Below are 56,865 nucleotides of genomic sequence, written 5' to 3'. Positions count from 1 at the left end.
CCCTGCCCGCCGGAGACCACGGCATTACCGCAGCGTGGCTGGAACGTTGAACCCGCCCGAATAGTGTCGGCCACGGAATGCACGAGCACCCGCACTGTTCGTGCAGACACCCGCATGGAACGTTCCTTTCTCCTGAACGTTCCCCCCAAACGTCTCTCCAGCCAAGAAGGCAGGTTGATTTCCGCCATGTCCGAGCTCGTCGCGGAACTGGAAAACCACACCGCCCGCTATGTCGAGGCCGTCAACGCCGGCGACTTCGAGACGGTCGAGAAGTTCTACACCGCCGACGCGGTCGCCGTCTGGGAACCGGGCAAGCCGCTCAGCGGTGACGAACGCCGGAAGTACCAGCGGGAATTCCTTCAGGCCGGTCCGCGTATGGCGGCCAAGCCCCGGCAGGTGTTCGTGACCGGCGAGACCGCTCTGATGATCGTCGACTGGACGATCGACATCACCGGCGCCGACGGCACCACCGATCACCTGGCCGGCGTCGGGGTGGACGTGCTGACCCGGGGCGAGGACGGCGTGTGGCGCTACGCCATCGACGACCCGTTCGGCCAGGCGAGCTGACCGGCGCGAGCGCCGCGGCACGCAGAACCGAAAGCACCTTGGCCCATGAGTGACATGCCGGTTCCGCACGGCGGGCCCGCACCGAGTACACGGGGGACACACAGCACCATGCACACCACCGGACCCATCAGCGGGCGGCGGCCCACCCGCCGCACCCTGCTCAAGGCGGCCGGGGCGGCCGCCGTCACGGCACCCGCCCTGGCCGCGGTCGCCCCGGCGGCCTCCGCCGCCACCGTCGGCGCAGCGGCCGACTGGGACGTCATCGTCATCGGCGCCGGATTCGCGGGCATCACCGCGGCCCGCGAACTGCGCGCCCGCGGCAAGCGGGTGCTCGTCCTGGAGGCCCGCGACCGCATCGGCGGCCGCACCTGGACGGACACCTACGGCGGTCAGCTGATCGAGCGCGGCGGGACCTGGGTCGAGCCGACCCAGCCCTACCTCGGCGCCGAACTCACGCGCTACAAGCTGGCGCTGGAGGAGGACGAGCCGATCTCGACCACGTGGCTGCCGACGCCGAAGGGCCCGCGGCAGTTCACGCCCGAGGACGGGTTCGGCCGGATGGGCACCGTCTTCGAGCGCATGTTCGACGGCACGCGGACGTACTTCGAGAAGCCGTTCCAGCCCCTGCACCGGGCCGACCTGCTGCAGAGCCTGGACAAGCTGACGCTGCGCGACCGCCTGACCCAGCTCGCCCTCACGCCCGAGGAGGAACTCCTCGTCAACGGGCAGACCGCGGTCTACGCAGGCGGATCGAGCACGGCCGGCGCCTTCACGATGTTCGCCCACTGGTGGGCCCTGGCCGGCCACACCAACGCGGGCTGGAACGACACCATGCGCTGGCGCATCGCCAAGGGCACCAAGGCCCTGCTCCAGGCGATGGTCGACGAGGCCAAGCCGACGATCAAGCTCAGCTCGCCGGTCGCCTCGGTGAACGACACCGGATCCCTGGTGTACGTCACCACCACCTCCGGCACCCGCTACAGCGCCACCGCGGTCGTGGTCGCGATGCCGGTCAACGCCCTGAGCACGGTCAAGTTCAGCCCGTCCCTGCCCGCTGCGCTCACCACCGCGACGAGCCAGGGCATCGCCGTGACGAACGCGGTCAAGCTGTGGATCCACGCCCGCAAGGGAGCCGGCCGCGTCTACGGCCAGGGCGCCGAGGGCGGCTCACCGATCCCCATGCTGCTGCCGTTCAAGGAAACCTCCGAAGGCATGCTCTACGTCGCCTTCAGCACCGATCCCGGACTCGATCCGACGAACACCGCCCAGGTGAAGAAGGCCGTGCAGCAGCTCGGCGTGAACCTGGACGTCATCGGTGTCAAGGCCCACGACTGGGGCCGTGACCCCTACGCGCGCGGCGGCTGGGCGTTCCGCAAGCCGAAGCAGCTCACCACGCTCTACCCGGAGGTCACCTTCACCAGCGGGCGGCTCTCCTTCGCCAGCGGCGACATAGCCAACGGCTGGAGCGGCTACATCGACGGCGCCATCGAGTCCGGTCTGCGTGCCGCCCGGCAGGCAGCGGGCGAGGAATGACCACCGAGGCATCACCCACCCACCCCCCGGAAGGGAACCGCATCCCCATGTCAGCAACGCCGGCCACGTCCGCCACGTCCTTCACCGTCCCCTTCGACCCGGAACGGCCCGACCTCACCGCCGACACCGACATCCAGAACGAGATCTTCATCCAGGTCTTCAACTCGGGTGACGGCGAGCTGTTCAACCGCCTCTACCTCGACGACTCGATATCGAACTTCTCCGGCGAGCCCCTGACGGGCGCCGACCGGCTGGCGTTCTTCAAGGAGTTCCTGGCCTCGAAGCCCACCCTGGAAGCGCGCGTCACCCACTCGTACGTGGCCGGGGACGTGGCGCTGATCGGCGTCGAGTACGCCATCGACAGCACCGGCCCGGACGGTGAGCCGGTACGGCTGGAGGGCGTCTGCACCGATGTGCTCCGCAAGACCGAGGACGGCCGCTGGCTGATGGCCATCGACCGCCCGGTGGCCGCGACGGGTCTCGTCGCCGACCAGTGAGCCCCGCGAGCCCCCCTGGCGCGCCAGGGGGGCTCCGCCGTGCCGGATAGACCCCGATGGTCCGAGGAGAGACAGTGACCGACCAGGAAGCCCTGGCGTCCGTGCTGGACGCCGTACGCGATGCCGTCCCGACCCTGCGCGCGAACGGCGCGGAGGCGGAGGAACGCCGATGGGTCCCCGACGAGAACATTCAACTGCTGGACAAGGCCGGGGTGTTCCGCGCCGCGGTGCCCGCCGCGCACGGCGGGCTCGACCTGGGCGTGGCCGACCAGTTCAAGGTCATCGCCGAGGTCGCGCGCGGCTGCCCGTCCACCGGCTGGCTGACCATGGTGTGGCTCACCAGCACCTGGTGCGCCTCCCTCTACCCCGACCGGGCGCAGAAGGAGGTGTTCGAAGGCGGCAGCACCCGGGTGTCCATCGTCTTCGCCCCGACCGGCACCCTCACCCCCGTCGACGGCGGATACCGCCTCAACGGCACGTGGCGCTACAACTCCGGTGTGCTGGGCGCCGACTGGGATCTGCTCGCCGCGATGGTGGAGCGCCCCGACGGGAGTCACGAGGAGCTCGTCGCGCTGGTCCCGGTCTCCGAGCTGGAGGTCACCGACGACTGGCACGTCAGCGCGGGAGCCGCCACCGGCAGCTGCACCACCACCGCCGAGGACGTGTTCGTGCCCGCGCACCGCGTGGTCTCCCTGGAGGAGGCCATGGTCAGCGCGACCGGTGACCGTGAGAACACCGGCGCCACCGGCCGCAACTACGGCCTGCTCGGCTACGTCCTGTCGGGCGTGACGGCGGCGTTCACCGGCATCGCCCGCGGCGCCTACGAGCTGTTCCTGGAGCGCCTGCCGGGCCGGGGCATCACCTACACCGACTGGACCGACCAGAAGCTGCACCCGCTGACGCAGATCCAGGTCGCCACGGCCGCCAACAAGATCGACGCCGCCGAAGGCCTGGCGGACCTGTGCCTGGAGGTCCTGCAGACCCGGGCCGACGCCGGCGAGCAGCCCACCGACGAGGAGAAGGCCGTGATCCGCGGCCGGACGGCGTACGCGGCACAGCTCGCCAAGGAGGCCGTCGAGCTGCTGTACGCGGCGAGCGGCGGCTCGGTCATCCGGCGCGAGGTCGCCCTGCAACGGTTCCACCGCGACATCCAGGGCTTCTCGCTGCACGCGCTGGTCCAGCGGGACGCCAACCTGGAGGTTCAGGGGCGGGTCCTGGTCGGCATGGACCCGGGCACGTACTTCCTGTGACGGGCGGCCTCCCGCGGCGGCGGGAGGCCGTGACACGCAAGAGGGCGGCACCACCGGAGGGTGGTGCCGCCCTTCCGCGTCCGCCGGGCCCGGCCGCGGTCAGCGGTCCGGGCCTGTCAGGAGACGGTGCGGGTCAGGGGGCCGGCCCGGTCAGGGGCGACGCGGGCCAGGGCGCGGTGCCGGTCAGGGGGCGGTGGCCGGCTTCCCGAAGCGGCCGTTGACGAAGAGCAGCCCGTCACTGGTCGCACCCTCGCCCGCCGCCAGTACGGTGCCGATGAAGATGGTGTGGTCACCGAACGCGTGCGACTCGGTCAGCTCGCACTCCAGCCACGCCACCGAGTCGTCGAGCAGCGGCGCCCCCGTGTGCTCGCCCGCACGCCAGTCGACGCGTTCGAACTGGGCGGCACCCAGGGTGCGGCTCTTGTCGGCGAAGTGCCGGGCGAGCGGCTCCTGGTGGGCGCCGAGTATGTTCACGGCGAAACGCCCGGCCCCGGTGAGCGCACCGTGCATGACGGCACTGTGGCCGACGCTGCACAGCACCGACGGGGGGTCGAGGGAGACCGAGCTGAAGGCGTTCGCCGTCATGGCGTGCAGGTGCTCCCCGCCCACGGTAAGGACCGTGACACCGGTGGCGAAACGGGACATCACCCCGCGCAACCGGTCCGGGCGCACCGGCGGGTGACCGGCACGCACGGCAGCGTGATCGAGTTCGGCGGACGCGGAATTCATGCCACTCTCCGATGGGTCACGGGACACGTCTGTGCCGTCCGCACGGAAGGGGCAGCCGGCGCAATCAACGTAACCGCGGCGTCTCGCGGTTCCTTCATGCCCGGGTAACCGGTGGGCCTTCTGTGACCGGGCGTCACCGATGACCTTTCAATGACCGGATGTTTACCCGGTCATCGGATTCTGAGGACATGACTCAGACCTCCGCCGCAGCCGCGGAACGCGAACTCGCCGAGCCCTATCTGCGCCAGGTACTCGACACCGCGGGGCTGGCGGTGGAATACGTGCGCGCCGAAGGAAACACCCTGTACGTACGGGACGACGACGGCGCCGAGTTCCCGGTGGCCGACTTCGCGGGCGGTTACGGCTCGGTGCTGCTCGGCCATCACCACCCGGAGATCACCGCGTACGCCCGGCAGTTGCTCGCCGAACATACACCGATCCACGCCCAGTTCTCGCGCCACCCGTACGCCAACCGGCTCGCCGCCGAACTGAACCGCATCATCGCGCGTGAACTCGCCGATGACGAGCCTTATTACGCCATCTTCGGCAACAGTGGCGCGGAAGCGGTGGAAGCCGCCGTGAAACACGCCGAGCTGGACCGGGGCATGCGTGTGTCCGAACTGCTCGGCTCCGTAGACGCCGGGCTCGCCGCGGCACGCGCCGCGGTGGCCGACGGGTCCGCCACCGTCCACGGGGAGGCGGCCGCCCGTCTCGGGGTCGCCCTCGCCGCCGACGGCGACGAGGCTGTGCGCCTGCTGGAGGCGGCGATCAGGCGCCGCAACGACGAGATCGTCGCGTCCCCGCCGCTGTTCCTCGCCCTGGAGGGAGGCTTCCACGGCAAACTCGCCGGAAGTGTGCAGCTCACCCACAACGAGGGCTACCGGCTGCCCTTCAAGTCGCTCGGCGCGCAGGCACGGTTCGTCCCGCAGGACAGCCCCGAGGACCTGAACGCCGTCCACGCGCGGGAACGCCGGGTCCTGCTCGGCCTGACGACGGAGAACGGCAGGGTCACGGTGACGGAGCACGAGTTCCCCGTGTTCTGCGCCTTCCTCGTCGAGCCCGTCCAGGGAGAGGGCGGGATCCGCGTGCTGTCCCGCGCGTTCGCCCGGGAGATCCAGGACTTCTGCGCCCGGATCGACTGCCCCGTCGTCGTCGACGAGATCCAGAGCGGAATGGGCCGTACCGGCGCGCTGCTCGCCAGTTCCCGGATCGGCCTGCGCGGTGACTACTACACCCTGGCCAAAACGCTCGGCGGGGGCATCGCGAAGGCGTCCGTGATGCTGGTGCGCGAGAAGCGCTACCGCCGGGACTTCGAAATTGTGCACAGTTCAACTTTTGCGAAGGACAGCTTCTCCTCCCACATCGCCCTGAAGGTTCTCGAACTGCTGGAGCGGGACGGCGGCGCGGCCTACCGCCGGGCGGAGGAACGCGGAGCGGCACTGCGCTCGAAACTCGACGCCCTGCGGGCGGAATTCCCCGACGTGGTGGCGGACGTGCGCGGACACGGGCTGATGCAGGGCCTGGAATTCCACGACCAGTCCGAGGCCTCCTCACCGGAACTGCGTCAGATCGCGGCGAGCGGCCTCTTCGGCTACTTCCTCGCAGGCCATCTGCTGCGCCGGCACCGGGTGCGGACGTTCCCGACGGCCAGCGCGGTCGGCACGTTGCGCTTCGAACCCTCGATTTATGTCACAGACTCCGAACTCGGTCAGTTGTATGCCGGACTGCACGATGTGTGCACACTGTTGCGCAAGCAGGCCGGCGACGAACTCACCGCCGCGGGCCGCTGATCCACCCCTGGATCCGCCGTCTCCCCCCACCGGCGGACCCCCAGGGCATTCCGGCGAGGCGCCGGCCGTGACCGGGCCGGCGCCACGGCCGGGAGCAGTACGGGCAGCAGGCCGCGATGACATCCCGTCAGGCGGCACGCCGGTCCCGGGAAACGCAGCACGCCGGAGCAAGCGAGACGGGGGAGTTCATGCAGTTCCGCTTACTGGGGCCACTGGAAGTCGAGCCGGCGGGGGGACCGCCGGGCAGCCTGGTGGACCTGGGCGGGCACCGGCAGCGCGCCGTGCTGGCGTATCTCCTGCTGCACGCGAACCAGGTGGTGTCCACCAGCCAGATGCTGTCCGCCCTGTGGGCCGACGACAACGCGCCCATGACCGCGCGCAAGATCCTGCAGAACGCCGTCTGGAAGCTGCGCGGCGTCCTGTCCCGGCCGCCGCGGACCGAGCAGAGCCCCGAGCTGCTGACCCGCGCGCCCGGCTACCTGTTGCGTGTGCCCCAGCAGCGCGTCGACCTGCTCGACTACCGGCAGCGGGTGACGACGGGCCGTGCCGCCCTGGCGGCGGGCGAGGTGGAACGGGCCCGCCGCTCCCTCGGCGCGGCCCTGGCGTTGTGGCGCGGGCCCGTCCTCTCCGACCTCGTGGAGGAAGGTGTCTGCTGGCCGGAGCTGACGGCCCTGCAGAACCGCCGCCTCGACGTCATGGAGGACCACTTCGAGGCCGCCCTCGCCTGCGGCCGGCACCAGCTGGTGCTGCCCGATCTGGAGAGCCTGGTGGCCGCCGAGCCGCTGCGGGAACGCGCCTCGGGGCAGCTGATGGTGGCTCTGTACCGCTGCGGGCGGCAGGCCGAGGCGCTGGCGGTGTTCGGCCGGGTCCGCACGGCGCTCGTGGAGGGGCTCGGGCTGGAGCCGGGACGCGAACTGCACCGGTTGCAGCAGGCGATCCTGACTCAGGACCCGTCGCTGGAAGCGCCTCGCACGGCGGGCGACCAGGAGCCGGCGAACCTCTCCCCGGCTCCCCGGCCCGCGCCGTCCCCGCCCCTGCCCGCCGCCGCCCTCGCAGCCGCGGCCTCCGCAGCCGCGGCCTCAGTAGCCGCGTCCGAACCCGGGCCCGGACCCGGACCCACGGCACCAGCAACGGCGTCCACGAGGCCGGCCGCGCCTGCCGTACCGACCGTGCGCACGGGGTCGGACGCACACACCACACCGACTGCACCCACACAGCAGGGCGCACGCACCACCCCGACCGCACCCACACCGCAGGGCGCACGCATCGAGCCGGGCGAACGCGCCGCACCGTCGGCAGCCGGCGACCCAGGCACCCCCATCGCATCGCCCCCGGCCGCTGAACCGGGCACACCCATCACACCGGCCGCGCCCACGGATCCGGGCGCACAAGCAGAGCCGGGCGCACCCACCGCACCGGCCGCACGCGCGATGCGGGCCGCATGCTCCGATCCGCCCGCGCGCGGCGGGCCGGCCGGCCCGGTCACCCCCGCCGCCAAGGTCTCCTCCCCCGGCAGCCGAGAGTCCCGTACCGCCAGCGTGGTCATCTTCCGCTTCGGGCTCGGCGCGGAGCTGGGGCGGGTGCTGGCCGAGGACCGGGACCGGGTGGTCGACGCGCTGACCCAGATCGCCCGGGAGAAGACCGAACTCCACGGCGGCCGGGTGACGGCCGTACTCGGCTCGACGGTGCTCTCCGTGTTCGCCGAGGGGACCGACCCGGCCGACAGCGCCGAGCGCGCGGTCCGCACCGCTGCCGCCGTCCGCGACAGCCTCAGCGTCCCCACCGGCACGCTCGCGCCGCCGCAGGCCGCCGTGCGCGGCCTCACCGTGCACGCGGCCGTGGCGTCCGGGGAGGCCCTGCTGCCCCGGACGCCCGCGGACGACCCGCCGCCGCTGTGGAGCGGCGGGAGGCTCGTCGACACCTGCCGGACGATGCTGGCGCACGTACAGGCCGGGGAGATCCACGTCTGCGAGGAGACCCACCGGCAGGTCGAGCGGGTGGCGACGTTCCGGCGGGCCTGCGCGTCGGCCCTCGCCCCGTGGGAACTGCACGCCCTGCACGACGACGTCACGGACCTGGCGTGGGCGCCGCCCGGCGGCGGTGCCCACGTCGGCGAGCTGGAGCTGATGCAGCACACCCTAATGCACTCCCGCCAGCGCTCGACGGCGCATCTGATCACCCTGATCGAAGGGTCCGGCCGGGCCAGGACGCGCCTGCTGATGGAGTTCCAGCGCCGGGTCGAGGAGAGCCACGGCGGCCCCGTACGGGTGCTGGCCGGCACGGTTCCGGCGCCGCACACCGCCTCCGCGCTGTCGGTGCCGGCGGAGATCCTGGCCGCCTATTGCGGCATCGACCCCAGCACCCCGGAGCCCTACGCCCTGGCGCGGCTGCGGGCCACGCTGCACCGTTTCGGCGGTGACGCGGCAGCCGGAGCGGATCTGTACGCGCCCCTGGCCCGGCTGCTGTCACCGCGGCGTGCGGCGCACGAGCGGGAGCAGCCCGGCGAGATGCTCCGGGCCTGGGGGGCGTTCCTGGCGCGAGCGGCGCGCGAGCAGCCGCTGGTGCTGATCTGGGACGACCTCCAGCACGCCGACGACGCGCTGCTGGACATGGTGGAGCGGCTGACGCAGACCCATGCGGGACTGCCGCTGCTCATCGTCGTCGGCGCGGACTCCCGGCTGCCGGACCGCCGGCCGGGATGGGCCACCGCGCATCCGCGCACGGTGACCCTCAGTCTCAGCCCGGAGACGGGCGACGCCCTGGACCGGCTACTGGAGTCTCTGCTTCCGCCGGTCCGGGAGTCCGAGGTCGCCTGAGCGCGTCCCGCCCGTGCCGGTGAGGCGTATGGCACGGGCGAGGGCGCCCAGGGCCCGGGTGCCGTCCGCGGAGTCCTCGGGCAGGACGTCCGCGGCCGATTCGACCAGCAGGGGCCCCGCCAGTGCCGCCCACGGGGCCGCCACTCCCCCGCCGGCCGGGCCGGCGGGCCCGTCCGCGCCGAGCACCCGCCGCGCCCATGCGGTCATCCGGGCGCGATCCGCCGCGGTGACGCCCGGGACGGCCCGGAGCCCGGCGCCGAAGCGGGCGAGTATCTCCCCGGCGTGCTCGGCGAGCAGGGCGTCCCGCGGCGCCGCCGTGTGCCCGGGCGGGCGGGCGAGGGGCTGGGAGTCGTCCGGCCGCGCGGGCCGGGCGTCCCGGGGGCGGCCGGCCCGGCTCAGTCCTTCGTGCAGGGCCGCGGCGAACTGGGTGCCCACGAAGACGGCCAGCGGGGTGTCCATCTCGCCGGGGGCGGATGCCTGCCCGGGGCGGGACGAGGGGTGCGCGGGGCGGCGCGTGCGCGGGGTGCGTGGGGCTGCGATGTCCATGCGGACAGCACATCAAGTCCCGTCCACGAGCCACCCATTCGCGACTCCTCGCCCCGGTCATCACACGGCCCCGCCCGAACGGCACCCGCCCGACGGACCGACCGTCACACACCCTGCCGCCGGACACGGCACCGGACCGGACGGGCCGCCACACACCCTGCCGCCGGGGACACGGCACAGGACCGGACGGGCCGTCACACACCCTGCCGCCGGAGACGGCACAGGACCGGACCGGCGGTCACACACCCCATCACCCGAGACGACACCCGACTGACCGCGCCCCCACCCGGCCCATCACCGAAGACGACACCCCACGCCCCCACCACACGGCCCATCACCGGAGACGACACCCACCGACCCCGCCGCCACACAGCCCATCACCCGACACAACACCCCACTGGCCCCACCGACCCCGCCATCACACGGCCCGTCGCCCGGGACCGGCCTCGACCGGCTCGGCGCCCTTGCCCCGGAACCCGGCGTGGATCCGGCCGGACGGCCTCGGCCGCTCCTCCTGCCGGCGCGGGCGGCAGTCCGGGAAGGGCAGCGTGCGCCGCGGCAGCGGAGCGGCGGCCGGCTCACGCAGGCGCGACAGGGTCAGCCGGCTGGCGTGCTCGCAGCCGCTGCCCCAGATGGGCCGCCGGCGCAGCAGGTCGGAGTGGCCGCACGCGACGACCAGCAGCGCCCCGGTGCCGGCGCCGCCCAGGCTCTCCGCCCAGTCCAGCACCACGTCGTCGGCGAGGTGCAGGTCGTCCAGGCAGAGGACTACGGGGCGGTGGTGTGCCTCGTGCTCGATCACCTCGCCCCAGGCGGCGAGGAGGTCGGCCCCGGTCCCGGGCAGCCCTGGATGGGGCGCGGGGCACAGCACGCGCAGCAGCCGCGCGGCGTCCACGTCGGAGTCGACGGCGGAGCGGACCACGGCTCGGAGCCGCTGCTCGGGCGAGTCGTGCCGCGCCCCGTGCGGCGGCGCCCAGGCGTCCAGCAGTGCGGCTGCGACGGCGACGGCGTCCTGGCCGCCCTGCGGGGGGCTCGGCCGCAGGACCCGCACCGCGTCACCGTCGCCCACGACGCTGCGCTCGAACCGGGCGAGCAGGTGGGTCTTGCCGACCCCGTGATCGCCGAGCACGGTCAGCATGGAGGGCACGTCGTGGTGGCGGGAGTACTCCAGCAGGTTTCCCAGCAGGGCGAGTTCGGGCCGGCGCGCGGTGTCGGTGCCGTGCCCGGCGGGCTCCTCCGTGCGCAGGGCCAGGGCCCTGCGGATGCCGAGGGCGCCGTCGGAGGCGTGGACGGTCTCGTCGTAGCCCACCCACGTGCCGGTGTCGCCGGCCACGTCCTCGCTCACGAACAACTCGCCCTCCGGGACGCCGGAGAGCAGTGCGTGCGCCTTGTCGAGCAGGGTGCCCACCACCGAGACGGCGGCCGTCGGGTCGTGCGGGTCGTGCCGCACGATCGCCTTGCCGGAGATCACCACGGCGCGCATCACCATGCCTGCCCGGGCCGCCAGGCGTTCACGGGCCGCGAAGGCCGCGCGCACCGCGTTCAGCGACGCTTCGGGGCGCTCGGACCGCAGCCCGAACAGGGCGGCGCACAGCCCGCCCATGGAGCCGACGACCGTCCCCGAGCGGCTCTCGACGCTCTCGGTGAGCACGGTGACCGCGTCGTGCAGGGAGGTGTCCAGCTGTTCGCTCCCCATGGCCGCCGCGTCCCCGGCGGACTCTGTGCACACCACGAGCACGCACACGTCCCGCCGCTCGGCGACCGCGCCTCCCCCGGTGACGCCGAAGCCCGTTGCCGCCCCCGGCCGTTCACCCCTCTCGCCTCTCTCCGCCCTCTCCACGACGCCGTACGAGGCCGCGTCGCCCGTGCCCGAAACGGCCCCGGCGATCGACGTCGAGGAAGCCCGGGGGATCGACGCCCCGCGCACCAGGTCGCCGCCCTCGGGGACGCCGTACGAGGACAGCCCGGCCGAACGATCGCCCCCGCCCACCCGGCCGTACGAGGACGCCCCACTCGCACCGCCGCCCCCCGCCGCGACACCGTACGAGGACGCCCTTCCCGGACGGCTCTCTCCTTCCGCGGTTCCGAAGGACGCCCGTCCGCTCAGCCGACCGCCACCCGCGGCGGCGCTCCCGGAGGACGCCCCCGCGTGCGACAGGTCGGCGCCCTCCGCGCCACCGGCGGACAGCGGCATGCGCAGCCGGTCACCCGTCTGCGCGCCACCGACGGTCAACGGCAGGCGTGTCCGGTCGTCGGCCCCCGCGAGCGCGGGTGCACGCAGGGGTTCCGGCGGCGTGACATCCGGCCCGGCGGGGCCCGGGTGGTGGGCGGTGCCCCGGACCGGTGCCCGCGCTGGGTCCGTCTCCGGGACCGTGTGCCACCGCGGTGCGCCCGTCTCGGCGTTGCCCGGCTCCGCGCGGGCCTCCGTGGGACAGGCCAGTGCCTGGTCGTGGCGCAGGATGCGGTGCTGCAGCGTCTGCAGGGCGGCGGACGGTTCCAGGCCGTACTCCTCGACCAGGGCCTGCCGCACCCTGCTGAACACACTCAGGGCCTCCGCCTGCCGACCGCAGCGGTACAGGGCGAGCATCAGCTGCCCGCAGAGCCGCTCCCGCAGGGGCTCGGCCTCGGCGAGCGAGGTGAGTTCGCCCAGCACGGCATGGTGCCGTCCGCACGCCAGCTCCGCCTCGAAGCGGTCCTCCATGGCGTCGAGCCGCAGCTGCCGCAGCGCCGTCAGCTCGGCCCACTCCACGCCCTGTTCGGCGAGATCCGACAGGGCCGAGCCGCGCCACTCCCCGAGGGCCTCCCCCAGCAACTCGGCGGCCTCGGCCGCCTCCTGGGCGTCCAGGCGCGCCCGGCCCGCGGCGACGGCGCGTTCGAAGCGGGTCGCATCGAGCTGCTCGGGATCGACGCGCAGGATGTAGCCCGGCGCCCGGGTGAGCAGCTGCGGCGGCTCGTGCCCTTCGCCGTCGCCGCTCTCCAGCAGGGCGCGCAGCCCCCATACGGCGTTCTGCACCATCTTGCGTGCCGTGACCGGCCGCGCGTCCTCGGGCCACAGGGCGTCGAGGAGCTGGCTGGTGGCGACCACCTGGTTCGCGTGGAGGAGCAGCAGTCCGAGCACCGCCCGCTGTTTGACGCCGCCCAGCGGCAGACTCCGTCCGCCGCTCACCACCTCCAGCGGCCCGAGAACCTTGAACTCCACGCCTACCCCCGTACGTCGGACACCGGTGTTCGGTCATGGCAGGCGCCGTTGCCCGCCCGGGCGGCGCTCACCGAGCGGACGCCGCGCAGTACCACCTCGGCCACGTCATCGAGCCGCTGGTCCCCATAGAAGTGACCGCCGGGAAAGACCCGCACCTCGGTCGCGGCGCGGGTGAACGCGCGCCAGCCCGCCGCCTCCTCGACGGAGACGACCGGGTCGGCGTCGCCGCACAGCACGGTGACCGGCATGTGCAGCGGCTCCCGGGGCGTCCAGGAGTACGCGGCGAGTGCCGCGTAGTCGGCCCGCAGAGCCGGCAGCACCATTGCCACCAGCTCGGGGTCGTCGAACAGGGCCACGCCGGTCCCGCCGAGCCTGCGTACGGCGGCCAGGATCGCTTCGTCGTCCGGCAGCACGTCGTGCGGACTGCGCCGCGGCCCGGGTGCTCCCCGGGCCGACAGGAAGAGCCGGCGGGGTGCCGGGGCCCCGCGCTCCTCCAGGAGCCGGGCGGTCTCGTACGCCACCAGCGCGCCCATGCTGTGGCCGAAGAACGCGAAGGGCGCGGCCGTCTCCCCGTCCGCCAGCTTCCCGGCGATCACGGCGGCGAGTTCCCCGATGTCCGCCATGGGTGTCTCCAGCCGGCGGTCCTGCCGGCCGGGGTACTGCACGGCCAGCACCTCGACGTGCGGTCGGAGCCGCCGGGACAGCGGCTGGTACGCGCTGGCCGCGCCCCCGGCGTGCGGGAAGCAGATCAGTTTGAGAGCGTCGGGCTCGGGATCGCCGAAACGTCGGAACCACTGGCCGTCCATGGCGCGTTGCGCTCCTGTCTGTTCGTCTGAGGTACGGGGTAGCCGCGTTCCGCCCGGGCCCGGTGCAGTACACCGGCCCACCAGCTGAGGCGGTCGAACATCAGCCGGGCCGACACGTGCCAGTCGTCACAGGCGGCCAGGGTGCCGTCGGGCCCGAGCCGCTCCCAGTAGTTGTGGAAACTCACGGTCTCGTTCACCGGGACGGCGTGGACCTCGCCGAAGACCTGGCGCAGGGCCGCCACCGCACACAGTCCGCTGGAGGCGCCGCCGTAGGAGAGGAACCCGACGGGTTTGGCGTGCCACTCTTCGTCGTACCAGTCGATCGCGTTCTTCAGGGACGCCGGGAACGTCTGGTTGTGCTCGGGGGTGACCACGACGAACGCGTCGGCCGCCTCCAGCCAGGGAGCGAGGTCCTTGACGGCCTGGGGCCGGGGCGCCGTGGGGTCGGCGGACATCACGTCGGGCAGCCAGGCCGTGGCCAGGTCTATGACGTCGACGTCGAAGTCGGGCCGCAACCGGGCCCGGGAGGCCAGCCATTCCGCCGCGACGTGCCCGAACCGGCCCTTCCTGATGCTGCCGATGATGATCGCCAGCCGCAGTCGCTCATTCTCGGCCACCTGCCCCCGACCTCCGCTCCCCCGCCGAAACCGCATTCCTCGGGGAACCCTGGCATATGCCCCTTCGGATTCGCTTCGGACGACTTCGGAAACGCTGCGGAAACGCCCTGCGCAGCGGTGGCCGAGGCCTTGTCGTCGCCGGTCACGCCGGTCGTCGGGCGGTTACGCTGAGATCATGGAATTCGGGGTACTGGGGCCGCTGGAGGTGCGCACGGACGAGAGTCGTGTCGTGCGGGTACCCGAAGTCAAGGTGCGTATGCTCCTCGCCGATCTGCTCGCCCACCACGGGCAGGTCGTCCCGGCGGCGCGGCTCATCGAGGACCTGTGGGGCGGCTCGACGTTCACGGCCCGGCCGACGGCGTCGCTCCAGGCCAAAGTCTCCCAGTTACGGCGCGCGTTGGAGGACGCGGAGACGGGCGGCCGCGAACTGATCGCGCACCGGCCGCCCGGGTACGTCCTGGACGTCCCGGCCGGAGCCCTCGACGCCGGACGGTTCCGCGAACTGGTCGCACGTGCCCGGTCCGGCGAGGACCCGGTGACGCGGGCCGCGCTCTATACCGAGGCGCTGGCGCTGTGGCGCGGCCCCGCCTTCGCCGAGTTCGCGGACCAGCCGTCCGTGCGGCCGACGGCGGCCAGCCTGGAGGAGGAGCGGCTGACGGCGGTGGAGGAACACGCCACCGTGCGGCTGGAGTTGGGCGAGCACAGCCTGCTGGTGGGCGAGCTGACGGAGCTGGTGGCGCAGCATCCGCTGCGCGAGGGGCTGCGGGGCGCGCTGATGTGGGCGCTGTACCAGGCGGGGCGCTCCTCCGACGCGCTCGACTGCTTCAACGACCTGCGACGCAGGCTGGACGAGGAGCTGGGGCTGACTCCTGGCCCGTCCCTGGAGGCGCTGCAGCAGGCCATCCTGCGCCACGACCCCGTTCTGGCCCGGCCGGAGCCGCCCACGGCGTCCGCCGCCGGTGTGCAGGCGGGGCCGGGGCCGGCCGGGTCGGCCTCGCCCCTGGTGGGCCGCGAGCAGGACGTCCGGGCGATCCGGACCCTGCTCTCGCAGCGCCGCCTGGTGACGCTCACCGGGCCGGGCGGGGTCGGCAAGACGCGCCTCGCCCAGGCCACGGCCCAGAGCCTGGCGGGCGCGTTCGCGGACGGCACCTGGCTGGTGGAACTCGCGGACGCCGGGGGGCTGGAGCGGTTCGCGGGCGCGGAGGCGCTGGCCGAGCAGGTCATGGCGACGCTGGGGATCCGGGAGAGCAGTTCCGACGACGACGCCAAGGGCCCCACGCACCGCCTGGCGAACGCACTGGCCGGCCGGCGTCTGCTGCTCGTCCTGGACAACTGCGAGCACGTCGTGGAGGCCGTCGCGCAACTGGCCGGTCTGCTGCTGAACCGGGCCCCGCAGCTGCACATCCTGACGACCAGCCAGGAGCCGCTGCGCACGCGCGACGAGACGGTGTATCCGGTGGCGCCCCTGTCCCTGCCGCCGTTGGACGGCCCGGACCTCGACGCCCTGACGAGCGCGGGGGCCGTACGCCTCTTCGTCGACCGGACCAGGGCGACGGACCCGGAGTTCGTGCTCGACGCCACCACCGCCCCGCTGGTCGCCGATGTGTGCCGGCGTCTCGACGGCATCCCGCTCGCCCTCGAACTGGCCGCCACCCGCGTGCGATCGCTGGGCATCAGGGAACTGCACGACCGGCTCGACGACCGTTTCAAGGTGCTCAACAGCGGTTACCGCGACGCCCCTTCACGCCACCGGACGCTGCAGGCCACGCTCGACTGGAGCTGGGGCCTGCTCGACGACCGTGAACGGACCGTGCTGCGCCGGCTGTCGGTGTTCGGCGAGGGGTGCGGCCTGCGGGCCGCGGAGGACGTGTGCTCCGGCGGCGGCGTGTCCACCGCCGACGTCCTCGACGCGCTGAGCCTGCTCGTGGAACGCTCGCTGGCCGTCCGCACCGAAGGGCCGCAGGGCCCGCGCTACCGGCTGCTGGAGTCGGTCGCGGTCTACGCGCGTGACAAGCTCGCCGAGTCCGGTGAGCACGCCGGGACCGCCGCCCGGCACCTGCGCCACTGCGTCCGCCTCGCCGAGCGGGCCCGGCCGCATCTGCACGAGCGGGAGCAGTCGCGCTGGTTCCAGTACCTGGACCTGGAGTCGGCCAATGTGCAGCGGGCGCTGGCCGAGGCCGACCGGGCCGGGGCCGCGCAGGAGGCGCTGCGCCTGGTCAACTCGCTGACCTGGTACTGGTACGTCCGCGGCCGGCTGGGCGAGGCCCGCAGGGCGCTGGCGACGGCCCTGGACATGCCCGGTGAGGCCGCGACCGAGGAGCGCGTGGAGGCGGTGTTCTGGTACACCGGCATCCGGCTGCTGCTCGGCGAGCACGACCGGGTGTGCGACGCCCTGGAGGAGTGCCCGCCGGAGTCCACCCTGGAGTCGACCAGGGCCCAGTGGTTCCTGGCGCACGCCCAGTGGACGGTGGGGGCCCTGGTCAAGGGCGAGCAGCGGGTCGAGCGCGTCCTGGTCCGCTTCCGTACCCTGCGCGACGCGTGGGGCACCGCCGCCGCGCTGACCACGCGCGCGTGCTTCGCCCTGGCCCGCGGGGACCTGGAGTCGCTGCGCGGCAACGCCGAGGAGGCCCGCTCCCACTTCGCGGAGCTGGGCGACCTGTGGGGCCGGCTGAAGACGACGGACGTGCTGGGCAGGCTGGCCGAGATCAACGGCGACTACGACCTCGCCGCCCAGCTGCACCGGGAGAGCCTGCGCATCGCCCAGGCCCTGGAGACCTGGCCCGAGATGTCCACGAAACTGTCGGGCCTCGGCAGGATCGCCCTGCTCACCCAGCGCTACGACGAGGCCGACGACCTGCACACGCGCGCCCTGCGGATCGCGGAGGGGCAGGGCAACCAGCCGGCCGAGCAGTTCGCCGCACTGGGCCTCGCCCTGAGCGCCCGCCGCCAGGGCCGCCTCGACGCCGCCGAGGAGTGGCTGCGGCCCTGGCTCGCCTGGAACCGCCGCCGCGGCGACGGCCCGGGACTGGCCCTGGTCCTGGCCGAGCTGGGGTTCATAGCCGAGCAGCGCGGCGACGCCGGGCGGGCGCTGGAGTACCACCGGGACGGCCTCACGGCCGCCGCCACGACCAAGGACCCCCGCTCGGTCGCCCTGGCCCTGGAAGGCCTGGCAGGCGCCTACTCCCTGGCCGCAGCCCCGCACCGCGCGACCCGCCTCCTCGGCACGGCGGCAGCGACCCGCGAACGGGCCGGTGCCCCGCACCCCCCGGCGGAACGGGGAGACGTGGAGCGCATCGCGACCCGCCTGCGCGCCGCGCTGGGCGAGGCGACGTACAGGCGCGAGTTCACCGCCGGTACCCGACGCACCCACGAGGCGGAGGCCCTGGCGGAGACGGGCCCACGGGCACCGTGAGGCCGCGAAGGGTCAGGCCGTCCCAGCCGTTGCCGAGGCTCCCGTCCCCCGACCGTCGTTGAGTACGCCCCCCGCGGCACGGCTGGAGACCAGGTCACAGGGCCGGGCCCGCTACCGGGTGGTGCCGGGCACCTCTCCGTGGCGGGGCGCGACACGGAAGTCGAACGCCAGCGTCCCGGGATCCAGGGCCGTCGCCCCGCCGTCGACGGTGAGCACGGAACCATTGACATAGGACGCCGCCGGGGACAGCAGCCAGCTGATGGCCTCCGCGATCTCACGCGGCTCACCCGGACGCCCCAGGGGAAGAAGTCCGGTCACCTCCTCATAGGCGCCGTCCACGCCCTCACCCCGCAGGTCCGCCTCGGCGGCGAAGCGGGCCATGCGGCGGTCGGCCATCTCGCTTCTCACCCAGCTCGGACACACGATGTTGGCCCGCACCCCCTGACGCCCGTAGTCGACGGCGACGGAACGGCAGAGCTGGAGCAGGGCCGCCTTGGACGTGGCGTACGGGGCGTTGCTCGTACCGTTGCGCAGGGCGGACACCGAAGCGACGGCGACCACCGCCCCTCTCGTCTCCAGCAGGTGCGGGATAGCAGCGCGCAGAAGCAGCAGCGGACCGGTGACGTTGGTGCGCATCACCTCGTCCCAGTCCTCCAACGACAGGTCGCCCACGGACCCGCCGCGCCCGATGCCCGCGTTGAGCACGAGTCCGTCGAGTCGTCCGTACGCGGCCAGGGCCGCCTGGACGAGACCGCCGGCGGCCTCCGGGTCCCTCACATCGGAGGGGTGCGCAAGCACCCCGATCTCCTGTTCGAGCCGTCGCAACGGCTCGCTCCGCCGACCCGACACGACCACGTGGTGACCTCCTTCGCGCAACAGCCGGGCGGTGGCCTCCCCGATTCCCGACCCCCCACCGGTCACGACAACAACTCGTCCGTCAGTCACAGCTGTTCTGGCTCCTTCGAGATCACAAGACGCATCAGAGCGTAGAAGGCCTCGCGCGTCAGCAGCCCCGGTTTGAGCCTTCGCTGCGGCTCAGTTCCCTCACTCCTCGTCGACCACCAGGCCCTTCGCGGCGAGGAGCGGTGCCAGATTGCACAGGTCGATGACGGTCCTGCCCGCCCGGTAGGCGGAGAGGTAGCCCTCCTCGGCCTCGACCCGCTCCCGGGACGCCACCGCCGCTTCCGCGCCGTCCTCGCGGCGCACGACGACGACACCGTCTGCGTCCCCGCGGATCACGTCGCCGGGGCGGACGAGCTGGCCGCCGACGGTCACGGGCTCGCACATGGGCCCGACGGTCTCCTTGACGGTGCCCTTGATCGAGACACTGCGGGAGAAGACCGGGAGGCCTAGGGTCCGCAGGTCCTCGGTGCCCCGGACGCCCGTGTCGGTGACCAGGCCCGCGATCCCCTTGGCCTGGCAGGCGTTGGCGAGGACGTCGCCGAAGGAACCGGCCTCCGGGTAGTCGCCGGCCGACACCACGATGACGTCGCCGGGGCGGGCGTAGGCGATGGCGGTCTGGAGCATCAGGTTGTCGCGTGGGGCGCACTGGACCGTGAAGGCGGGGCCGCACACGGACATGCGGTGGTCGACCGGTTTGATGGCCGAGTCCAGGGCTCCGAGCCGGCCCTGCGCCTCGTGGATGGTCGCCGAGGAGTAGGCACCGAGACGCTCGACCAGTGCGGGGGCGGGCCGCGTGAACTTCTTCGATGAGTTTGACGGTCGTGTCGCGGCGCTCGCGGTAGACGCCGACGGTCTCCCGTACGAACTCCTGCGGCCCCGCCAGTGCCGCCGCGGCCGCCGCCTGGCTGACGGAGGACGGGCAGGAGGAGATCTGGGACTGGAGGCTGTTGATCGCGGTCACCAGGTCGGCGGGGCCCACTCCGTAGCCGATGCGCCAGCCGGTCATGGCGTACGTCTTGGACACGCCGTTGGTGAGGAACGCCCGGTCGGCCAGGCGGGGTTCGACGGCCGCGAGGGACGGGTTGTCGCCGTCGTCGTACCAGATCTCGTCGTAGATCTCGCCGGTGAGGACGCGGACGTGCGGGTGCTCCAGCAACACGTCGGCGAGGGCGCGCAGTTCGCCGGGTGTGTAGGCGGCGCCGGTCGGGTTGCCGGGGGTGTTGAGGACGACCCAGCGGGTCCGGTCGGTGAGGGCCGGGCGCAGGCGGCCGGGGGTCAGCTTGAAGCCGTCCGCCTCGGGGCAGTCGACGATGACGGGGTGCCGTCGTTGGCAAGGACCATGTCGGGATAGGACACCCAGTACGGGGCGGGGACGACGACCTCGTCTCCCGCGTCCAGGGTGGCCATCAGGGCGAGGAAGATGACCTGCTTGGCTCCGCCGCCGACCGTGATCCGGTTGTCCGTGTACTCCAGGCCGTGCCTCTGCCGGAGTTTCCCGGCGATGGCCGCCCGCAGGGCCGGGGTGCCGTTGACGGGCGTGTACCTGGTCTCGCCCGCCTCGATCGCGGCGGCCTTGACACGGCCCACGACCGGACCGTCGCCTCCAAGGTCCTGCTGGACCTGCGGACCCATGCCTGAGCCCTGAACGGTGCCACACTGGATGACATGGCGGAGACGGACCGGCAGCTCACCCGACGACTGGAGCAGGTCATCATGAACCTGCTGGAGCAGCGCGCGGCCACGTCGTCGATCTGCCCGTCCGACGCCGCCCGCGAGGCCTACGAAGGCGACGACGAAGGCTGGCGAGCCCTGATGGAACCGGCCCGCCGAGCGGCCTGGAACCTGACGGCGGCCGGCAAGACCGAGGTGACCCGGGCCGGCCGCCCCGTCACGGAAACCGAGGCGCGCGGCCCCATCCGCATCCGTCGCGCGAGCTGACGGAGACCCCGGCGCCGCTCCTGCCGAACCGCACGGTCAGCGGCTCCTGCCCGCGGGCTCCAGGATCGCCACGCACTCACGTGGTGCGTCATCGAAGTGATGTCGGCCTGAACCAGTCGGGGAACGTCCGGCACCCCCGCTTCGTGCAGCCGTCCGGGCCACGACCGGCTCACCCGTAGGACCCCGCAGCGGACGACGGCCGGAACTCGTCGCCTCACTCACCACCCCGGTCCGGCAACCGGCTCGCGGACGACGGCGACGCCTCCCGCGGGGAGGGTGAACGAGCCCACGACCGGTTTGCCGGTGAGGAGTGCGACCCCGCCGGCGGGGATCTCGGCGCCTCGGCCGGTGTGGTCGATCAGGAAGAGGTAGTCGGCGCCGGTGCCCCGCCGCCGGACCACCTCGACGCCCGCCGGCACCTCACGCTCCGGACGCACGCCCGCCTCCTCGCGGATACGCCCCAGGACGGCGGCCAGGGTGGCGGGGTCCGGGTGGGTGGCGACATCCGGCGAGACACGCCTCCGGAGGAAGGACGCCACTCCATCACCTACTCGGCCATTCGGCCGATGCACGGCCGAGCCGAGGGGTGCGACGCTCCTCCACACGGCGGGCGAGACACGACCTGCATGGGCGGCAGAGGTCCCCATGTCCCCCCCACCCGGCCGGGAGTTCCTCACGGCCCGCTCAGTTCCTGTCGCACCGGGTCCTGAATTTCGGCACCTGCGCGCTGCCGGCCGCCATCGGTGGGGAAGTCCGCCACCGCAAGCGGCCCTTGGCAGTGCTGCACAACCGGGCCCTGACGCAAGTACTGCTGAACGTGGCGCTCTTCCTGCCTTTGGGTAACCACGCCCGGATTCCCGGACCGCCGAGGCGGACGGTCTGCTCACTGCCCTTGTTCAGCCCGCTTCGGTCAAGGCTGCGTGCGCGGCGGCGAGGATCTCCCCGGAAAGCGGGGAGCCCTTGGTGGCACGGGACAGGACCAGCGCACCGAACAGCGTGCAGAGCCGGACGATGCCGTCCTGGTCGTCACCGGCCAGGAATTCGGCGAAGTCGGCGACCCCCTCGGCGTAGACGCGACGGGCCTCGTGCCCCCCGCCCTCGCGCGCGATGTCGGTGGCGAGCGCGGCGACCGGGCAGCCGTCCGCCGGGTCGTCGCGGTGCTCGACGGAGAGGTAGGAGTCGATCAGCGCCTTCTGGGCGGCGGCGCGCTGCCCGCCGTACTGCTCGAGCCCGGCGCTGTGGAGTCGGGCGAGCTCGGCGAAGGCGTGGGCGGTGGCCTCGTCGACGAGCGCCTCCTTGGAGGCGAACTGCTTGTAGAAGGCGCCGTGCGTCAGACCGGCCGCCTTCATCAGGTCGGCGACGCTGACCTGCGTGCCCTGCTCGCGGAACAGCCGGGACGCGGTGTCCACCACCCGCCTGCGATTCTCCTCCGCCTGTGCCTGCGATACGCGGCCCATGACCATCTCCCATTTGGATGTCGACTGGCATCTATCATAGACTCGTGTTTAGATTGCACTCATAATCTAAACCCTTGAGGGTGGCCGACTGCGGCCGTCACAACCAGGAGCGAGCATGGAACTGAAGAACGCGGTCGCGGTCGTCACCGGCGCCAATCGGGGCTTCGGGCGGCATCTGGCCGCCCAACTCGTCGAGCGGGGCGCGAAGGTGTACGGCGCGGCCCGGCGCCCCGAGACGGTCGACGTGCCGGGCGTCGTCCCGCTGCGGCTGGACGTCACGGACGAGGAGTCGATACGAGAGGCCGCTCGCGTGGCGTCCGACGCGACACTCCTGATCAACAACGCGGGCATCTCCACCGGCGCGTCACTCATCGGAGGCGACCTGGACGAGGTGCGCCGGGAGATGGAGACCAACTTCTTCGGCCCGCTCGCCACGACCCGGTCCTTCGCCGCCGTCATCGAGGGCAACGGCGGCGGCGCCGTGCTCAACGTCCTGTCCGTCCTGTCCTGGCTCCACCCGGCAGGACTCGGCTCCTATGCCGCGTCCAAGGCCGCCGCGTGGGCGCTGACCGGTGCCACCCGCGACGAGCTGGCGCCCCGCGGCATCGCCGTCTCGGCGCTGCACGTCGGCTACATGGACACCGACATGGCCGCCGGCGTGCCCGCCGATCAGAAGGCCGCCGCCGCCGACGTCGCGGCCCAGGCCCTGAACGGCATCGAGACCGGCCTGCCCGAGATCCTCGCCGACGAGACCAGCCGGCAGGTCAAGCAGAGCCTGTCCGCGGCACCCCAGCCGAACGCGGACTGACCCTCGCCCCTCACCGCGGCGCGACCACCTTCCCACCCCTTCGCACAAGGACGTCCCATGCGTTACACGACCTTCGGCCACCGGACCGGACTGCGCGTCTCCGAGTTCGCGCTCGGCACCGCGAACTTCGGCACCGGCTGGGGCGCGGGCGCCGAGCCGGACGAGGCACGCCGGATCTTCGACCGGTTCGCCGAGGCCGGCGGCACCTTTCTCGACAGCGCGGACGGCTACCAGTTCGGCGAGTCGGAGGAACTGACCGGAAAGCTGATCTCCGCCGACCGCGACCACTTCGTCCTGGCCACGAAGTTCGCCCTCGGCGCCACCCCACAGGCGGACATCTCCAGGACCGGCAACAGCCGCAAGAACATGGTCGCCTCGGTCGAGGCCAGCCTGAAGCGCCTGAGCACCGACTACATCGACCTGCTGTGGGTGCACTTCCCCGACGAGCTCACTCCCATGGAGGAACTCCTGCGCGGGCTCGACGACCTGGTGAGCGCCGGCAAGATCCACCACGCCGCGCTGTCCAACTTCCCCGCCTGGCGCGTCTCGCGCGCGGTAACCCTCGCGGACCTGAAGAACTGGGCCCCGGTCGTGGGCATCCAGCACGAGTACAGCCTCGTCGAGCGCACCGCCGACCGTGAGCTCCTGCCCATGGCCGAGAGCCTCGGGCTCGGCGCCGCCCTGTGGTCCCCGCTCGGCGGCGGACTGCTCACCGGCAAATACCGCAGCTCCACCGAGGGACGCCTGAGCGACCTGGGCATGGTCGTCCACACCGAGAGCACCGGCCAGAAGACCGCCGTCGTCGACACCGTCCTGGCGATCGCCGAGGAGACCGGCACGACGCCCGCCCAGGTGGCGGTGGCCTGGGTGCGCGAGCGCGCCGCCCGCTCCGTGGCCACGCTCGTCCCGATCATCGGCCCGCGCAGTCTCGCCCAGCTCGACAGCTACCTCGGCGCCCTCGACGTCCACCTGACCGGTGATCAGTACACCCGTCTGACCGAGGTCAGCGCGGTGCCGCTCGGTATGCCCCACGAGGGGATCGCCGCTTCCCTGGACCGCCTCCAGGGAGGCACCGCGGACCGCGTCACCGCCCCGGTCGTGCCGGTGGCCTGAGGGTGGAACGCAGCCGAGAAGGCGGCGCGCCCGCACACAGCCGTGGACGCAACACCGACCACCTCGCACCGAGAAGTACCCGGAGCAAGCGGAGACCCCGGCCTTTCGCGGACGGGAAACGAAAAAGGAGGAGACGACGATGAAGGCTTTCATGGTCGAGCGCTACGGCGACCAGGCCGGGATGCGCGCCGCCGACATACCCGACCCCCGGGTAGGGGCCGACGACGTCCTGGTCAAGATCCACGCGGCGGGCGTCAACCCGCTGGACCTCAGGATCCGCAACGGAGACTTCAAGGCGTTCATGCCCTACCGTCTCCCGCTCGTCCTGGGCAACGACCTCGCGGGGACGGTCGTCCGGGTCGGCCCGTCCGTCACCCGCTTCGCGGTGGGCGACGAGGTCTACGCCCGGCCCGACAAGGACCGCATCGGTACCTTCGCCGAACTCATCGCCGTCCACCAGGACGACCTGGCCCCCAAACCGGCCACCCTCACCATGGCCGAGGCCGCCTCCCTCCCCCTGGTCGCCCTGACCGCATGGCAGGCACTGGTCGAGCGGGCACGCGTGCGGCCGGGCCAGAAGGTCCTCATCCACGCGGGCGCCGGCGGCCTCGGCTCCATCGCCGTCCAGCTGGCCAAGGCGCTGGGCGCGCACGTGGCCACCACCGTGAGCACCGCCAAGGTGGACCTGGCCAAGGACCTCGGCGCGGACGTCGTCGTCGACTACCGCAGCCAGGACTTCGAAGAGGTCCTCGACGGCTACGACGTCGTCCTCGACAGCCTCGGTGGCGAGAACCTCGCCAAGTCCCTGCGCGTTCTCAAGCCCGGCGGCACAGCCATCAGCGTCGCGGGCCCGCCGGACCCGGCCTTCGCCCGCGAACTGGGCGCGAACCCGATCCTCCGCCTGGCCATGACAGCCCTCAGCTTCACAGCCCGGCGCAACGCCAAGCGCCACGGTGTGACGTACTCGTTCCTGTTCATGAAGGCCGGCGGCGACCAGCTGCGCGAGCTCACCACCCTCATCGACACCGGGAAGATCCGCCCCGTCGTCGACCGCGTCTTCCCGTTCGAGCAGACCCTCCAGGCCATGGAGTACGTGGAAAAGGGACGGGCGAAGGCCGGCAAAGTCGTCGTCGCGATGACGTAAGGGCGGGGACGAGTCCCCGACGCCGGCCACCTCCGACAACTGGAAGACCTGCACACCCAGCTCCCCCACCCCCCACCTGAGGCCAGCCATGAGCACACCGCCCACTTCCCCCGCCCCGGCGTCGTACAAGACCACGCCGAACCGCTCCGTGTCCGTGCGTGGCGTGACCTTCGTCTACCGCCGGCTCGGCCCGGACGACGGCGTCCCACTGATCCTCCTCAACCACCTGTCCGCGGTCCTGGACAACTGGGATCCCCGCGTCGTCGACGGACTCGCCGCCCGGCGCCCGGTGGTCGTCTTCGACAACCGCGGTGTCGGCGGGTCCGGCGGCTCCACACCCGACACGATCGAGGCGATGGCCCGCGACACCGTGCTGTTCATCCGGGCCCTCGGGTACGACAGGGCCGACCTGCTCGGCCTGTCGATGGGCGGCTTCATCGCCCAGGTCATCGCGGCGGAAGAACCCGGTCTCGTACGCAAGCTCATCCTCGCGGGCACGGGGCCCGCCGGAGGCCCCGGCATCGACAAGGTCACCAGCCTCACCGTCAAGGACATCATCAAGGGCGTCCTGACCCGCAAAGACCCGAAGGAGTACCTCTTCTTCACCGGCACCGAGGGTGGCCGCCGGGCGGCCCATGCCTTCCTGAACCGGCTGAAGGAACGCACGGACGACCGCGACAAGGCCATCTCGCTCTCGTCGTTCCGCGCCCAGCTGAAGGCCATCCACCGCTGGGGCCGCCAGGCACCGGCCGACCTCTCGCGCATCCGCCAACCGGCCCTGGTGGCCAACGGTGAGAGCGATCGCATGGTCCCGAGCGTCAACTCGGTCGACCTGGCGGCCCGGCTGCCCCACGGCGAACTCGAACCCCTCTACCCCGACGCCGGACACGGCGGGATCTTCCAGCACCACGACAGCTTCGTCCCGCGGGCGCTGGAATTCCTGGAACCGTAACCGGCCGCCTGGCGGGTCCACGGCAGGCCCTGCGCCCTGCCCCGCACCCGCGAGGCCACCTCCTACCCGCATCCCCGGCCGCCGGCCGCCCTTCACCACCATCGCGTGGCGCCTGAGCCACCTCAGCGCCACCCTGACGCCGCGCGCCGGCCACACCGTCGGCGTACACGCGCTGCCCCGGGGAACCGAGGCGGTCGATGTCCAGGCTGTGGGCGCACCCGGCACTCCTGGCCGGGACGCATTGTTCCGCTCTCCATGAGCCGGCCGACGGTGAGCGGGCAGCAGCCGGATCAAGCGGATGACCTGGCCATGGCACGTCAGTCGAGAGCAGGTGTGCCGTGAGTCCCGGATGCGGCGCTCCGCAGGAGAGGAGCTGTTGCGGACTTCTCCCACGGGTGCGTGCCATGAGCGGCTCCGGCAGTTCGCTGAACGCCGGGCAGCCGCAAGGGGTGGTGCATGGCGGAGATCGAGATCGAGATGGACGTCGGCATTTCGGCGCGGACGCGTGAGGGAACGGTGCTGCGCGCGGGGCCGGTGGTCCCGGGCGTCAGGCCACCGCGTTCAACAGGTCGGCCAGCACGTCGGGCCGTTCCAGGGCGATGAAATGGCCCGCCTCGGGAACCTGCGTGAAGCCGGCGGCCGGAAGCAGCCGCTTGTTGGCCTCCCGGTCCGAGGGCCGGGACCAGTCCTTTTCCCCGTAGACGAGGTGGACGGGCGCCTTGACCTCGCGGTAGCGCGAGCGGGCGGCGATGAGGCTGGGCAGGGCCTGGTACACGGCCCGGGCGACGGCCGGGTAGCCGGGTCGGGCGCCCACCCGGAGGAGTTCGTCCACGTAGTCCTCGTGCAGGGCGGTCTTGTCGCCGAGGCCGCCCTGAAGGATCTTGCGGAGGGCAGGCTTGGGCTCCACCCCGGCGACCACCGGGCCTACCCCGGGGGCGAGAACACCACTGACCACCACACGGGCGAGAAGGCCGGACCGTGCGATTCCGCCGCGGAAGTCATAGGTGTTGACCGCGATGACGCGCCGTACCCGCTCCGGGAGATCGGCCGCGGCGGTCAGGGCGAGCACCGCCCCCATCGACTCTCCCACCAGCGTCACGTCATCAAGGTCGAGTGCGGTGAGCAGCCGTTTGACGCCCGCCCGCATCGCCGGCTCGTCGTACGACGCACCGGGCACGATCTCGGAGTAGCCCATCCCCGGCAGGTCCAGGGCGTACACGGTGTACTGGTCCGAGATCAACGGGATGAGGGCGCGGAAGTGCTCGGCCTGCGTGCGCACGGTGTGCAGCAGCACCAGCGGAGCACCGGTGCCCGCTTTGAGGTAGCGCAGCGTTCCCTCGCGGCTGTGGCGTCCTGCGCGCGCAGCGATCGTGTGGCTGGTGGTGCCGGGAATGTGAATCGTGGGGCGTGGATCCTGGCTGGACATTTCCCGACTCCTCGTGTGTGAGCTGCGGACGGGTGCCTGGGCGGCCCCTTCACCAGCGCCTCGCCCGGCCACCGCTGTCGCCTGTGGCGAGGGCACTCGTCTTCTTCAGCACGGTCACGACTCCCCCCAACGGCGAGAAACCGACCGGTTTCCATCAGAGTAAACCGATCGGTTTCCATCCGCAAGCTCCTGCCGCTCGCCGCCGGTCGCGGCCCTTCACGGCCCGCTTCCCCCTGGAGTACTGCACCCGCAAATCCTCGGGCGGCTACGCAAGCGGCATGTCGGGGCGGGCGTCTCGCCTCCCCTCGCCTGCCGCAAAGGCGGGCGCGGCGTTCACCCGCCTGACCGCGGCTCGCGATCTCGCGCCTCACGCTCGCGTGTCCGCGCCGGCGAGCGACGCCGCTGTACGCAGCGACACCACGAGAGTCCGCCCCGCCGCCGAAACGGACAACGGGAAGAAGCTTTCCTAGGCAGCGCGGCGACGACGCACAGACGGAACACCGCCTCTTCACCGGAGGGCGGAGCGTGGACCGAAGACCCGCCCGCAGGTCGCCGAACTCCGTCCCTTTCACTCAGACAACCGGCGACCCCGGCAGCCCCGGCGACCCCCCGGCGCCCCGGCGGGCCCCGGCGGCCCGGCACGAGGTCGACGCCGACCGCACGGGCTTCGACGTCGCCGGTCACTCCGAGGCCGAAGACGACCCCTTCACTTGCACCGCGGAAACCGATCTGTTTTCCTAAGTGGAAACAGATCGGTTTCCGGTCGATGACCGGCCCATGAACAGCACCTAAGGGGACCAGTGAGTACCACCTTCGACCGCGGGGCGCCCGCCTCCGGGAAAACAGACTCGGGCCGCCGCGGCTCACATGCCGTGCGCTGGTGGGTACTTGTCGTGCTGGGCACGGCACAGCTCATGGTCACGCTCGATGCGACCGTCGTGAACATCGCGCTGCCCGCGGCGCAGCATGACCTCGGTTTCAGCGACGGCAGCCGGCAGTGGGTCATCACGGGTTACGCCCTGGCCTTCGGCAGCCTGCTGCTGCTCGGCGGCCGGCTCGGTGACCTGTTCGGCCGGCGTACCACCTTCGTGACCGGCCTGATCGGTTTCGCGGGCGCGTCCGTCCTGGGTGGCGCGGCCAACAGCTTCGGCATCCTCGTCACGGCGCGTGTGTCCCAAGGGCTCTTCGCCGCGCTGCTCGCGCCGGCGGCACTCTCACTGCTCAGCGTGACCTTCACCGACCCGGCCGAGAGGCCGAAGGCGTTCGGCATCTTCAGCGCGCTGGCCGGTGCCGGCGGCGCGGTCGGGCTGCTGCTCGGCGGCATGCTCACCGAGTGGGCGTCGTGGCGCTGGGTGATGTACGTGAACGTCGTCTTCGCAGCCGTCGCGCTGGTCGGTGCGGTTCTGCTGCTGGCCAAGCCCGCGGTCACCGAGCGACCCAAACTCGACGTTCCCGGCACCGTCGTGGTGAGCGTGGCGCTGTTCGCCATCGTCTACGGGTTCGCACACGTCGAGTCCACCAGTTGGACCGATCCCGTCGCCCTCGGTTCCATGATCGTCGGCGTGGCGCTGCTCGCGGCGTTCGTATGGCTGGAGTCCAGGGTCGCGCGTCCGCTGCTGCCGCTGCGACTCGTGCTGGACCGGACCCGCGGCGGTTCGTTCCTGGCCGTGTTCGTCATCGGCATGGGGATGTTCTCGATCTTCCTGTTCCTGACCTATTACCTGCAGGCCGGCATCGGCTACTCGCCGATCAAGACGGGTCTGGCATTCCTACCGATGGTCGGGGGCATCGTTGCCGCGTCGACCACCGCGCCTGCGCTGCTGCTGCCCAGGGTCGGCCCCAAGATCGTGATCAGCGCCGGCTTCCTGGTCGCCGCATCCGGCATGGCCCTGCTGACCCGGCTCCAGCTGGACAGCACCTACGTCGCCCACATCATGCCCGGCATGATCCTGCTGGGTCTCGGCCTCGGTGGAGTGATGACCACCGCGTTCCAGGGCGCGACCGCGGGCATTCATCACGAGGATTCGGGCGTCGCCTCGGCGCTGATCAACACGGGCCAGCAGGTGGGTGGCTCGATCAGCACGGCGCTGCTGACCACCGTCGCCTCATCGGCAGCGACCGACTACCTGTCCTCTCACAAGCCCGGCACGCTGACCGCGGCGCAGGCCGGGGTCGAGGGCTACACGGCCACGTTGGCATGGGGCGCCGGGTTCTTCGTGGTCGGCGCCGCCCTTTCGGCGCTCCTGATACCGAATGCGGCTCTGGCACCGTCGGAGGGTGAGCCCGTGATCGCCCACTGAGCGTGAGTCCACCGTGAGGGCGATGCCCTGCGCCTCACCTCTACCGGCGCGTTCGGTCTTCGGCAAAGCGATCGCCGCCGGTAGAGGGCATCCACGAGGGCATCCACGATGCGGCTGATCACGCGCGGCCGATGGACACTCCGAACGCGGCAAGCAGAGTGTGCGCACCGGTCCTGGAGGCCGCAAGGGAGACCGAGCACCTTGTAAACCGATCGGTTTTCAATGCGTCGGAATCGAGTTAACCTCGCGATATGACCACCGAAGCAAAATCAAGCTCCCGAGAGCGACTGCTGGAGGCAGCGGCCGCGCTCACCTACCGAGACGGTGTCAACATCGGCGTCGACGCGCTGTGCAAGGCGGCGGGGGTGTCGAAGCGCTCCATGTACAAGCTGTTCGAGAGCAAAGGCGAGCTCCTGGCGGCGACCCTGGAGGAAGGCGCCTCCACCTATGTGACGGCACTCCTTCCCGCGGCGGACGACAACCGCCCACCCCGCGAGCGGATCCTGCACGTCTTCGAACAGGCGGAATCACAGGCCGACGCACCCGACTTCCAAGGATGCCGGTACCTCGTCGCACAGATCGAACTCAAGGATCCGGGCCACCCCGCGAGCCGGGTGGCCCGCCAGGTCAAGGAGAACCTGACAGCCTTCTTCCGCGCCGAGGCCGAACAGGGCGGGGCGAGCGACCCGGACCTGCTGGCCCGGCAGCTGATCCTGGTCTTCGACGGCGCCAGCGCCCGTGCGGGAATCAAAGCCGACGCGCCGACAGGGCTCCTCGCCCCTACCGTGACCACCCTGCTCGATGCGGCGGACATGCGCTGACGCATCACGTTGCGAGCAATCACGGCGACCGATGCGCGCGGCGAGCCGCATCCGCCCTCCGGCGACCCGGGCAACTCCCACGGCGTCACACCCTCGCCCTCGGTTGTCCGAGGGGCGTCCGCAAGTCGCGAGAGTGCCCGCACTGTTCGGCTTCGGGGTACCGGGGCGACAGGATCGCACCGGACTGCACCGGGGACGGCTGTCTTGTCGGGCGTCGTCTCCGCCGGGGCAGAGCAGGGTGGGGCCGGCGATCCCGATCTGCCGGCCCGACAACTCAGCCTGGCCTTCGACGGCGTCGGCGCCCGCGCGGGAATCCGGGCCGGCGACCCGACCGGGCTCACCCCCGCGGTGACCACCCTGCTCGACTCGGCAGAAGTGCGCTGACGCATCACCCGCCCGGAACACCGCCTCACCTCTCAGCACCCGAAGGAAGCCCGATGGCCGTAAGGGTGTTGCCCAGCATGCCGCAGGCGAAGAAGCTCGCGGTCTCCTCGGCGTCGGCGCCCAGCGACAGGTGCACGGTCTCCCAGATCCGCATCCAGCCGGCCCGGACGACCTCGCCGATCAGGTCATCGCCCCGCGCCTCGGCGGCCGCCACAGTGGCGTATCCCTGCATCTGCATCAGAAGCGTTTCCGGGCGCGTCGAGATCAGCTGCGCGTAAGCGTTCGTCATGGCCTGAAGAGCATGCTCACCGCCCTCCATTCCGTCGGCCGCCCTCTCGAATGCCAGACGGGTGTCGTCCATGCTCCGCACCAGCGCGGCGACGAACATCGCCCTCTTGTCCGGGAAGAGCCGGAAGAGATACGGCTGCGTGACCCCGACCCGCTGGGCGATCGCCGCCGTGGACGTGCCGTGATAGCCCGTGCACGCGAACTCGGCGACCGCCGCGCGGATGACACTCTCACGCCTCTCCTGCGCACCGATCCTGGCCATGCCGTCACTTCCCCTGATTGACCTTGCACACGGAAACCGATCGGTTTACTGTAGCGGAAACCGATCGGTTTCGAGCGGGCTCGGGGATCCACGATGACGACAGACCGGCCAGCGGCACTCGATCGACGTCCTGGTCGACAACGCCGGAGTCGGCTCGACGGGTGCGGCAGAGGAGACCTCAGTCGAGCAGGCCCGGCCCGTCTTCGACACCGGCGTCTTCGGCGTCATGCGGATGCGCCTCCGCACGCGATCGAGGGCTACACCGAGTCCCTGGACCACGAGATCCGTGACCACGGCATCGGGGCGCTCATCATCATCGAACCCGCCTACACCAGGACCGGGTTCGGGGCCGACAGCGCGAAGCCCGACACTCCCCTGCACGCGTACGCGCAACAGCGGCAGACCGCGGACCGCACCAGGGCGGAGGCCGTCAGGGGCGGCGACGCCCCCGCCGTCGTCGAACCAGGCGATCGTCACGGCGCCCACCGCCCCGAAGCCGAAGCCGCGCTGCACCGCCGGCCCCCTGGGCCGGCCGCTCACGCGTACTGCGCCGCCTCGCCCCCGCCGGGGACTTCGACCAGCAGATCCGAAGGATGAAGCAACCAGCCGGCTGACTTGCAGGCGACGCACGGGCTTTCCGAACCACCGTCCCACCTCCACCAGACAGAGGACACCTTGATGCCAGAGCGCAATCACATCCTGATCACCGGTGCCGCCGGCGAGATCGGCGGTGTGAGCCGGACGATGGTCGACATGCTGCTCGAAGAAGGCGAGCCGGTGCGGGCCTTCGTGCGCCAGGACGACGAACGCGCCGAATCGCTCCGCCAGGCCGGCGCCGAGGTCTTCGTCGGTGACCTCCTCACCATCGCCGACGTGACCGCCGCGCTGAAGGGCGTCCGGCGCATCTACTTCAGCATGAGCCTGTCGCCCTACTACACCGACGCCGTCAGCCTGATGGCCGCGGCGGCACGGGACCGGGGCGACATCGAGGTGTTCGTCAACATCTCCGAGTACGAGCAGTCGTTCATGACGTACGAGAAGATGACCGCGCCGGAGGAGGAACGGCGCGCGTGGCTCGGCGGACTCGTCGCCGACTGGTCGCCGCAGCAGCGGGCCCACTGGATCGCCGAGCAGGTGCTGGACTGGTCCGGCCTTCCGACCGTCAACATCCGCGGAGCCATGTTCGTCGAGAACCCGCTGCTGACCTGGCTGGCACTGGAGCCGCTGAGCAGAGGTGAACTGCGCCTGCCCTTCGGCGACCACCGGCTCGCGCCCATCGCGGGTTACGACGTCGCGGAGCTGTGCGTGAAGATCCTGACCGACCCGGCACCGCACATCTCGGAGTCCTACGACCTCAACGGCCCGGAGCTCAAGGACATGCACGGGTTCGCGGAGGACTACGCGGCCGTGCTGGGACGCCCGGTCACGTACGTTCCCGAGGACGTCGAAACCTGGAACGAGACCTACGTCGACACCACCCTGGCCGCGCTCCCGCACACCGCGGAGCATCTGAAGACCCTGACCCGGCTGATGGGCGGCGGTGGGTACCGCGGCACCACCGACCAGCTGGAGACCCTGCTCGGACGCCCGCCGAAGACCGTGCGCTGGGCGTTGGAAAACCATCCGCGCATCCGGAGACTGGCGGCGGCTTCCTGAGCCGCCGAGCCGTCCGGAGCAGACGAGAGCACCGGGCCGGAGTCCGGCCGAAGAGGAGTGGAGGCCGCCTCGAACCGCGCTTGGCGAAGCGCGGTTCGAGGCGGCCTCCCCGTCGTCGCACCCGCCGCGGACGAGGCCGGGCGGACACGCCGGGAACAGCCGGACCGGCCGGCACGGTTGTATCGACCGAGGGACCGGAGCCGCACGGGCGGGGAACACGGCGATCACAGGGTCGTCCGCCCCAACCAGGATCCGGACCCCGGGATCGCGGTATGCCCGCCGCGCATTCGGACCAAGACCTGTTGCCTGCAGAAGGACTGTTTCATGACTGACCGGCCGTTGACGCTCATGGCAGTGCACGCCCACCCCGACGACGAGGCCACCGGAACCGGAGGGGTCCTCGCGCGGTACGCGGCGGAAGGCATCCGGACGGTTCTCGTGACATGTACCGACGGCGGTTGCGGTGACGGACCGGGGGGCGTCAAGCCGGGCGATCCCGGGCACGATCCGGCGGCGGTCGCCCTGATGCGCCGTCAAGAACTCGAGGCGAGCTGTGAGGTCCTGAAGATCAGCGATCTGGAGATGCTCGACTATGCCGACTCCGGAATGATGGGCTGGCCGAGCAACGACGCCCCCGGATCGTTCTGGCAGACCCCCGTATCAGAAGGCGCGGAGCGACTCGCGGAACTCATGCGGCACTACCGGCCCGATGTGGTCGTCACCTACGACGAGAACGGTTTCTACGGCCACCCCGACCACATCCAGGCCCACCGCATCACGATGGCGGCGCTGGAGATGACCACGCTGACGCCGAAGGTGTACTGGACCACGATGCCCCGCTCGGGGATGCGTCGATTCCGCGAGATCATGCGCGAGTTCGGTGAGGACATGCCGGAGCCGGATCCCGCCGAGACCGCCGCACTGGCCGAGATCGGCCTGCCCGACGACGAGATCACCACGTGGGTGGACACCACCGCCTTCAGCGGCCAGAAGTTCGACGCGCTGGCCGCACACGCCAGTCAGGGCGAGAACATCTTCTTCCTCAAGATGGGCAAGGAGAGGTTCGGCGAGTTGATGGGCATGGAGACCTTCGTACGTGTCCAGGACACCACCGGCACCGCCGTACCCGAGAACGATCTCTTCGCCGGACTGCGCTGATCCACCCGAGCGCATCATGCGCGCACAAACCGCAGTTCAGGAGCCCTGGCCCGACTGCGGCGGTCTCGAACTGAGGGCCACATGCAGGGCCTTGATGAGCCTCCAGGAGAACCACCGCCATGTTCGCGGGCGTCTTGATCTACGGTGCCATCAGTCACCCAGGACGGGGAGAGGCCGTGCAGCAGACCAGGACAGCGCTCGCCGAGCGAATCGCCGAGCAGAGAAGGGGAGTCGGTGACCCCCGGGCGCTGATCGGTGAGATGCGGCGCTCGGTCCTTCTGGTGCCGACGGCCGGTGGAGGCCTCTGGTCGGCGTGGTCGGGCGGGGTGCGGTGGATCTGCGGGTTCACCGACGAGGCCGCACTGGCCCGGTTCGCCTTGCTGCACGGATCCGGTGATCAGCCGATGGACTACGCGGCGCTGTTGGGCGCGCGCATCGTCGACGAGGTCGTGCCGTCTTTGGACGAGCCCGCCGGTCTCGCCGTCGACATCGCCACCGAGGACGGGTCGATGTTCTTCCCGCCGGTCGTCGGCATCGTTGCGGACGGCGTCGCCGTCGACTCCGGCGAGGCGAAGGAGGGGCTGGGCCATGGGCGGTGACGGGGCTGATCTGCAGTTCGACAAGGCGTCTGTCGCGAAGTTCACGCAGGGCGTGGGCGCGACCATCGACGGGCTCGGTGATCTGGGCGGCGCCACCGGTTCGGTGCTGGGCAAGGGCTTTTCGGAGCTGGCGATGACCGGGATGGAGGCCGGGCACCACGGTCTCTCGGTCGACTTCGAGGACTTCTGCGAGCGCTGGGAGTGGGGTGTGCGGGCCCTGGTGGGCGACGCCAGCGCGCTTGCGAACCGCCTCGGCCTGGCGGCGGGCACCCAGTGGGAGCACGACCAGTACGTCGAGGGCACGCTGAAGGTGGGCGTCAATTCCGTGATGGGCGGCAACCCGCATGCCACCGAGGAGGAGATCGCCCAGCAGGGCTGGGGTGACATCGTCACGCCGGACTACCTGAACCCGGACTGGAGCGCGGAGTCGTTCGACAAGGCCGGGGAGGACATCGAGCAGACGTGGAAGGACACCGGCCGCACGGTCCTCACCGAGGGCGAGGGCGGCCGGCGGTCGCAGGCGATCATCGACGCGTCGGGGGTCTCCGACGACCAGTGGAACCAGGCGCTGGACAACACCTTCGGCCCGTCACCGGAGGAACGCGCCCAGCAGGCGCAGCAGGGTGAGTCCGGGGGGAACTGACGGTGGGTATAGGCGACTTCATCAGCGACATCACGCCCGACTCGGTCGAGAACGCGGTCGAGGACGGTGTCGAATGGGCCGGCAACCGGGTCGAGGACGCCGGTAACTGGACCGCCGACCGGCTGGACGACGTCGGCTGGGAGTCGGGTGCGGACTGGGTGCGTGAGCAGTCCCGTTCGGTCGCCAACCGGATGGGCGCCGAGGTCGACGAGATGGACCTCGGACAGACCGAGGACAAGACCAAGCTGATCTACGGCAGCCCGAGCAAGGTCACCGCCACCGCCGACAAGCTCCGGGCCTTTCAGACGGCCTTCGACGACGCCGGTGACGGTCTCAAGGGCCTGGACTCCTCCCGGCTCAAGGGCGAGACGGCCCAAGCGCTGCGCACCGCGGTGAGCACCCAGCCGCCCAAGTGGTACGCCGCCGCCGACGCCTGTGCGAAGGCGCTCGGCGCGCTCGACGCGTTCGCCGGCACGATCACCTGGGCGCAGGCACAGGCGCAGACGGCGATCGACAAGTGGAAGGAGGGCGTCAAGGCCTCCGAGGACGCCGCCGACGCCCACCGCAAGAAGGTCGACGACTTCAACAGCGCCGTCGACCGCTACAACGCCCAGCCCGCCGACAAACGCGACCCGTCCTCGCTCCCGCCCAGGCCGGCGGCGACGTTCGAGGACCCCGGCAAGAAGCTGATGCAGGAGGCGCAGGACATCCTCGCCGAGGCCCGCAAGCAGCGGAACTCGGCTGCGGAGACGGCGCGCACCGCGGTCCGCACCGCCCGTGACATGGCCCCGCAGAAGCCGTCCTACGCCGAGCAACTGGCCGGCGGGTTCCAGGAGTTCCAGATCATGGGCGACCATGTCGGGGGCGGCATCATCAAGGGCACGGCGGGCATTCTCAACTTCGTCCGCAGCGTCAACCCCGTCGACCCGTACAACATCACGCATCCGGCCGAGTACGCCACGTCTCTCAACAGCCTGGCCGCCGGGCTGATCGTCGCCGCCAACGACCCGGTCGGCACCGGCAAGCAGATGGTCAGCGACTTCATGAAGGACCCGGCCGAGGGCTTCGGCAGGCTGATTCCCGACCTCGCGCTGACCGCGGCCACCGGTGGCGGCGGCGCCGCGGTCAAGGGCATCCGCATCGCGGAGGAGGCCGCCGACGCCGCACGGGCGCGCAAACTGGTCGACGACGCCCCCGACGGCACCCACAACCGCCCCGACGGCGAGCGCACCACCGACGGCACCGACCCCGTCGACCTCGCCTCCGGCCGGATGTTCCTGCCCCAGACCGACGTCGAGATACCCGGCATCCTGCCGCTGGTCTTCACCCGCCGCACCGAGTCCGGCTGCGCGGTCGGCCGCTTCCTAGGCCCCTCCTGGACCTCCACCGTCGACGAGCGCCTTCAGATCGACGCCATCGGCGTCGTCCACGTCACCGCCGACGGCCTCCTGATCCCGTACCCGCACCCGGTCCCCGGCGCCCCCACCACCCCCTCATCGGGCAGAGGCCGCACCCTGCTGGCCCGCGACGCCGACGGCGACTACACCGTCACCGACCCCGCCAGCGGCCTGACCTTCCACTTCACCGCCCCGTCCGGCAGCGAACCGGGGGACGACGGGGAGGCCTGGCTGTCGGGCATCACCGAACGCAACGGCCACACCATCACCGTCGACCGCGGCGAGAACGGCCTGCCGCTGGCCCTGGTCCACTCGGCGGGCCATCAGGTGAAGCTGTCCGTCGCCGACGGCCTGGTCACCGCCCTGTCCCTGGCCGGCGCGGGCGAGGGCGGCGCGGACCTGCCCCTGATGAACTACGGCTATCAGGACGGCAACCTCACCACCGTCACCAAACCCTCCGGTGCCACCACCACCTTCGTCTACGACGACCGCCACCGCGTCATCGCCTGGATCGACTCCAACAACAGCCGCTACGACTACATCTACGACGACCACGACCGCGTCATCGCCGAAGGCGGCGAAGCAGGCCACGTCCAGATCACCCTGACCTACACCGAACCCGACCCCGAAACAGGCCACCGCACCACCACACTCACCACCGCCGCCGGGCACGCGACCCGCCACGTGTTCGGCCCGGGCTGCCGTCTCCTGGCCGTCACCGACCCCCTCGGCCACACCACCCGCTTCACCTACGACCCGCGCGGCAACCTCCTGACGCGCACCGATCCACTCGGTCGCACCACCGTCTACGCCTACGACGAGGACGGCTGGCTCGTCGTGGTCACTCGGCCCGACGGCAACGGATCGCGCATCGTGCGCGGCTCGCTTGGACTGCCGGTGGAGTTCATCGAGCCGGACGGCACCCGGCGCACACAGGAATTCGACGAGTGCGGCAATCGGATCAGGGTCACCGACGCGGCTGGCCACGCCACCTGCTATGCCTACGACGACGCCGGCCGCATCACCTCCGTCACCGACCCCCTCGGCGCCACGACCCATGTGGTCTGCGACGCCGCGGGCCTGCCGGTGGAGGTCACTGACCCGGCCGGCGGCACCACGCGCGTGGGACGCGATGCTCTCGGCAGACTCGTAAGCACCGTCGACGCTGTGGGCAGAGACACCAGACTCACCTGGAACGCCGACGGGCAACTCGCCCGCCGCACGGCCCCGGACGGCGCCACCGAGTCATGGACATACGATGGTGAGGGCAACTGCCTGACCCGTACCTCCCCGGCTGGAGGAGTGACCCGGTTCGAGTACACCCACTTCGACCTCCTCACTGCCCGCACCGGGCCGGACGGCGCCCGCTACACGTTCGAGTACGACACCGCCCTACGCCTTACCCGTGTCACCAACCCACAAGGTCTGGGCTGGAGCTACCAGTACGACGCGGCCGGGCGCCTGGTCTCGGAAACCGACTTCGACGAACGCACCATCGACTACCGCCTCGACGCGGTAGGGCAGTTGACCACGCGGATCGACCCGCTCGGTGACGTCATCTCCTTCACTCACGACGAGCTGGGCCGTGTCACCTGCAAGGATGCCGCTGGCCGGACGACCAGCTACGCGTACGACCCGGCCGGGCGCCTCCTACGAGCATCCGGCCCGGACGGCGACCTGATCCGACAGTACGACCGACGCGGCCTGATCAAGACGGAACTCATCGACGGCCGCGCCACCACCTTTCGCTACAACGCCGTGGGCCGTCGCGTGGGACGTGTCACCCCCACCGGCCATGTCACCACCTACGTCCATGACGCGGCAGGCCGCCCGGGCCTCCTGACCACTGGTGGTCAGGAAATCGCCTTCACCCATGACGCGGCAGGCCGTGAACTGTCCCGCGTCTTCGGCTCTCTCACTGTCACCTCGGCCTGGGACGAAGCCGGGCGTCTGTCCGCCCAGCAGCTGATCGCCGACGGACACATGCTCAACAGCCGCACCTACACCTACCGCGCCGACGGCCACCTCTCCGTGGTCTCCGACCGGTTGTCGGGCACCCGCACCTTCGGCCTCGACCCCGTCGGCCGCGTCACCGCCGTGACCGCCGACGACTGGAGCGAACGGTACGCCTACGACGCGAGCGGCAATCAGGTCTTCGCCTCCTGGCCTGACTCCCATCCCGGCCGGGAAGCCACTGGAGCCCGGACGTACCACGGCACTTCCCTCACCCGCGCCGGAAGTGTGCGCTACGAACACGACGACCGCGGCCGTGTCACCCTGCGCCAGAAGACCCGTCTCTCCCGCAAACCCGACACCTGGCGCTACGGGTGGGACACCGAGGACCGCCTCACCTCCGTCATCACTCCCGACGGCACCAGCTGGCGTTATCGCTACGACCCATTGGGCCGCCGCACCGCCAAGCAACGCCTGGCTTCCGACGGCGAGATGGTCATCGAGGAGATCCGCTTCACCTGGGACGGCACCACCCTGTGCGAACAGGCCACGGCGTCGCGCGACATTCCCCATCACATGGCGCTCACCTGGGACCACCGCGGCCTGACCCCAATTGCGCAAACGGAACGCATCCTCACCGCGGATACCCGCCAGGAGGAGATCGACCGGCGCTTCTTCGCCATCGCCACCGACCTTGTCGGTGCCCCCACCGAACTTGTCGACGAGTCCGGCGACATCGCCTGGCGCACCCGCAGCACGCTCTGGGGCAGCACGGCCTGGTCCCGGGACAGCAGCACCTACACTCCTCTGCGCTTCCCCGGTCAGTACTACGACCCCGAAACCGGCCTCCACTACAACTACTTCCGCCACTACGACCCCGAGACCGGCCGCTACACGGCTCCGGACCCCCTCGGCCTCACGCCCGCGCCCAATCCGGTCACCTACGTCGACAATCCCCACACAGGCGCCGACCCGCTGGGACTCTCCCCGAACTACCAAGTGGGCCAGACCCTGGGCGACACATCAAAGCTGAGCGGGTGGATTCCCACCAAGGTTCCGGCGGAGTCCGAGGCGGTCCTCCGCGACATTCGCGAGTTCGGCGTGGAGGCTCAGGGAGCGGGCCCTCAACGCATGGGGCCGTCCATTCCCCAGCCATTCGAGAACAGCGGGAAGAAAGGCGCATACAAACTTCCGGAATTCGATAGCCAGGGGAATAGCATCCGCTATACGGAATGGGGCACGGTGCAGTCGATCGACAACCCGAACTGGGGCGGCGAGAGGGTCGTGACCGGGTCGGACGGATCGGCGTACTACACTCCGACCCATTATCAGACGTACATTGTGATGGAGACCGGCCGATGAGCAACGCCACCTGGTGGGAACGATACGAGGAAGAGGTTTGTGTCGTCTCGACCGCCTCCTCGCTCTCCGTCGCCCGCGCCCTGCCTCCCACCGGACTGATCTACTCGGCCCGGATGCAAGGACAGCAAATGCGCGACTCCGACGGGGTGTTCACTCAGTTCTACGAGGCACTGCGGCTCCCGGACTACTTCGGCTGGAACTGGAATGCACTGCGGGACTGTCTGACCGATCTACACTGGATCAGCGCCAAGCATTTCCTCCTCACCATCGATGACGCCGACGCCGTACTTTCCGAGAGTTCCGAAGAACGTGAAATCCTCTTCCGTGCCCTGAACGGCGCCGTTAAGTTCTGGGCGGGAAAGCCCGAGCTTCCGGGCCAGGAGAAGATCACTTTTCGCACCGTACTACTGTGCCCGCCCGACGTCCAGGAGGAGGTGCTCCGCGAACTCAAGACCTATTGAGGTCTTCTTCACGCCTGTCGTTTCAGACGGTGAGCGTTTTCCAACCTTTCTCCACTCCGTGGTACGACAGTGGTGGGGCGACCGGCCGATTGGCGCGGCGCTGTCGGCGGCTTGTGGCGGTCGGCGGGCGGCACTTAGCGGCGCGTGGCTTCATCTCCGCGTCGCGCTTCCGCAGCGCTTCGATCCTCTTGAGGAGTTCGGCGCGGCCGATATCTTTCGGTGCCCGGATGGGGCCGGTCGGAGCCGCAGAACGGGTCGCCGCGCGGCCCGTGGTCGGCTGGCAGGCGCGGTGCACCGGCTGTCCGCCCGAGGCGAAGACGAGCTTCTTTCTGGCCACCGGCAGGCGGCATTCGACACAGCGTTTGAGCCCCAGGCTGGACTTGAACGCGTCGGACCCGGATGGTGGCGCCTTGGTGGGACAGCAGAGGAGGCGCGTTGGTGACAGGCCGGGAGGGCGACTCCGGGGCCACGGCGCTCGGCGGGAAACCAACGGACCCCGGTGCGCCGGTGACTGACGAAGCCATCGCGAACGGCACGATTCCCGCCAAGAACGGCGGCTTCCAGCCTCCGGCAGTACGGATCGGATGAGGCAGTGATGACGACGAAACTGAAGTTCGACGGCGGCTGGTGCGCGACAGTGACGGACGAACCGCTCAAGCTCGTTCCCCGACTCCGTGGTACTTCCGTGATCCTTTCCCTCTATGCGGACAGGGTGGAACGAGAGAAGTTCCTCGTGGACACATTCGGCAGCCAGGACTGGCTGTGGGACCTCCCTGACGTTTTCCGCTTCGCCCCGAGCGGCCGACAGCTGGTCGGGGCTGAATTCCGGATTCCGGAAGAGTCCGCCCCGGCCGAGGTCTCGGCCCGCCTTCCTGTCCCGCGCGAAGTGCGCCCGGGCGGGCTCCGCGCGGACAAGGTCGAAGACTTCCGGCATGAGGTGTGCACGGTGCTGTGCCGCGCTCCGGACGATGCCGTGCTGACCTGCCTGCGCGACCTCGACGTCCTCGACGAACCCCTGGAGGCCCGCATCGGCATCGCCCCCGACGTGGCACTCCTCGTCCCGCACGGCACCGCCGTGGGATGGAGCCTCACGGACCCCGCGCGCTACCTGACCACCGGCTTCGCCACCCCCGACCCTGCTCCCCCAGTCCCGGCCACCCGCCGCCTGCTCACCGAATGCCTGGACCTGGTCACCACGCCGGCCGGGCCGTGGGAGGTCGGAGCATCGTGACGCCTCGCCAGATGGACACCGCGAGGACGACGACCCCACAGGCTTGGCCGAGAACGTCCTCGGCCAAGTGCGCTTGGGCCCCGGCACCCGCTTGGGCCAGATTGTGACCGACCAGGGCTGCAGGAATTCCCCAGCCATGGCGGGGGTGTGGCCGATGCGGACGCCTCCGGCGACCACAACGTCCCGCAAAACCGCAGGTCAGGAAGCCTTCCGCGTGCTGGTGAGCCCGGCAGACGGTGGAGTCGACGTTCACGCCCCAGGTGATCAGGGCCTTTTGCGTCCGCCTCGGCCTGGAGCTGGGGTGACGATCCGAGCCCAGGTGCCATCCCGCTGCCAGCGGCGGAACAGGTCATAGACCCGGTCCCAGGGCCCGTATCGTTCTGGCACATCCCTCCAGGGCGCAACCCGCCCGGGTTCGCCACCGAATGCCGTCTACAGCTGCCGCCGCGTCCACACCGGTGGACGGCCCGGCTTGATGCCCTAGGGCAACAACGGCTCCAGCCGGGCCCACTGGCCGCGCGTCAGATCACCGTGCCCCACGATGCCTGATCATCCACGACCAAGATCCGCTTCCGTAGCAGCCTCTGGGCCCCGTCCGACGGCCGAAGGGGTCAGCCGCTCCTGGGGTGCAGCAGGGGGCATCCGAGAGCGCAGGAGCGGAGCGGATGAGCTGGGCATGCTTGCACTACCCCTCAACTGGTGGTTTGGCCCCGGCAATTGAGGAGGGACCTGAATGCGTCCCTAGCGTGGTTCGTGCCGTGGTCTGCGGGCTGCGGGGCGGCGTCGCTTCCTGCGGCACCGGAGCAGCGACAGGCAAGGGGCACTGAATGGCGAACTTCCAGACTGGCGAGATTCCCCCCGGCTTCGCGTTCACTGAGAGCGGCGGGCTCATCCACTACAAGTACGGCATCGTCCTGGCCGTCCCGGCGGCCAACCAGGCCGGCTGGTCGGGCGACATGTGGATCAGCTTCGGCTCCGCCTGGGGGGATGCAAAGATCAAGGTGAACTGGCACGACGGCTCCAACTGGAGCGCCGCCGTGGACCTGAACGTCACGCAGGCAGGCGGCCGGGTCCACAACGGCGCGAAGCTCCCGACGAGTACGCAGAAGATCGCCATCGGCCGCGTCAAGAAGAGCGCGAGCGACACCGAAGACGACATCCCGGTCAGCTGGCTGCTCCAAGTGGCCGAGGCGTGACTCAGGCAGCCCCCTATGACCCTCGATGCCCGGTCCGGCCTGCTGGGCCGGACCGGGCATCGGGAGTGGTGGCCGTAGCAACCGAGTGAACTGGACCGGCTCGGACACGTACAACAAGGACACCAGGGCCTCCCCCCACGCTCGGTCGGATTGCATGCCCGAGCTACCGAGAGACCCTGTCTCCGTGCGCGTACAACGGAAAGGGCCGCTCCGTCTTGCGATGCACGGCACCAAACGACCCGGGCGTGACCTGCAAGAGCCGACGGCGGGATGGGTGTCTCTCGTTCCCGTGGACCATTGATCACAACATGAAGCCACGCACCGCACTCGGGGCCCTCGCCCTCGCGACCATGCCCCTGTTCCTGGCGACTCCCGCCCAGGTCGCCGAAGACCCGGTGGGCCCCGGTCTCAGCGAACTCGTCGCGATTGCAGAAGGCATTCTGCGGAAATACGGCATCCCCAAGTCGTTCGCTGATGTCCAAGACCTCGACGCAGGCATCCTCGCGATCGCTTCGGGCATCCTCAACATCAACGAAAAGTAGGGCATCATCGCCTCCCCCGGGAAACTCGTCGGTGGCGCCCTTCCGAGGCAGTGCCAGGAACACTGGTCACACTGTGGACAGGTATCCGCACGGTGTGCTCTCGCAGAGTTCCTCGGCGCTGTCCTCCAGCAGCGCGGCGTTCGCCGCGCTGCTGGAGGTCTCCTCATGGTCGGCCTCGTGCGGATCGGGATGCTGCCCGGTGCGACACATCACTGCACGTCCGCCAGGAAGCTCCGTATCGCTTCATTGGTGGCTTCGGAGGCGGACAGGTGCGGGCAGTGAACCGCTCCGGGATCGGTGAAGGATCTTCCGCGTCGGACGCCCTCTAGTGACCTGAGTCGGAGATTCGTCGGCAGTAGGCGGCTACTTTGTCGAGGATCTCGTCGGCGGTCTTGGTCCAGATGAACGGCCGTGGGAAGAGCCTCACCGCACACCCGAAGGGACCCGGTCGGACCGGCACGTACAGGGTCCGGCCCGGAAGGCCCGGAAGGCCGCCGACGACGGCTCGCTGCTCTGCGGCACGACCGCCTTGCGACGCCTCTCGGAGCGCGTGGACCGCGAAACAGCCCGCGCCGTTTTCAAGATCTCCGGCTTGGAGTGAGCGTCAGCCCTACCTGACCGATCTTTGACGGCTCCGACGCCCGGGGCGTACCGGTACTGCAAAGGTCCTGCCGAGCCCGGCGCCCCGGCACCGGAGCCAAGGCTGGAATCCCGTCGGCCGCCGACCGAGTCCTTCTTCCGGAACTGTGTCATGGTCATGAGTGTTGATGGACACGGCTGGCTGAAGCCCGCTGAGTGTCGGCACCGGAGCTGACGTTCCGCAGGGTCTGCTCAGGGCCGTGCCAGTCCAGACACATCACCGTGGCGTCATCCGCAAGCCGGCCCCCGGCCGCGTCCCGGACCGCGGACGTCAGTGTCGCCGCCGCCTCCCGCGGATGCAGATCGCAGGTGCGCTCCAGCAGGGCCAGCAGGTCGACCGCCTCTCCGTGGCGTTCGAGCATGCCATCGGTCACCATGAGCAAACGGTCCCCAGGGCGTAGATCGAGGTCCTGGACCCGGTAGGGGTGGGGGACGGTCACTGAAAGCCCGAAAGGATGGTCCACCTCGCATGTGATCGCTTGCGCGGCCCCCTCGCGCATGCGCAGCGGCCACGGGTGGCCGGCGTTGACGAGCTGGGCGCGACCGTTGTGGAGGTTGATGCGCAGCAGCTGCCCGGTGGCGTGACCGTGACCCTGGTCGGCCAGGGCCCGGTCCGCCCGGTGAGCCTGCTCGGCCAGGTCGGCTCCTGCGCGGCGGGCCCCGCGCAGGGCGCCCACCAGCACCGTGGCGGCCAGAGCGGAAGCGATGTCGTGGCCCATGGGGTCGGTCACCGACACGTGCAGGGTGTCGCGGTCGAGCGCGTAGTCGAAGGTGTCGCCGCTGAGGTCCTCCGAGGGCTCCAAGCTCCCGCACAGCGTGAACTGCGCGGCCTCGCACGACAACGACTGGGGCAGCAGCTGGTACTGGATCTCGGCTGCCAACGTGGGAGGCCGGGAGCGCTTGCCCCAGGTGTAGAGGTCGGTGAAGCGTCCGTTGGCGATCACGACGTAGGCCAGGATGTGGGCGGAATCCCCGACCTCGTCGAGAACGTCGGCCCCGGGATGGGCGGGCAGGAGCAGTTCCAGGAGTCCGATCGCGTCCCCCCGGTTGGTGACCGGAACAATCACTCGGTGCCCCTCTCCGGTCGCTTCCTGATACAACCGCTGGGTGCGAATCACCTGCTCGTAGGCAGTGCCGTGCAGGGCGATCCGTTCCGCTTCCCGCCCGCCCTCCACACCGACGGCGGCAGCCAGCCGCGCCACCGCCTTTCCCGTCAGGTCCACGATGAGGAACGACACGCTCATGGCCCCGAAACGCCGCCGCAGATCCTCGGCGACCACCGCGACGGCGTCCACCGGCGCCGCTCTCTCCGCCGCCGTCAGGAGCCGGGTAAGTCCGCTCTGCCCACCGCTCACGACCACGGTCCCTTCCACCGGCCCCTCTACCAGCTTCGGGACCCGCAGGGCAGGCGTCAATCCGTGCGCCGCCGGGGACGGTGGTCACGCCGCGCGCGCAGCGAGCCGAGTCGTCTCCGGGCAGCGGAGCGGGGCACCGCCGCCGCAGACAGGCGCCGGCATCGTCGGTTTCCCTGTTCGGTCCTCGCTGTCCAGGGCCACGGACGAAGGGCTCAGTCGCGCCGCCCCCGATCTGGCGGCGGTCCGCGCCCGGATGGAGAACAGTCCCGATCTACTCAAGCGCGGTCCCGAGGCGGTGCTGTACGCGATCATGGACGCGGTCGTCGACGACTACGCCCCCGTCGTGGCGGGCTTGCAGAACGACATCGACGAGATCGAGACCGAAGTCTTCGGCAACGCCCCCGGCGTCTCGCGCCGCATCTACGCGCTGTCCCGCGAAGTGGTGGACTTCCAGCGCGCCACCCGCCCGCTGGCGGGCATCGTGGGCGGGCTGTCGGCCGGGTTCGAGAAGTACAACATCGACGAGGAACTGCGCCGCTACCTGCGCTACGTCGCAGACCATGCCACGCACGTCACGGAACGCGTCGACGGGTTCAAGCAGGCCCTGCAGGACATCCTCACCGTGAACGCCACGCTGGTAACCCAGCAGCAGAACGAGGAGATGAAAGCTCTCGCCGAGGCCGGCCACGCGCAGAACGAGGAGATCAAGAAGATCTCCGCCTGGGCGGCCATCCTCTTCGCTCCCACCCTGGTCGGCACCATCTACGGCATGAACTTCGACCACATGCCCGAACTGGGCTGGGTGTTCGGCTATCCCTTCGCCTTGCTGCTGATGGGCGTGGTGTGCGCCGACCTGTACGTCGTCTTCAAGCGCCGCGACTGGCTGTAACCCGGCGGCATTCCACCCCGGTCACTGGAGGGAGGCCACGATGAGGCCCGCTCTGCGCACACTGTTCCTCGCCGTGATCGTGGCCCTGCGCCCGGTGACACCGGGCATTGACCGGGGCAGAGGGAGTCGGGACACCACGAGGGAAGGGGACGGCGATGGCCGAGCGGGACGATGAGAGGGTCGAGGGCGAGAATGTCCTGCCGCCGGCGGTGGTCGACTGCGCGCTGTACGAGCATGGCCGGCGCCTCCCCGGACGAACCGGACTGGAGAAGATCCTGCACCGGACAGACCCAGGTGGGAGCCGGTTCGCGTGGATCGGGCTGTACGAGCCGACCGCCGAGCAGTTCCAGCACGTCGCGGACGCATTCGACCTGCACAGCTGGCGGTCGAGGACGCCGTCCACGCCCATCAGCGGCCCAAGCTGGAACGCTACGGCGACACCCTCTTCCTCGTGCTGAAGACCATCGTCTACTGCGACCACGAGGAGATCACTCCCACCAGTGAGATCGTCGACACCGGCGAGATCATGGTCTTCGCCGGGCCCGGTTTCGCCACCACCGTGCGCGCCGTCGCCCCCCCCTGGCCGGCCCCCTGCAGCGCCTCGCCTCCGGGACCATGCCCGACATCCCCGCTGACGTCTGCGCCTACCTGCGCGATGTCGCCGACCACCACCAGCGCGCCAACGAGCAGATCACCGGCTTCGACGAGCTGGTCACCGGCATCCTCAACGCCAGCAGCGCCCAGCTCAGCGTGCAGCAGAACGCCGACATGCGCCGGATCAGCGCCATGGCCGCCCTCATCGCGGTGCCCACCATGGTCGTCGGCGTGTACGGCATGAACTTCGACCACATGCCCGAACTCACCTGGCGCTACGGCTACCCCGCCATCCTCACCGTCATCGGCGTCGTCTGCACCCTCATCTACAGAGCGCTGCGCCGCAACACGTGGCTCTGAGCCACAAACACGACCCCGCGCGGCACCGACCGACCGAGTGCCCAGGCACCGCCCGGCCACCGGTCAGCCCTGCACACCGTCCTCGTCCTCGTCGAGCCCGAGGGCGTCCGGGTCTCATAGCGGGCGCAGGGTGGCGGCGGTGTAGCGGCCCAGCACGGTTGAGCTTTCTGCCCGACGGCTGTCCACCCGTCCGCTCAGTGACGAACCATCAGAACGAGCGTCAACCGAGCGCCATCACGTCTGTCTCCGTTCGCACCGAGACAGGGGACGGCGACACTGCCGTCCAAGGCGCGACCGCCACAGCGCCAGGTCAGACGACCGGCGCCGCTGCACGACGCTCTGGACGTCGTGCACCTCGGAAAACAGGTCAAGCGGAACCCACCACACCTGAGGAACCCAGGAAAACCACAGGTCAGAGGCCCTTTGTGAGGGGCTCAAGAATCGCCACACACTCCACGTGCGACGTCATCGGGAAGAGATCGAACGCCCGAAGCGTCCGCACCCGATACCCCCCGTCCCGGAAGTACCCCAAGTCCCGCGCCAACGCGGCCGGATCGCACGCCACATACGCGATCCGCCGCGCGCCCAGCGAGGCCAGATGGTGAACCGTCTTCCGGCCCGCGCCCGCCCGCGGCGGGTCGAGGACGATCAGGTCGACCTCCTCGATGCCCGTGCGCGGCAGCACGCTCTCGACCTTGCCCTGTTCGATGCGGACGCGCTCGAAGTCGGCGAGGTTGTGCCGCGCGTCCTCCACCGCCCGCTTGCCGGACTCGATGCCGAGGACCGCGCCCTGGTCGCCGACGCGGTCGGCGAGGGCGCCGGCGAAGAGGCCGACGCCGCAGTAGAGGTCAAGGGCCATGTCGCCCTTGCGCGGGAGCAGGCCCTGCATCACGGCCGTCACCAGCGTGTCGGCCGCCTTCGGGTGGACCTGCCAGAAGCCGCCGTTCCCGACGCGGTGCGTGCGGCCGTCCGCCCGCTCGCGGACGAAGGGGCGGCCGTGGACGCGATGGACACCGCCGGAGCGCTCGTCCACGCGCAGGACGGAGACCGGGCGGTCGAGTTCGACCAGCGGGAGGCGCGCGCCCGGCTTCGGGGTGAGGATCACCTGGCGGTCCTGGGAGCCCGTCGCCGCGATCGCCTCGACGGAGTCCATGCCCGTCCAGTCCCGCTTCTCGATGCCCAGCTCGCTGACGCCCTCCGCGGCGATCATGCAGTGGTCGATCGGCTCCACCTCGTGCGAGCGGTGCCGGCGCAGGCCCGCCCGGCCGTCGGCGGTGACGGCGTACTGGACGCGGGTGCGCCACGCGGGGACCTGGCCCGCGGGCACCTTGTCGCCTTCGGCGGGCAGCACAGTGCCGTCCCAGCCGGCCTCCTCCGGGGTGAGCCCGGCCAGGTGCTGGAGCTGTTCGGCGATGACGTCGGCCTTCAGGCGCCGCTGCGCGCCCGGCTTGGCGTGCTGCCAGTCGCAGCCGCCGCAGCGGCCGGGGCCGGCGAACGGGCAGGGCTCGTCGATCCGGTCCTTGGAGGCGTCCAGGACCGTCACGGCGTCCGCACGCAGGAAGCGCGCGCCCTCTTCGCCCTCCGTCACCCGCGCCACGACCCGCTCACCGGGCAGCGCGTGCCGTACGAACAGCACCTGACCCTCGGACGTGCGGGCGATGCAGTGACCGCCGTGGGCGACGGGGCCGACCTCGACCTCGTACTCCTCCCCCACCAGCGACTTCCTCGGTTCTGCCTGCATGGCGGGGTGACTCCAAAACGCGTGAGGGGGAAGGGCCGAACGGAAACGGCCGGACAACAGCCCACCAGTCTACGTGGCTGCCGCCCGGCCTCTTCACACGAGCCGTCGCCTCGGGAAATCGTCAGGACTTGCGCTCGGTGGACTCCTTCGATCGCACCTGCGCGGGACCCCGGCGCACCGACCCCGGCGCGTTCCAGTCCTGCTGCCTGCGGGCCCGCCGCTTGGCCGCCTCGGAGGACTGCAGCTGGTACGGCACCGATGTCACCATGATCCCGGGCGTGAACAGCAGCCGGCCCTTCAGCCGCAGGGCGCTCTGGTTGTGCAGCAGGTGCTCGTACCAGTGGCCGACGACGTACTCGGGGATGATCACGGACACCGCGTCGCGCGGCGACTCCTTGCGCAGGCTCTTGACGTACTCGATGATCGGCCGCGTGATCTCGCGGTAGGGCGAGTCCAGGACCTTCAGCGGTACGTCGATGCCGCGCCGTTCCCACTCCTCGCGCAGGGCCTTGGTCTCCGCCGGGTCGACGTTGACGCTGAGGGCCTCCAGCGTGTCCGAGCGCATCAGCTTGGCGTAGGCGAGGGCGCGCAGCGTGGGGCGGTGGATCTTGGAGATCAGCACGACCGAGTGGACGCGTGAGGGCCGTACGAGGTCGTCGCTCGGGCCGTCGGGGGCGGCGATCTCGGCGGCGACCCGGTCGTAGTGCTTACGGATGGCCGTCATCGTCGCGTAGAAGATCACCATGCCGAGCAGGGCGACCCAGGCGCCGTGCGTGAACTTGGTGAGGAGGACGACGACCAGCACGAGGCCGGTGAAGAAGGCGCCGAAGGCGTTGATCGCGCGGGAGCGGATCATGTGGCGGCGCTTGGCCTGGTCCTTCTCGGTGGCCAGGTGGCGGTTCCAGTGCCGGACCATGCCGGTCTGGCTGAGCGTGAAGGACACGAACACGCCGACGATGTACAGCTGGATCAGGCGCGTGGAGTCGGCGCCGTAGATCCCGACCAGCAGGGCGGCGGCGCCGGCGAGGAGCACGATGCCGTTGGAGAAGGCCAGCCGGTCGCCGCGGGTGTGCAGCTGGCGCGGCAGGTAGCGGTCCTGGGCGAGGATCGAGCCGAGCAGCGGGAAGCCGTTGTAGGCGGTGTTGGCCGCGAGGAACAGCACCAGCGCGGTGGCCGCGGCCAAGATGATGAACAGGAAGCTGCCCTTGCCGAAGACGGCCTCGGCGACCTGGGAGATCACCGGGTTCTGGACGTAGTCCCCGCCGAGCGGGACCCCGTTGTGGATGAGGTCCGTGGCCGGGTTCTCGGCCATGCGGACATCGGTCGCGGCGGCCAGGGCGATGATGCCGCAGAACATGGTGACGGCGAGCAGGCCCATCATGGCGAGGGTGGTCGCGGCGTTCTTCGACTTGGGCTTGCGGAAGGCCGGGACGCCGTTGGAGATCGCCTCGACGCCGGTGAGGGCGGCGCAGCCGGAGGAGAAGGCGCGCAGCAGCAGGAAGACCAGGGCGAATCCGGCCAGTCCCTGGTGCTCGGGCTTGATGACGTAGTCGGCGGTCGGTGCCCGCATGGTGTCGTCCAGGACCAGTCCGCGGAAGGCGCCCCACGCGATCATGGTGAAGACGCCGAACACGAAGACGTACGTCGGGATCGCGAACAGCGAGCCGGACTCCTTCACCCCGCGCAGGTTCATCAAGGTCAGCAGCACGATCACGCCGATCGCACACAGCACCTTGTGCTCGACGACGAACGGGATCGCGGAGCCGAGGTTCTCGATGCCGGAGGAGATCGACACCGCGACGGTCAGGACGTAGTCGACGAGCAGCGCGCTCGCGACCGTCAGGCCGGCCTTGGGGCCGAGGTTGGTGGTCGCCACCTCGTAGTCGCCGCCGCCGCTGGGGTAGGCGTGCACGTTCTGCCGGTACGACGCCACCACGGTGAACATCAGGACCACGACCGCGACGGCGATCCAGGGGCTGAAGTGGTACGCCGTCACACCCGCGATCGACAGGACCAGCAGAACCTCGCCGGGCGCGTACGCCACGGACGAGAGCGGGTCGGAGGCGAAGACGGGGAGTGCGATGCGCTTCGGCAGGAGCGTTTCGCCCAGCCGGTCGCTGCGCAGTGCGCGCCCGATCAGGATCCGTTTGGGCACGTCGGTCAGTTTGGACACAACAGAGGATCGTAGGCGTTCGATTGCGGGGGCGCCCACCCGCCACCCCCCATCGGCGTTGCCTCTGCTCTCCGAGTGAATTCAGAGGCCTGTGCGGCTGGGGATTCCGCAGGTCACCCGCTTCCCATGCCTATATGACTGAGCCCCGTCCGCTTCCCGGCCGTTGTCGCCCCTGGAGGTCCCATGCACACGCCCGCCCAGCTGATCGGCGCCGCGGCCACCCTCGTCGCCCTCGCGATCCTGACGCTGGCGAGCGTGCGCAGCATCAGCCGCCGCAAGGACGTGTCGCCCGGAGCTCGGTCCTAGGGGGTGTCCGGCCTGCCGGGCCGTTCCAGCCGCGCCACCCCGGCGAGCAGTTCCTCCCGTCCGATGGCGGCGGCCCGGGTCGACGGGATCGTGCAGGCGTAGGCGCCGGCCACCGCGCCGTGCAGGGCGCTGCGGTGGGGCGGGATGCCGTCGAGCCAGGCGCGGAGGAACGCGGCGGCGAAGGCGTCGCCCGCGCCGTTGGAGTCGACGACGGGGGCCGGGGGCGGGGCGGCGGGTACGCGGGTGAGCTCACCGTCGGCGAGCAGGTACGCGCCGTCCGCGCCGGCCGTGGCGACGACGATCCGGGCCCTGCCCCGCTCGGCGATCCGCCGCATGGTCCGCTCCGGGTCGCCCAGGGCGGTGCTGGACAGGAAGACGAGGTCGGCCTGGTGGGCGAAGGGCTCGTGGTAGGGGTTGGAGCCGTCCCAGTCGTGCAGGTCGGTGGAGATCGTGACGCCGGCCGCGCGCAGGGTGGGCAGTGCCTGGGCGCACGGCTGGGTGATGACGACGTGGGCGTGCCGGCTGACGGCCGCGAGGGTGCGCACGGTGTCCTCGGGCAGCCGGTCCGTGTCGGCGGCCCGGGTGGCGTCGTAGAGGGACGACCGCCTGCCGTCGGGGCCGACGAGGTTGACCGCGCGTTTGGTGCCGAGTGGCTGCGGGACGGCCGTGAGCCCGATGCCGTGCTCCCGGTGCAACGCACGGACGAGGTCGCCCTCGGGGTCGTCGCCGAGCAGGTCGAGGTGGTGTGTGCGCAGGCCCAGCGCGTTCGTCCCGAGCGCCACGAAGTCCCCGCTCTGGCCCGCCCGTGTGACGATCCCGGGTCGGATCATGTGACTGTCCGCGAAGGGCACGGGCAGTTCGGGCACGTGCACGATCGTGTCCACGCCCGCGCCGCCCAGGACGAGGACGTCGATCTCATGGCTCATGCCGGTCCGTTCCCCCACACGTCGTATGCATGCTGATCCTCACACGCTGGAGGTGGACAGCTCCAGTGTGTTCCCCGTGCACCCCGAGGGTCCTGGTGGGCTCCCCCGGCCTTGCAGATACGTTGGACACGGGCGATCGGCCGGGCGGGCGGACACCGATGGGGATCACACCCGGCGTTCCCCGGCATGATGGTGCCTGGCGGCCGGCACAGAAGGCCGCGAAGTGCTGCCCGGCGAGCCGAGAGAGAGACATGAGCAGAACACTGACGCAGGCCGGAAGGTCTGCGGGAAGCGTGGTGTGAGGCCATGCACATCGTCATCATGGGTTGCGGAAGGGTGGGTTCCGCGCTGGCCCAGAACCTGGAGCAACAGGGGCACACCGTCGCCGTGGTCGACCAGGACCCCACCGCCTTCCGCCGGCTGGGCTCAGGGTTCGGCGGCCGCCGCGTCACGGGCGTCGGCTTCGACCAGGACACCCTGCGCGAGGCGGGCATCGAGGAGGCCGGCGCCTTCGCCGCCGTCTCCAGCGGTGACAACTCCAACATCATCGCCGCTCGCGTGGCCCGCGAGATGTTCGGCATCGAGAACGTCGCCGCCCGCATCTACGACCCCCGCCGCGCGGAGGTCTACCAGCGCCTGGGCATCCCCACCGTCGCGACCGTCCGCTGGACGGCCGACCAGATGCTGCGCCGTCTGCTCCCCTCCGGCGCGGAGCCGCTGTGGCGCGACCCCACCGGCGGGGTCCAGCTCGCCGAGGTGCACACCTCCACCGCCTGGGTCGGCCACAAGATCAGCCGCATCCAGGAGGAGACGGGCGTGCGCGTCGCGTTCCTGACCCGGCTGGGCGAGGCGGTCCTGCCCACCTCGCAGACGGTGCTGCAGGAAGGCGACCTGGTGCACGTGATGATGCGCACCGACGAGGTCGACAAGGTCGAGGCGGCGTTCGCCAAGGGTCCCGAAGAGGAGGGCGGTCACTGATGAGGGTCGCCATTGCCGGAGCCGGCGCAGTCGGCCGCTCGATCGCGGGCGAACTGCTGGAGAACGGCCACGAGGTCCTGCTGATCGACAAGGCGCCGACCGCCATCTCGGTCGAGCGCGTCCCGCAGGCCGAGTGGCTGCTCGCCGACGCCTGTGAGATCACGTCCCTCGACGAGGCGGCGCTCCAGCGCTGCAACGTCGTGATCGCCGCGACCGGCGACGACAAGGTGAACCTGGTCGTCTCGCTCCTCGCCAAGACGGAGTACGGCGTCCCGCGTGTCGTCGCCCGCGTGAACAATCCGAAGAACGAGTGGTTGTTCAACGAGTCCTGGGGCGTGGACGTCGCCGTCTCCACCCCGCGTCTGATGTCGGCCCTGGTCGAGGAGGCGGTGAGCGTGGGCGACCTGGTCCGCCTGCTCCGCTTCAGCCACGGCGACGCCAACCTGGTCGAGCTGACCCTGCCGGAGGAGTCGGCCCTGGCCGGCACACAGGTCGGCGACGTCGAGTGGCCGCAGGACACGTCCCTGGTGACGATCATCCGCGGCAACCGCGTGCTGACGCCCTCACGGGAGGACTCGCTGGAGGCCGGCGACGAACTCCTCTTCGTGGCGGCGCAGGCCCGGGAGGAGCAGTTGGAGGACCTGCTGTCCGTGCGGCGGACCACGGCGAGCTGAGCCGTCCTTCGAACGAGAACGAGCGGAAGGGGCGTCCCGAGGAACTCGGGACGCCCCTTCCGTTTCCGTCAGCGCCAAAGGCTCACTGCTCCGCGGACCGGGCGGCAGCCTGCCGCTCGCGTTCCTCGGCCGCCTTCTCCTCGGCTTCCATCTCGGCGAACACGTCGATCGGCGCGGGCGCCTTCGCGAGGAACACCCACGTCAGGTACACCGCGAGCAGGAACGGCGGGATCTTCAGGGCGACCAGGACCCAGCCCAGCTGGGTGGTGTCGGCCCACCAGTACAGCGGGAAAAGAATCGCGCACTTGGCGAGCAGGATCGCTCCCCACGCGTAGCTGGCCTTCGCGTAGGCCTTCTTGCGGCCGGGGTTGCGCGTGCGCCAGGAGAGGTTCTCCTTGAAGACCGGGCCGAGGATCAGCCCGATCAGCGGCACCCCGCACAGCGTGGTGATGATGTAGGCCAGGCCCAGGCCCAGCGTGTAGAGCATGCCGGGCAGGTAGAAGTCCTTGGCGTTGCCGGTCATCATCGCGAAGACGACACCGAAGGCCACGCCGAAGACACCGCTGAAGGCGTGCTTGACGGTGTCCTTCATCACCAGCCGGACCACGACCAGCACCAGCGACACCGCCAGCGCCGCGATCGCCGAGAGGTGCAGGTCCTTGTTGATCGTGTAGATGGTGACGAAGAGGAGGCCGGGCAGCACCGTCTCCACCATGCCCCGCACGCCGCCGAACGCCTCGAACAGGGCGGCCTCGGTCACCGCCCGGGCGTCGTCCGCAGATGTCTCTTCGGTCGGCTTGTCGAGCGACGTCACCGGCTACTCCCGTCCGAGGGGTCTCAGTTCGTACTTGGGATTGAACAGCACCCGGCGGCCCCGGCTCATCGAGACCCGGCCCGACGCGATCAGTTTGCGCCCCGGCTCTATCCCGACGATGGAGCGCCTGCCGAGCCAGACCACGTCGAGCGCGGCGGAGCCGTCGAACAGCTCGGCCTCCAGGGCCGGGACTCCCGCACGCGGTCGAAGGGTGACCGTGCGCAAGGTACCAGTAACCGTCACTATCTGGCGGTCCTGGCAGTCTCCGATCCGGATGCAGCCGGCCGTCTGGCTGTCTTCGCGCAGTTCCTCGGACTCCAGGTCCTCCTGCGACGAGGAGAGCCGGTCGAGCATGCGCCGGAAACGGCCCGCCGGCTTTTCGGAACGAGGGACAGCACTCATGTCTGAAGCGTACCGGGGCCTGCTGACGAGGGGCGAGGAACCTGTCCTCCCGACGCCACACCCCTCACTTCTCGAAGCGGTAGCCCATCCCCGGCTCGGTGACGAAGTGTTTCGGGTGCGAGGGGTCCGCTTCCAGCTTCCGCCGCAACTGCGCCATGTACACGCGCAGATAGTTCGTCTCCGTCCCGTATGACGGCCCCCACACCTCCTGGAGCAGCTGCTTCTGCCCGACCAGGCGTCCGCTGTTGCGCACGAGGACCTCCAGCAGGTGCCACTCCGTGGGGGTCAGCCGTACGTCCTTGCCGGACCGGTTGACCTTCTTCGCGGCCAGGTCGACGGTGAACTCGCCGGTGTCGACGATCACGTCGCCCGGGCCGTCGCCGGCCGGTTCGGCCCGGCGTACGGCGGCCCGCAGCCGGGCCAGCAGCTCGTCCATGCCGAACGGCTTGGTGACGTAGTCGTCGGCGCCCGCGTCCAGCGCCTCGACCTTCTCGTCGGAGGTGTGCCGGGCGGACAGCACCAGGATCGGTACCCGGGTCCAGCCGCGCAGGCCCCTGATCACCTCGACGCCGTCCATGTCGGGCAGCCCGAGGTCCAGGACGACCACGTCGGGGTGGCGGGCGGCGGCGAGCCGGAGGGCGGTGGCACCGTCGTGGGCCGCGTCGACCTCGTACGCGCGTGCCTTCAGGTTGATCACGAGGGCGCGCACGATCTGCGGCTCGTCGTCGATCACGAGGACGCGGGTCATGAGGCCTGCCTTTCCGGTTCTGCCGCGGGACGGTGCTCCGGGCGGGTTCCCGCCGCGCGGAGGGTGAGGACCATGGTGAGCCCGCCGCCGGGGGTGTCCTCGGCCTCCAGGGTGCCGCCCATGGCCTCGGCGAAGCCGCGTGCCACCGCGAGGCCCAGACCCACGCCCGCGCCGCGCGGGGCGTCGCCGTGGCGCTGGAAGGGCTCGAAGATGCGTTCCTTGGCCTCGTCGGGCACGCCCGGCCCCCGGTCGACGACCCGCACCTCCACCCGGTCGGCGAGTGCGCTGCCGGCGACCAGTACGGGTGCGCCGGGCGGACTGTACTTGACGGCGTTCTCCACGAGGTTGGCCATCGCCCGCTCCAGCAGCCCGGGGTCGACGGCGACCATCGGCAGAGTCTCGGGCACGTCCAGGCAGGCGCTGCCCTCGGGCACGCCGCCGAGCGCCATCGGCACCACCTCATCGAGGTCGATCTCGCGGATCAGCGGGGTGACGGTGCCCGTCTGGAGCCGG

48 protein-coding genes and 3 pseudogenes (1 of these 51 only partly in view) are annotated in these 56,865 nt (G+C 70.9%); 29 read left to right on the top strand and 22 right to left on the bottom strand.

All coding sequences use genetic code 11. The annotated features are described in order from the left end of the window. Nucleotides 1-186: 186 nt before the first annotated feature. The 4 genes from RFN52_RS30415 to RFN52_RS30400 all read left to right on the top strand — a co-directional run bounded on the left by RFN52_RS30415 (nt 187) and on the right by RFN52_RS30400 (nt 3,847). Nucleotides 187-567, top strand: coding sequence for a YybH family protein (locus RFN52_RS30415; RefSeq protein WP_184850889.1), 381 nt, complete (start codon nt 187-189; stop codon nt 565-567). 108 nt (nt 568-675) lie between these two features. Continuing rightward, on the top strand, nt 676-2,100 hold the full coding sequence (locus tag RFN52_RS30410; RefSeq protein WP_311241088.1) for a flavin monoamine oxidase family protein: 1,425 nt from the start codon (nt 676-678) through the stop codon (nt 2,098-2,100). A 47-nt stretch (nt 2,101-2,147) separates the two neighbouring features. Then, entirely contained in the window at nt 2,148-2,597 is a 450-nt protein-coding gene (locus tag RFN52_RS30405; protein ID WP_107459991.1) for a YybH family protein, read from the top strand. A gap of 56 nt (nt 2,598-2,653) precedes the next feature. Further along, nucleotides 2,654-3,847 carry an acyl-CoA dehydrogenase family protein gene (locus tag RFN52_RS30400; protein WP_373308633.1) on the top strand — a complete coding sequence of 398 codons (1,194 nt, stop codon included), beginning with the start codon at nt 2,654-2,656 and terminating at the stop codon, nt 3,845-3,847. A 183-nt stretch (nt 3,848-4,030) separates the two neighbouring features. Here RFN52_RS30400 and RFN52_RS30395 read toward each other — a convergent pair whose 3' ends face one another. Beyond that, nucleotides 4,031-4,576 carry a flavin reductase family protein gene (locus RFN52_RS30395; RefSeq protein WP_184850883.1) on the bottom strand — a complete coding sequence of 182 codons (546 nt, stop codon included), beginning with the start codon at nt 4,574-4,576 and terminating at the stop codon, nt 4,031-4,033. Between the two features lie 188 nt (nt 4,577-4,764). Here RFN52_RS30395 and RFN52_RS30390 point away from each other — a divergent pair, with 188 nt between their 5' ends. Together RFN52_RS30390 and RFN52_RS30385 are read left to right on the top strand one after the other, a co-directional pair. Further along, the gene (locus RFN52_RS30390) at nt 4,765-6,366 is read left to right on the top strand and encodes an aspartate aminotransferase family protein (protein ID WP_184850881.1); all 1,602 of its coding nucleotides are present in this window, start codon (nt 4,765-4,767) and stop codon (nt 6,364-6,366) included. Nucleotides 6,367-6,554: 188 nt separating this feature from the next. Beyond that, nucleotides 6,555-9,182 (top strand): ATP-binding protein, encoded by a 2,628-nt coding sequence (locus tag RFN52_RS30385; RefSeq protein WP_184850879.1) that lies wholly within the window; start codon nt 6,555-6,557, stop codon nt 9,180-9,182. Here the strand turns inward: RFN52_RS30385 and RFN52_RS30380 are convergent. From RFN52_RS30380 to RFN52_RS30365, 4 genes are all read right to left on the bottom strand, one after another. Further along, nucleotides 9,135-9,728 carry a hypothetical protein gene (locus RFN52_RS30380; RefSeq protein ID WP_184850877.1) on the bottom strand — a complete coding sequence of 198 codons (594 nt, stop codon included), beginning with the start codon at nt 9,726-9,728 and terminating at the stop codon, nt 9,135-9,137. The two genes, RFN52_RS30385 and RFN52_RS30380, sit on opposite strands and share 48 nt — an antisense overlap. A 418-nt stretch (nt 9,729-10,146) precedes the next feature. Continuing rightward, nucleotides 10,147-12,924: an AfsR/SARP family transcriptional regulator gene (locus RFN52_RS30375; RefSeq protein ID WP_184850875.1), complete on the bottom strand. Its 2,778-nt coding sequence runs from the start codon at nt 12,922-12,924 to the stop codon at nt 10,147-10,149. A 2-nt stretch (nt 12,925-12,926) separates the two neighbouring features. After that, complete coding sequence (locus RFN52_RS30370; protein WP_184850873.1) at nt 12,927-13,730, bottom strand: thioesterase II family protein; 804 nt, start codon at nt 13,728-13,730, stop codon at nt 12,927-12,929. Next, nucleotides 13,673-14,347 (bottom strand): NADPH-dependent FMN reductase, encoded by a 675-nt coding sequence (locus tag RFN52_RS30365; protein WP_184850871.1) that lies wholly within the window; start codon nt 14,345-14,347, stop codon nt 13,673-13,675. The genes RFN52_RS30370 and RFN52_RS30365 overlap by 58 nt, the downstream gene beginning before the upstream one ends. 175 nt (nt 14,348-14,522) lie before the next feature. Between RFN52_RS30365 and RFN52_RS30360 the strand changes: the two genes are divergently transcribed. Next, entirely contained in the window at nt 14,523-17,759 is a 3,237-nt protein-coding gene (locus RFN52_RS30360) for an AfsR/SARP family transcriptional regulator (RefSeq protein ID WP_184850869.1), read from the top strand. Between the two features lie 111 nt (nt 17,760-17,870). Here RFN52_RS30360 and RFN52_RS30355 read toward each other — a convergent pair whose 3' ends face one another. The 3 genes and pseudogenes from RFN52_RS30355 to RFN52_RS30345 form a co-directional block, all read right to left on the bottom strand. After that, nucleotides 17,871-18,704 (bottom strand): SDR family NAD(P)-dependent oxidoreductase, encoded by an 834-nt coding sequence (locus RFN52_RS30355; protein ID WP_184850867.1) that lies wholly within the window; start codon nt 18,702-18,704, stop codon nt 17,871-17,873. A 99-nt stretch (nt 18,705-18,803) separates the two neighbouring features. Then, nucleotides 18,804-19,439: a 4-carboxy-4-hydroxy-2-oxoadipate aldolase/oxaloacetate decarboxylase gene (locus RFN52_RS30350; protein WP_184854084.1), complete on the bottom strand. Its 636-nt coding sequence runs from the start codon at nt 19,437-19,439 to the stop codon at nt 18,804-18,806. 82 nt (nt 19,440-19,521) lie between these two features. Continuing rightward, nucleotides 19,522-20,294 (bottom strand): annotated as a pseudogene (locus RFN52_RS30345) (aminotransferase class I/II-fold pyridoxal phosphate-dependent enzyme); the annotation flags it as partial. Between the two features lie 33 nt (nt 20,295-20,327). Here RFN52_RS30345 and RFN52_RS30340 point away from each other — a divergent pair. Next, a complete protein-coding gene (locus tag RFN52_RS30340; RefSeq protein WP_184850865.1) occupies nt 20,328-20,600 on the top strand; it encodes a DUF3253 domain-containing protein in 273 nt (90 codons plus the stop codon). A 218-nt stretch (nt 20,601-20,818) separates the two neighbouring features. Here RFN52_RS30340 and RFN52_RS30335 read toward each other — a convergent pair whose 3' ends face one another. Next, entirely contained in the window at nt 20,819-21,139 is a 321-nt protein-coding gene (locus RFN52_RS30335; protein ID WP_311241087.1) for a Beta-galactosidase C-terminal domain, read from the bottom strand. A 357-nt stretch (nt 21,140-21,496) separates the two neighbouring features. Further along, nucleotides 21,497-22,057 carry a TetR/AcrR family transcriptional regulator gene (locus RFN52_RS30330; RefSeq protein ID WP_184850860.1) on the bottom strand — a complete coding sequence of 187 codons (561 nt, stop codon included), beginning with the start codon at nt 22,055-22,057 and terminating at the stop codon, nt 21,497-21,499. 115 nt (nt 22,058-22,172) lie between these two features. On the opposite strand from RFN52_RS30330, the gene RFN52_RS30325 reads away from it, so the two are divergent. The 4 genes from RFN52_RS30325 to RFN52_RS30310 all read left to right on the top strand — a co-directional run bounded on the left by RFN52_RS30325 (nt 22,173) and on the right by RFN52_RS30310 (nt 26,074). Beyond that, nucleotides 22,173-22,865: an SDR family oxidoreductase gene (locus RFN52_RS30325; RefSeq protein ID WP_184850858.1), complete on the top strand. Its 693-nt coding sequence runs from the start codon at nt 22,173-22,175 to the stop codon at nt 22,863-22,865. Between the two features lie 57 nt (nt 22,866-22,922). Further along, on the top strand, nt 22,923-23,978 hold the full coding sequence (locus RFN52_RS30320) for an aldo/keto reductase (RefSeq protein WP_184850856.1): 1,056 nt from the start codon (nt 22,923-22,925) through the stop codon (nt 23,976-23,978). A gap of 139 nt (nt 23,979-24,117) precedes the next feature. Beyond that, nucleotides 24,118-25,122 (top strand): NADP-dependent oxidoreductase, encoded by a 1,005-nt coding sequence (locus RFN52_RS30315; protein WP_184850854.1) that lies wholly within the window; start codon nt 24,118-24,120, stop codon nt 25,120-25,122. An 88-nt stretch (nt 25,123-25,210) separates the two neighbouring features. Continuing rightward, the gene (locus RFN52_RS30310) at nt 25,211-26,074 is read left to right on the top strand and encodes an alpha/beta fold hydrolase (RefSeq protein WP_184850852.1); all 864 of its coding nucleotides are present in this window, start codon (nt 25,211-25,213) and stop codon (nt 26,072-26,074) included. Between the two features lie 547 nt (nt 26,075-26,621). Here the strand turns inward: RFN52_RS30310 and RFN52_RS30305 are convergent. Then, entirely contained in the window at nt 26,622-27,500 is an 879-nt protein-coding gene (locus RFN52_RS30305; protein WP_184850850.1) for an alpha/beta fold hydrolase, read from the bottom strand. Between the two features lie 800 nt (nt 27,501-28,300). On the opposite strand from RFN52_RS30305, the gene RFN52_RS30300 reads away from it, so the two are divergent. The 3 genes from RFN52_RS30300 (at nt 28,301) to RFN52_RS30290 (ending at nt 31,005) form a co-directional block, all read left to right on the top strand. Then, a complete protein-coding gene (locus tag RFN52_RS30300; RefSeq protein ID WP_184850848.1) occupies nt 28,301-29,800 on the top strand; it encodes an MFS transporter in 1,500 nt (499 codons plus the stop codon). A gap of 251 nt (nt 29,801-30,051) precedes the next feature. After that, nucleotides 30,052-30,621: a TetR/AcrR family transcriptional regulator gene (locus tag RFN52_RS30295; RefSeq protein WP_184850846.1), complete on the top strand. Its 570-nt coding sequence runs from the start codon at nt 30,052-30,054 to the stop codon at nt 30,619-30,621. 204 nt (nt 30,622-30,825) lie between these two features. After that, complete coding sequence (locus tag RFN52_RS30290; protein WP_374050184.1) at nt 30,826-31,005, top strand: hypothetical protein; 180 nt, start codon at nt 30,826-30,828, stop codon at nt 31,003-31,005. Between the two features lie 25 nt (nt 31,006-31,030). Here RFN52_RS30290 and RFN52_RS30285 read toward each other — a convergent pair whose 3' ends face one another. Beyond that, nucleotides 31,031-31,555, bottom strand: a complete 525-nt coding sequence (locus RFN52_RS30285; protein ID WP_184850844.1) for a TetR/AcrR family transcriptional regulator — start codon at nt 31,553-31,555, stop codon at nt 31,031-31,033. Between the two features lie 678 nt (nt 31,556-32,233). Between RFN52_RS30285 and RFN52_RS30280 the strand changes: the two genes are divergently transcribed. The 7 genes from RFN52_RS30280 to RFN52_RS30250 all read left to right on the top strand — a co-directional run bounded on the left by RFN52_RS30280 (nt 32,234) and on the right by RFN52_RS30250 (nt 42,015). Continuing rightward, nucleotides 32,234-33,211, top strand: coding sequence for an NmrA family NAD(P)-binding protein (locus RFN52_RS30280; RefSeq protein ID WP_184850842.1), 978 nt, complete (start codon nt 32,234-32,236; stop codon nt 33,209-33,211). A gap of 324 nt (nt 33,212-33,535) precedes the next feature. Beyond that, the gene (locus RFN52_RS30275; RefSeq protein WP_184850840.1) at nt 33,536-34,369 is read left to right on the top strand and encodes a PIG-L family deacetylase; all 834 of its coding nucleotides are present in this window, start codon (nt 33,536-33,538) and stop codon (nt 34,367-34,369) included. Between the two features lie 176 nt (nt 34,370-34,545). Next, nucleotides 34,546-34,968: a hypothetical protein gene (locus tag RFN52_RS30270; protein ID WP_184850838.1), complete on the top strand. Its 423-nt coding sequence runs from the start codon at nt 34,546-34,548 to the stop codon at nt 34,966-34,968. Then, nucleotides 34,958-35,611: a hypothetical protein gene (locus tag RFN52_RS30265; RefSeq protein WP_184850836.1), complete on the top strand. Its 654-nt coding sequence runs from the start codon at nt 34,958-34,960 to the stop codon at nt 35,609-35,611. The genes RFN52_RS30270 and RFN52_RS30265 overlap by 11 nt, the downstream gene beginning before the upstream one ends. Before the next feature lie 2 nt (nt 35,612-35,613). Beyond that, nucleotides 35,614-40,323: a putative T7SS-secreted protein gene (locus tag RFN52_RS30260; protein WP_184850834.1), complete on the top strand. Its 4,710-nt coding sequence runs from the start codon at nt 35,614-35,616 to the stop codon at nt 40,321-40,323. Next, the gene (locus RFN52_RS30255) at nt 40,320-40,784 is read left to right on the top strand and encodes a barstar family protein (RefSeq protein ID WP_184850832.1); all 465 of its coding nucleotides are present in this window, start codon (nt 40,320-40,322) and stop codon (nt 40,782-40,784) included. The genes RFN52_RS30260 and RFN52_RS30255 overlap by 4 nt, the downstream gene beginning before the upstream one ends. A gap of 733 nt (nt 40,785-41,517) precedes the next feature. Next, nucleotides 41,518-42,015 carry a hypothetical protein gene (locus RFN52_RS30250; RefSeq protein ID WP_311241086.1) on the top strand — a complete coding sequence of 166 codons (498 nt, stop codon included), beginning with the start codon at nt 41,518-41,520 and terminating at the stop codon, nt 42,013-42,015. Between the two features lie 264 nt (nt 42,016-42,279). On the opposite strand, the gene RFN52_RS30245 is transcribed toward RFN52_RS30250, so the two are convergent. Then, the gene (locus RFN52_RS30245) at nt 42,280-42,402 is read right to left on the bottom strand and encodes a transposase (protein ID WP_311241085.1); all 123 of its coding nucleotides are present in this window, start codon (nt 42,400-42,402) and stop codon (nt 42,280-42,282) included. 440 nt (nt 42,403-42,842) lie between these two features. Here RFN52_RS30245 and RFN52_RS30240 point away from each other — a divergent pair, with 440 nt between their 5' ends. Continuing rightward, entirely contained in the window at nt 42,843-43,211 is a 369-nt protein-coding gene (locus RFN52_RS30240; RefSeq protein ID WP_184850829.1) for a hypothetical protein, read from the top strand. A gap of 308 nt (nt 43,212-43,519) precedes the next feature. Beyond that, a complete protein-coding gene (locus tag RFN52_RS30235; protein ID WP_184850827.1) occupies nt 43,520-43,753 on the top strand; it encodes a hypothetical protein in 234 nt (77 codons plus the stop codon). A gap of 66 nt (nt 43,754-43,819) precedes the next feature. Here the strand turns inward: RFN52_RS30235 and RFN52_RS30230 are convergent, their stop codons facing one another. Then, entirely contained in the window at nt 43,820-43,963 is a 144-nt protein-coding gene (locus tag RFN52_RS30230) for a hypothetical protein (RefSeq protein ID WP_374050183.1), read from the bottom strand. A 545-nt stretch (nt 43,964-44,508) separates the two neighbouring features. Next, entirely contained in the window at nt 44,509-45,687 is a 1,179-nt protein-coding gene (locus tag RFN52_RS30225; RefSeq protein WP_184850825.1) for a PP2C family protein-serine/threonine phosphatase, read from the bottom strand. Nucleotides 45,688-45,967: 280 nt separating this feature from the next. Between RFN52_RS30225 and RFN52_RS30220 the strand changes: the two are divergent. Further along, nucleotides 45,968-46,636: pseudogene (locus RFN52_RS30220) on the top strand (magnesium and cobalt transport protein CorA); the annotation flags it as partial. A 155-nt stretch (nt 46,637-46,791) separates the two neighbouring features. Further along, nucleotides 46,792-47,590: pseudogene (locus tag RFN52_RS30215) on the top strand (magnesium and cobalt transport protein CorA). Between the two features lie 412 nt (nt 47,591-48,002). Here RFN52_RS30215 and RFN52_RS30210 read toward each other — a convergent pair. Beyond that, nucleotides 48,003-49,331, bottom strand: a complete 1,329-nt coding sequence (locus tag RFN52_RS30210; protein WP_184850823.1) for a class I SAM-dependent RNA methyltransferase — start codon at nt 49,329-49,331, stop codon at nt 48,003-48,005. A 121-nt stretch (nt 49,332-49,452) separates the two neighbouring features. Then, the gene (locus tag RFN52_RS30205; protein WP_184850821.1) at nt 49,453-51,504 is read right to left on the bottom strand and encodes an APC family permease; all 2,052 of its coding nucleotides are present in this window, start codon (nt 51,502-51,504) and stop codon (nt 49,453-49,455) included. A 183-nt stretch (nt 51,505-51,687) separates the two neighbouring features. On the opposite strand from RFN52_RS30205, the gene RFN52_RS30200 reads away from it, so the two are divergent. Beyond that, nucleotides 51,688-51,810, top strand: coding sequence for a hypothetical protein (locus RFN52_RS30200; protein WP_268254287.1), 123 nt, complete (start codon nt 51,688-51,690; stop codon nt 51,808-51,810). Here RFN52_RS30200 and RFN52_RS30195 read toward each other — a convergent pair. After that, complete coding sequence (locus RFN52_RS30195; protein WP_184850819.1) at nt 51,807-52,736, bottom strand: PfkB family carbohydrate kinase; 930 nt, start codon at nt 52,734-52,736, stop codon at nt 51,807-51,809. The genes RFN52_RS30200 and RFN52_RS30195 overlap by 4 nt on opposite strands. Before the next feature lie 306 nt (nt 52,737-53,042). On the opposite strand from RFN52_RS30195, the gene RFN52_RS30190 reads away from it, so the two are divergent. Further along, nucleotides 53,043-53,714 (top strand): potassium channel family protein, encoded by a 672-nt coding sequence (locus RFN52_RS30190; RefSeq protein ID WP_033308364.1) that lies wholly within the window; start codon nt 53,043-53,045, stop codon nt 53,712-53,714. Then, complete coding sequence (locus RFN52_RS30185) at nt 53,714-54,388, top strand: potassium channel family protein (RefSeq protein WP_033308363.1); 675 nt, start codon at nt 53,714-53,716, stop codon at nt 54,386-54,388. Before RFN52_RS30190 ends, RFN52_RS30185 begins: the two co-directional genes overlap by 1 nt. Before the next feature lie 82 nt (nt 54,389-54,470). Here RFN52_RS30185 and RFN52_RS30180 read toward each other — a convergent pair whose 3' ends face one another. The 4 genes from RFN52_RS30180 to RFN52_RS30165 form a co-directional block, all read right to left on the bottom strand. After that, entirely contained in the window at nt 54,471-55,202 is a 732-nt protein-coding gene (locus RFN52_RS30180; protein ID WP_161361303.1) for a DUF3159 domain-containing protein, read from the bottom strand. A gap of 3 nt (nt 55,203-55,205) precedes the next feature. Beyond that, nucleotides 55,206-55,604 (bottom strand): OB-fold nucleic acid binding domain-containing protein, encoded by a 399-nt coding sequence (locus tag RFN52_RS30175; protein ID WP_184850817.1) that lies wholly within the window; start codon nt 55,602-55,604, stop codon nt 55,206-55,208. A gap of 64 nt (nt 55,605-55,668) precedes the next feature. Next, nucleotides 55,669-56,352, bottom strand: a complete 684-nt coding sequence (locus RFN52_RS30170) for a response regulator (protein ID WP_184850815.1) — start codon at nt 56,350-56,352, stop codon at nt 55,669-55,671. Beyond that, nucleotides 56,349-56,865, bottom strand: partial view of a sensor histidine kinase gene (locus tag RFN52_RS30165; protein ID WP_184850813.1) — the end only. The gene runs 2,027 nt beyond the window's last position; only the last 517 of its 2,544 coding nucleotides appear in the window; its start codon lies beyond the right edge, outside the window — the gene reads right to left on this strand; the stop codon is at nt 56,349-56,351. The genes RFN52_RS30170 and RFN52_RS30165 overlap by 4 nt, the downstream gene beginning before the upstream one ends.

Source organism: Streptomyces collinus, assembly GCF_031348265.1.
In the GTDB taxonomy this organism is placed as follows: domain Bacteria; phylum Actinomycetota; class Actinomycetes; order Streptomycetales; family Streptomycetaceae; genus Streptomyces; species Streptomyces collinus.
Note: the sequence above shows the minus strand (reverse complement) of the source record. Positions and strands in the feature narration are given on the sequence as shown.

What these genes read in the sequence shown, in the direction of transcription:
- RFN52_RS30415 (WP_184850889.1), top strand. Translation starts at nt 187, where the DNA reads ATGTCCGAGCTCGTCGCGGAACTGGAAAACCACACCGCCCGCTATGTC.
- RFN52_RS30410 (WP_311241088.1), top strand. Translation starts at nt 676, where the DNA reads ATGCACACCACCGGACCCATCAGCGGGCGGCGGCCCACCCGCCGCACC.
- RFN52_RS30405 (WP_107459991.1), top strand. Translation starts at nt 2,148, where the DNA reads ATGTCAGCAACGCCGGCCACGTCCGCCACGTCCTTCACCGTCCCCTTC.
- RFN52_RS30400 (WP_373308633.1), top strand. Translation starts at nt 2,654, where the DNA reads ATGGTCCGAGGAGAGACAGTGACCGACCAGGAAGCCCTGGCGTCCGTG.
- RFN52_RS30395 (WP_184850883.1), bottom strand. Translation starts at nt 4,576, where the DNA reads ATGAATTCCGCGTCCGCCGAACTCGATCACGCTGCCGTGCGTGCCGGT.
- RFN52_RS30390 (WP_184850881.1), top strand. Translation starts at nt 4,765, where the DNA reads ATGACTCAGACCTCCGCCGCAGCCGCGGAACGCGAACTCGCCGAGCCC.
- RFN52_RS30385 (WP_184850879.1), top strand. Translation starts at nt 6,555, where the DNA reads ATGCAGTTCCGCTTACTGGGGCCACTGGAAGTCGAGCCGGCGGGGGGA.
- RFN52_RS30380 (WP_184850877.1), bottom strand. Translation starts at nt 9,728, where the DNA reads ATGGACATCGCAGCCCCACGCACCCCGCGCACGCGCCGCCCCGCGCAC.
- RFN52_RS30370 (WP_184850873.1), bottom strand. Translation starts at nt 13,730, where the DNA reads ATGGACGGCCAGTGGTTCCGACGTTTCGGCGATCCCGAGCCCGACGCT.
- RFN52_RS30360 (WP_184850869.1), top strand. Translation starts at nt 14,523, where the DNA reads ATGGAATTCGGGGTACTGGGGCCGCTGGAGGTGCGCACGGACGAGAGT.
- RFN52_RS30340 (WP_184850865.1), top strand. Translation starts at nt 20,328, where the DNA reads ATGGCGGAGACGGACCGGCAGCTCACCCGACGACTGGAGCAGGTCATC.
- RFN52_RS30330 (WP_184850860.1), bottom strand. Translation starts at nt 22,057, where the DNA reads ATGGGCCGCGTATCGCAGGCACAGGCGGAGGAGAATCGCAGGCGGGTG.
- RFN52_RS30325 (WP_184850858.1), top strand. Translation starts at nt 22,173, where the DNA reads ATGGAACTGAAGAACGCGGTCGCGGTCGTCACCGGCGCCAATCGGGGC.
- RFN52_RS30320 (WP_184850856.1), top strand. Translation starts at nt 22,923, where the DNA reads ATGCGTTACACGACCTTCGGCCACCGGACCGGACTGCGCGTCTCCGAG.
- RFN52_RS30315 (WP_184850854.1), top strand. Translation starts at nt 24,118, where the DNA reads ATGAAGGCTTTCATGGTCGAGCGCTACGGCGACCAGGCCGGGATGCGC.
- RFN52_RS30310 (WP_184850852.1), top strand. Translation starts at nt 25,211, where the DNA reads ATGAGCACACCGCCCACTTCCCCCGCCCCGGCGTCGTACAAGACCACG.
- RFN52_RS30305 (WP_184850850.1), bottom strand. Translation starts at nt 27,500, where the DNA reads ATGTCCAGCCAGGATCCACGCCCCACGATTCACATTCCCGGCACCACC.
- RFN52_RS30295 (WP_184850846.1), top strand. Translation starts at nt 30,052, where the DNA reads ATGACCACCGAAGCAAAATCAAGCTCCCGAGAGCGACTGCTGGAGGCA.
- RFN52_RS30285 (WP_184850844.1), bottom strand. Translation starts at nt 31,555, where the DNA reads ATGGCCAGGATCGGTGCGCAGGAGAGGCGTGAGAGTGTCATCCGCGCG.
- RFN52_RS30280 (WP_184850842.1), top strand. Translation starts at nt 32,234, where the DNA reads ATGCCAGAGCGCAATCACATCCTGATCACCGGTGCCGCCGGCGAGATC.
- RFN52_RS30275 (WP_184850840.1), top strand. Translation starts at nt 33,536, where the DNA reads ATGACTGACCGGCCGTTGACGCTCATGGCAGTGCACGCCCACCCCGAC.
- RFN52_RS30265 (WP_184850836.1), top strand. Translation starts at nt 34,958, where the DNA reads ATGGGCGGTGACGGGGCTGATCTGCAGTTCGACAAGGCGTCTGTCGCG.
- RFN52_RS30255 (WP_184850832.1), top strand. Translation starts at nt 40,320, where the DNA reads ATGAGCAACGCCACCTGGTGGGAACGATACGAGGAAGAGGTTTGTGTC.
- RFN52_RS30240 (WP_184850829.1), top strand. Translation starts at nt 42,843, where the DNA reads ATGGCGAACTTCCAGACTGGCGAGATTCCCCCCGGCTTCGCGTTCACT.
- RFN52_RS30235 (WP_184850827.1), top strand. Translation starts at nt 43,520, where the DNA reads ATGAAGCCACGCACCGCACTCGGGGCCCTCGCCCTCGCGACCATGCCC.
- RFN52_RS30230 (WP_374050183.1), bottom strand. Translation starts at nt 43,963, where the DNA reads ATGTGTCGCACCGGGCAGCATCCCGATCCGCACGAGGCCGACCATGAG.
- RFN52_RS30210 (WP_184850823.1), bottom strand. Translation starts at nt 49,331, where the DNA reads ATGCAGGCAGAACCGAGGAAGTCGCTGGTGGGGGAGGAGTACGAGGTC.
- RFN52_RS30200 (WP_268254287.1), top strand. Translation starts at nt 51,688, where the DNA reads ATGCACACGCCCGCCCAGCTGATCGGCGCCGCGGCCACCCTCGTCGCC.
- RFN52_RS30195 (WP_184850819.1), bottom strand. Translation starts at nt 52,736, where the DNA reads ATGAGCCATGAGATCGACGTCCTCGTCCTGGGCGGCGCGGGCGTGGAC.
- RFN52_RS30190 (WP_033308364.1), top strand. Translation starts at nt 53,043, where the DNA reads ATGCACATCGTCATCATGGGTTGCGGAAGGGTGGGTTCCGCGCTGGCC.
- RFN52_RS30185 (WP_033308363.1), top strand. Translation starts at nt 53,714, where the DNA reads ATGAGGGTCGCCATTGCCGGAGCCGGCGCAGTCGGCCGCTCGATCGCG.
- RFN52_RS30175 (WP_184850817.1), bottom strand. Translation starts at nt 55,604, where the DNA reads ATGAGTGCTGTCCCTCGTTCCGAAAAGCCGGCGGGCCGTTTCCGGCGC.
- RFN52_RS30170 (WP_184850815.1), bottom strand. Translation starts at nt 56,352, where the DNA reads ATGACCCGCGTCCTCGTGATCGACGACGAGCCGCAGATCGTGCGCGCC.